The organism is Pseudomonas sp. PB101, assembly GCF_009764265.1.
In the GTDB taxonomy this organism is placed as follows: Bacteria; Pseudomonadota; Gammaproteobacteria; order Pseudomonadales; family Pseudomonadaceae; genus Aquipseudomonas.
This window is the reverse complement of record NZ_RWIR01000008.1, coordinates 1-40,428: the sequence shown is the minus strand read 5'-3', so window position 1 is coordinate 40,428 and position 40,428 is coordinate 1. Positions and strand designations below refer to the sequence as shown.

Annotated in this window: 28 protein-coding genes and 4 tRNA genes; 10 read left to right on the top strand and 22 right to left on the bottom strand. The window is 60.2% G+C overall.

Annotation, left to right across the window (positions count from 1 at the left end; genetic code table 11):
- Nucleotides 1-10,110: peroxidase family protein (locus EI969_RS02765; protein WP_160385816.1), on the bottom strand; the 10,110-nt coding region annotated here is incomplete at its 3' end.
- Nucleotides 10,111-10,780: 670 nt separating this feature from the next.
- Between EI969_RS02765 and EI969_RS02760 the strand changes: the two genes are divergently transcribed.
- The 5 genes from EI969_RS02760 to EI969_RS02740 all read left to right on the top strand — a co-directional run bounded on the left by EI969_RS02760 (nt 10,781) and on the right by EI969_RS02740 (nt 17,797).
- Nucleotides 10,781-12,517 carry a type I secretion system permease/ATPase gene (locus EI969_RS02760; protein WP_160385815.1) on the top strand — a complete coding sequence of 579 codons (1,737 nt, stop codon included), beginning with the start codon at nt 10,781-10,783 and terminating at the stop codon, nt 12,515-12,517.
- 6 nt (nt 12,518-12,523) lie between these two features.
- Complete coding sequence (locus EI969_RS02755) at nt 12,524-13,864, top strand: HlyD family type I secretion periplasmic adaptor subunit (protein ID WP_160385814.1); 1,341 nt, start codon at nt 12,524-12,526, stop codon at nt 13,862-13,864.
- 1 nt (nt 13,865) lies between these two features.
- Nucleotides 13,866-15,194, top strand: coding sequence for a TolC family outer membrane protein (locus tag EI969_RS02750; protein ID WP_160385813.1), 1,329 nt, complete (start codon nt 13,866-13,868; stop codon nt 15,192-15,194).
- A 428-nt stretch (nt 15,195-15,622) separates the two neighbouring features.
- On the top strand, nt 15,623-16,753 hold the full coding sequence (locus EI969_RS02745; RefSeq protein WP_160385812.1) for a carbon-nitrogen hydrolase family protein: 1,131 nt from the start codon (nt 15,623-15,625) through the stop codon (nt 16,751-16,753).
- Nucleotides 16,754-16,756: 3 nt separating this feature from the next.
- A complete protein-coding gene (locus EI969_RS02740; RefSeq protein WP_160385811.1) occupies nt 16,757-17,797 on the top strand; it encodes an AraC family transcriptional regulator in 1,041 nt (346 codons plus the stop codon).
- A gap of 3 nt (nt 17,798-17,800) precedes the next feature.
- Here the strand turns inward: EI969_RS02740 and EI969_RS30200 are convergent, their stop codons facing one another.
- The 12 genes from EI969_RS30200 to EI969_RS02685 form a co-directional block, all read right to left on the bottom strand.
- Nucleotides 17,801-17,983 carry a hypothetical protein gene (locus EI969_RS30200; protein ID WP_178120525.1) on the bottom strand — a complete coding sequence of 61 codons (183 nt, stop codon included), beginning with the start codon at nt 17,981-17,983 and terminating at the stop codon, nt 17,801-17,803.
- Between the two features lie 154 nt (nt 17,984-18,137).
- On the bottom strand, nt 18,138-18,989 hold the full coding sequence (locus EI969_RS02735; protein WP_160385810.1) for a DUF2242 domain-containing protein: 852 nt from the start codon (nt 18,987-18,989) through the stop codon (nt 18,138-18,140).
- Between the two features lie 203 nt (nt 18,990-19,192).
- Nucleotides 19,193-21,064 (bottom strand): SurA N-terminal domain-containing protein, encoded by a 1,872-nt coding sequence (locus EI969_RS02730; protein ID WP_160385809.1) that lies wholly within the window; start codon nt 21,062-21,064, stop codon nt 19,193-19,195.
- Between the two features lie 233 nt (nt 21,065-21,297).
- Nucleotides 21,298-21,570: an HU family DNA-binding protein gene (locus EI969_RS02725; protein ID WP_002552737.1), complete on the bottom strand. Its 273-nt coding sequence runs from the start codon at nt 21,568-21,570 to the stop codon at nt 21,298-21,300.
- A 149-nt stretch (nt 21,571-21,719) separates the two neighbouring features.
- Nucleotides 21,720-24,116, bottom strand: a complete 2,397-nt coding sequence (gene lon, locus EI969_RS02720) for an endopeptidase La (RefSeq protein WP_150715926.1) — start codon at nt 24,114-24,116, stop codon at nt 21,720-21,722.
- A 161-nt stretch (nt 24,117-24,277) separates the two neighbouring features.
- Nucleotides 24,278-25,561 carry an ATP-dependent Clp protease ATP-binding subunit ClpX gene (gene clpX / locus EI969_RS02715; RefSeq protein WP_007982210.1) on the bottom strand — a complete coding sequence of 428 codons (1,284 nt, stop codon included), beginning with the start codon at nt 25,559-25,561 and terminating at the stop codon, nt 24,278-24,280.
- A gap of 111 nt (nt 25,562-25,672) precedes the next feature.
- Nucleotides 25,673-26,308, bottom strand: coding sequence for an ATP-dependent Clp endopeptidase proteolytic subunit ClpP (gene clpP, locus EI969_RS02710; protein ID WP_007970761.1), 636 nt, complete (start codon nt 26,306-26,308; stop codon nt 25,673-25,675).
- Nucleotides 26,309-26,401: 93 nt separating this feature from the next.
- Complete coding sequence (tig, locus tag EI969_RS02705; protein ID WP_160385808.1) at nt 26,402-27,712, bottom strand: trigger factor; 1,311 nt, start codon at nt 27,710-27,712, stop codon at nt 26,402-26,404.
- Between the two features lie 386 nt (nt 27,713-28,098).
- Nucleotides 28,099-28,174, bottom strand: a tRNA-His gene (locus EI969_RS02700).
- A gap of 77 nt (nt 28,175-28,251) precedes the next feature.
- A tRNA-Leu gene (locus tag EI969_RS02695) sits at nt 28,252-28,336 on the bottom strand.
- A 56-nt stretch (nt 28,337-28,392) separates the two neighbouring features.
- Nucleotides 28,393-28,468, bottom strand: a tRNA-His gene (locus EI969_RS02690).
- 32 nt (nt 28,469-28,500) lie between these two features.
- Nucleotides 28,501-28,577, bottom strand: a tRNA-Arg gene (locus tag EI969_RS02685).
- Nucleotides 28,578-28,851: 274 nt separating this feature from the next.
- Here EI969_RS02685 and folD point away from each other — a divergent pair.
- Together folD and pbpG are read left to right on the top strand one after the other, a co-directional pair.
- Nucleotides 28,852-29,706 carry a bifunctional methylenetetrahydrofolate dehydrogenase/methenyltetrahydrofolate cyclohydrolase FolD gene (gene folD, locus EI969_RS02680; protein WP_150715924.1) on the top strand — a complete coding sequence of 285 codons (855 nt, stop codon included), beginning with the start codon at nt 28,852-28,854 and terminating at the stop codon, nt 29,704-29,706.
- A gap of 238 nt (nt 29,707-29,944) precedes the next feature.
- A complete protein-coding gene (gene pbpG, locus EI969_RS02675; protein WP_160385807.1) occupies nt 29,945-30,883 on the top strand; it encodes a D-alanyl-D-alanine endopeptidase in 939 nt (312 codons plus the stop codon).
- A gap of 57 nt (nt 30,884-30,940) precedes the next feature.
- On the opposite strand, the gene EI969_RS02670 is transcribed toward pbpG, so the two are convergent.
- The 3 genes from EI969_RS02670 to EI969_RS02660 all read right to left on the bottom strand — a co-directional run bounded on the left by EI969_RS02670 (nt 30,941) and on the right by EI969_RS02660 (nt 32,209).
- A complete protein-coding gene (locus tag EI969_RS02670) occupies nt 30,941-31,156 on the bottom strand; it encodes a hypothetical protein (RefSeq protein WP_150715922.1) in 216 nt (71 codons plus the stop codon).
- A gap of 17 nt (nt 31,157-31,173) precedes the next feature.
- Nucleotides 31,174-31,380, bottom strand: coding sequence for a DUF6021 family protein (locus EI969_RS02665; protein ID WP_015094297.1), 207 nt, complete (start codon nt 31,378-31,380; stop codon nt 31,174-31,176).
- 94 nt (nt 31,381-31,474) lie between these two features.
- Entirely contained in the window at nt 31,475-32,209 is a 735-nt protein-coding gene (locus tag EI969_RS02660; protein ID WP_160385806.1) for a peptidase C39 family protein, read from the bottom strand.
- Between the two features lie 180 nt (nt 32,210-32,389).
- On the opposite strand from EI969_RS02660, the gene EI969_RS30195 reads away from it, so the two are divergent.
- Nucleotides 32,390-32,551 carry a hypothetical protein gene (locus EI969_RS30195; protein ID WP_178120526.1) on the top strand — a complete coding sequence of 54 codons (162 nt, stop codon included), beginning with the start codon at nt 32,390-32,392 and terminating at the stop codon, nt 32,549-32,551.
- Nucleotides 32,552-32,621: 70 nt separating this feature from the next.
- Here EI969_RS30195 and EI969_RS02655 read toward each other — a convergent pair whose 3' ends face one another.
- Together EI969_RS02655 and EI969_RS02650 are read right to left on the bottom strand one after the other, a co-directional pair.
- Nucleotides 32,622-33,371 carry a TerC family protein gene (locus tag EI969_RS02655; RefSeq protein ID WP_160385805.1) on the bottom strand — a complete coding sequence of 250 codons (750 nt, stop codon included), beginning with the start codon at nt 33,369-33,371 and terminating at the stop codon, nt 32,622-32,624.
- A gap of 29 nt (nt 33,372-33,400) precedes the next feature.
- Complete coding sequence (locus tag EI969_RS02650) at nt 33,401-33,643, bottom strand: hypothetical protein (RefSeq protein WP_160385804.1); 243 nt, start codon at nt 33,641-33,643, stop codon at nt 33,401-33,403.
- A gap of 135 nt (nt 33,644-33,778) precedes the next feature.
- Here EI969_RS02650 and nhaR point away from each other — a divergent pair, with 135 nt between their 5' ends.
- Nucleotides 33,779-34,678, top strand: a complete 900-nt coding sequence (gene nhaR / locus EI969_RS02645) for a transcriptional activator NhaR (protein WP_160385803.1) — start codon at nt 33,779-33,781, stop codon at nt 34,676-34,678.
- On the opposite strand, the gene EI969_RS02640 is transcribed toward nhaR, so the two are convergent.
- On the bottom strand, nt 34,665-35,825 hold the full coding sequence (locus EI969_RS02640; RefSeq protein ID WP_160385802.1) for an MFS transporter: 1,161 nt from the start codon (nt 35,823-35,825) through the stop codon (nt 34,665-34,667). The genes nhaR and EI969_RS02640 overlap by 14 nt on opposite strands.
- 278 nt (nt 35,826-36,103) lie before the next feature.
- Here EI969_RS02640 and sstT point away from each other — a divergent pair, with 278 nt between their 5' ends.
- On the top strand, nt 36,104-37,336 hold the full coding sequence (gene sstT / locus EI969_RS02635; protein WP_160385801.1) for a serine/threonine transporter SstT: 1,233 nt from the start codon (nt 36,104-36,106) through the stop codon (nt 37,334-37,336).
- Nucleotides 37,337-37,526: 190 nt separating this feature from the next.
- Here the strand turns inward: sstT and EI969_RS02630 are convergent, their stop codons facing one another.
- From EI969_RS02630 to EI969_RS02620, 3 genes are all read right to left on the bottom strand, one after another.
- Nucleotides 37,527-38,036, bottom strand: a complete 510-nt coding sequence (locus tag EI969_RS02630; protein WP_056722346.1) for a DUF1993 family protein — start codon at nt 38,034-38,036, stop codon at nt 37,527-37,529.
- A 191-nt stretch (nt 38,037-38,227) separates the two neighbouring features.
- Nucleotides 38,228-39,103 (bottom strand): SDR family oxidoreductase, encoded by an 876-nt coding sequence (locus EI969_RS02625; RefSeq protein WP_160385800.1) that lies wholly within the window; start codon nt 39,101-39,103, stop codon nt 38,228-38,230.
- Nucleotides 39,104-39,164: 61 nt separating this feature from the next.
- Entirely contained in the window at nt 39,165-40,313 is a 1,149-nt protein-coding gene (locus tag EI969_RS02620) for an acetyl-CoA C-acetyltransferase (protein ID WP_160385799.1), read from the bottom strand.
- Nucleotides 40,314-40,428 lie beyond the last annotated feature (115 nt).

The window sequence follows — 40,428 nt, the reverse complement described above, 5'->3', positions numbered from 1 at the left end:
GACTGAATCGACGATGTAGCCATCGTTGCCGACGCCACCCACCATCCGGTCATTACCCGCTCCGCCAGTGAGGATGTCGTTGCCAAGGCCACCCAGTAATGTGTCGTTGCCGTCACCGCCGTTGAGGCGGTCATTACCCACCCCACCGGTCATGACGTTGTTCGACGCGTTGCCGGTGCCGACGAAGTTGCCGGCTCCGAGGTAGAGCAGATGTTCGACATTGGCGCCCAGCGTGAAGCTGGCAAGCGTGGTTTGTACGGAATCCTCACCCTCACCCGTCAACTCGACCAGCAGGTCGCCGGCTGAATCGACGATGTAGCCATCGTTGCCGATGCCACCCACCATCTGGTCATTACCCGCACCGCCATTGAGCACGTCATTGCCGTCCTCGCCATTGAGGAAGTCGTTGCCGTCCCCGCCGTTGAGAGCGTCGTTGCCGATGCCGCCAAACAACTGGTCGACACCCCCCAGGCCATTGAGCGTATCGTTTCCGGCCAGGCCAAACAGCACATCGCTAGCGGCGGTACCGTTGAGGGTATTCGCCAGGGCGTCACCCGTTTGCACCGCACCCAGCAGCACGACCAGCGCCGTCGCCGCAGAGGTCACCGACTCCAGCGTGCCGAAGCCATCGGTGTAGCGCGCGATCACCCGGATTTGCTGGTTGATCTGCCCCGCACCCGGAGTGAAGTTCACGCCCGTTGCGCCAGCGATGTTGGTGAAGGTAGTCCCGGTACCTTGCTGCCATTGGTAGCTGAATGCGCCCACGCCGTCCGGATCGACAATCGCGGCCGTCTGTGCGGTCAGCACCTGCCCTTGAGTCGGTGTGGTATCGCTGATCAGCAACGCACCTGTCGGTGCATCGTTGACGTTGACCACCGGCGCCGTGGCATCGGACGGCACGCTTTCAGCGACACCGAAGTCATCCACGTAACTGACCACCACGCGCACCTGGTTGCCGACCTGAGCCTGGCCAAGCGTAAGCGTGCTGCCGGTGGCACCGGCGATGTTGACGAAGGTAACCCCGTTGGTCACCTGCCACTGGAAGGTGAACTGCGGATTGCTGAGGCCATCGACGTCGATGATGCTCGACGGGTCGGCGGTCAACACCTGGTTCTGTGTTGCAAGCCCGGTGACGGTTGGCCCTGCCGTCGGTGTGTTGTTCGCCGACGAGGAGACAAACTCCAGCGTGCCATTGCCATCCTGATACACCGCCCGAACACGGATGTTCAGGCCGGCGACATCATCCGCCACCCGGTAGGTGGCGCCGATCGCCCGCGATACCTCGCCTGCGGCGACGAAGGTGATGTCTTCATAGACACCCGAGCCAGCAACGTTTTCGACTTGCCAGTAGTAAGACACGGGACCGGTAACCGCACCGGTCGCATTGGTTGCACTCACGCTGTCCAGGTCGCGGATCGACTGACTGCTGACCCGCAGCAACTGACCGGCGACAGGCGTATCGTCACGCGCACCGGTAGTAGCGTCGAGAATTGCCAGACGCCCCACAGGTCCACTGTTCACAGCGGTGCCCACTCCGGTCGCCTGCGCCTGGTCAGAGAACTGCAGACGCTCGATGCCCGTCAGACGATCGACACCATCACGGCCCGCCACCAGGTCGGTCACGACGACGGCATTACCATCGAGCGTGACGGTGTACTCCGACGCATTACCGGAATACACCGCGGTGTCGAAGTTGTCAGTGCCGGCCAGAATCTCCCGCACGACGACCAGTTGGCCCGGATTGTAGGTACCGTTGAGCATAAACGGCACCAGCGGCTCCATGCTGTTGAAACTGGCGATTTCCGCGCCGGTACCATCAGCGTTCGCCCGTACGCTGATGCGTACGTTCAGCCACTTGTCACCATCGATGATGTCGTCACCGCCGCGACCTTCGATGAGGTCGCTGCCGCTACCACCGAGGATGATGTTGCCGCCGTCGTAGAACGTCGCTCCGGCTGCCAGCAGATCGGACAGGCCGTTGATCAGACTGATGTTGGTCAGCACACTGCCGGTTGCACCCGCGGTAGGTAGCGATGTCGCGTCTTCGTTATCACCGCGCAGGAAGTCACCGTGTGTCGAACCCGACAGGCCTTCCATGATGTCGAAGCGCACCAGCGCCGAGGCTCCCGAACCCGGCATCGGTGGCACATCGAAGAAGCGGTCGCTGTAATCGATGGTCACGCCCTGGGCGAGATCCTTGAAGGTCGCCCAGTCATAGCCCGAGCCGCCGATATAGCGGTCACCGAAGCCGAGGCTGCCAACCATGATGTCGTCGCCGCCTTCGCCGTTGAACTTATCGTTCTCGTTGCCGCCGACGAATACATCGTTGCCGATCACCGGATCGTTGCCGAGCGGATCGAAGTTGTCACCAGGTGCACCGTCCGAGGTGCCCTTCTCGATCCAGTCGTCGCCTTCGTTACCCATGTCCTGTTCGTTGGCCTTGCTGCCCAGGATGAAGTCGTTGCCCTGGCCACCAATCGCTTCGGAGGCGTCTTCACCGGTGACGATGAAGTCGCTGCCGAACCCGCCAATGATCAGGTTGACGCCATTGCCGCCGTGCAGCACGTCGTTGCCGTCGCCACCCTGGATGTTATCGTCACCACCGGTGTCGGTGATGATGTCGTCGCCAGCGCCGCCACGCAGCTGGTCGTTGCCGTCACCACCGTCGATGCGATCGTTGCCGCCGTCGCCCCAGACCGTGTCGTCGCCTTCACTGGAGATGAGGATGTCGTTGCCGTCGGTACCACCCAGCACGATGTGCTCGTCACCGCTGTAGCGGATGTAGTTGGTGTCCGCGCCCACGGTCAGCGGGTTGTCGCGGAACACCACCTGTTCGCCGTTCGGGCCAAGTGGATCGACCGCGAGCAGGCCTTCGTTGAATTGCTTGCCTGGGTCCACTTCCAGGTAGAGCCCCGGGGTCGAGAACACCAGGCCCGGCAAGTGCGTGGCCGAGGTGTTGGCCATGATCAGCTTGGCGAACGAGTTGCTTTCAAGCTCGGCATTCATCGACAGGCCAGAGGTACGCTCCAGGTAGTAGAAGCGATCGCCGTCCTGCAGTTTTTCCATCTGGTTCTCGAACACGAAGTTGAAGGTCGAGCCGAGCATGCCGCCGAACGGCGTTTTCTGTTCGGCAAGGCCGCCAATCCACATATCGATAGCATCGACGCCCGTGACCGTCACTCCCTTCAGGTCGTCGGCAGTACCCAGCACTCCATCCCTGCCGGGCAGCGTCACGTTGGCATAGGCACCGGTACCGTTGAGGAAGTCCAGGCGGTCAGCCGGGGCACCCACACCACCGAACACCAGTGCCAGGGCTGCATCGCGTTTGGCATCCATCGTGATCGCCGACGTGATCGAGGCATGCGTACCGTAGGCCGCGATGAAGTTGATCAACGACTCTGGATGCTTGAGGTGCTGCACCAGGTCGACCCAGCTGTTGTACGGCTTGAGTTGGGTGTCACCGGTTTGGCTGTAGATGTCGCGACGGAACGCGTTGAGTGAAGGAATCCCTACGTCGCGGCCACGGGCGATGTTGATCGCCGGCAGGTCGAGCGGCAGGCCGAGCAGGTTGTTACGCAGCGCCTCGGTGACGAACTCGTCGATTTCGTTACCGGCTTGCCGGGTCACCCCGCGCACGATCGCACTGGTCGCATCCTCTGGCGACACGCCACTGGCGGCATACGCCAACGGGTTGAGGAACGCCGCGATCAAGCCCAGTTGCTGATCGGGATTGGCGCTGGCCGGATCGCCCACCACGTTGAAGTCGATGTCGTAGCGATCGACCGTCTCGGTCAGCATCGAGTGGCCGAACCGGTACACGGTGTGGGCGAACTCGGCGACGATCGAGGGATCGAGGTCGACGTCATAGACCTGGGTCGGAGCGAAGAACAGGTCAACGTTAGGCTGGATGGTCCGCGCAAACTCCTCGAACACCAGGTGTTGATACTGCATCTCGGTGCCGAACTTGGCAGCCTGGAACAAGCGCTCGCCATTCCACTGCAGCGCATCGAACTCGGCCTGGGTGGTTGGCAATGCTGCCACCGGATTGAGCAGCCACTCGTTGAGGAAGGTCACGTCACCCGAATCGAGCACGGTGTCCTTGGTCTGCTGGACCAGACGGTTGTGCTCGGAGTGGAAGATCGCATGCACCGCGGTCAGGCCGATGTTCTCGTTGACCCGGCCGTCGCCAGCGATGTAGTGAGCGTCGAGCAGTTCGTTGTCATAGGTCAGGTTGTTGCCGGCCGGGCCAGTGGGCTGCGCATTACCGACAAGGGCGTCGGTATCCGCCTGCAGAACCCCACCGACGATTACTGGTGCGGCATTGTTGTTGATGTCGACGAGGAACTGGTGACCGGTACGCACAGCAGTGGTCAGGCTGATGGGGGAAGTCGGATCGCCTTCGACAAGCACGTCATCCGCCGTACCACCAATGCCGTCAGCCCCCCTCATCACAACCATCGGGAAGCCGTTCGGCCCCTTGATGAAATTGCCATAGGCGTCTGTCGCCAACAGTGGGGAGTTACCGACGTCGGCATCCGTCAGGTTGATGCCCAGAACGTCGCGGGCCTGAGCCTTGACTACCTTCCAGGTCGCCATGCCCCCGATTTCGACGTCGTCCGCGGTACCATATGTGCCATCCGCGCCCAGGTCACGGTTAGTGATCAACCTGCCGTTGGCGACGGGGCCGTCAGCGGTAAGATCATAGGAGCGCAGGAACACCTGGTGCGACGGGTGCGAGCTATAGGTCTGGTTCTGGTCCACGAACGGCGTCGTGGTGTTGGTTTGCTCATGGATGTCATCGGCCGTGCCGAGAATGCCATCCGCCCCAGGCAGGTTGGTCGCGCGGGTCACCACCATGAAGTTGGTGTTGCCGCCCGGCACAAACAGTGGATCATCCGGTTGCAGCGGGATGAAGATGGTGCCCGAACCGCCTTTGGTCACCAGGTCCAGGCCATGGTCGAAGAACTGCCCGAAGAACGTCATCCAGGAGTTGAACGGCGCGGACAAGCCTGCGTCCGCCGCGGTGTTCTCGAACATGTACACATCTTGGTCGTCGGCAGTACCGAACTGACCGTCCAGGCCAGGGCTGGCGACTACCCGTACGCCATCCTTGAGCACGTCGTCGTTACCCACCGCGCCGAAGTTGAGCACGCCGTCCGCGCCCACGTCGTGGGCCGCGGCATAGGCCGCCGGGTTGTTCGACGTCTGGTCGGAGATCAGGTTACTGATGGTGCGCGGCTGCGAGTCAAACACATTGCCGGCGTTCTGCGCATACGACGATCCAGGGACGGCCGGCGAGCCGGGGCCGAAGAAGCCGGCAGGCACACCTTCCGCCGGATTGAAGACCGGATCGCTCAAGCGCGGAAAGACGTTGTCGGCGGCACCAAACTCGGTGTTGTTGTGGCCATTGAGGTTCATCAGGTTGTTGTTCGACCCGTCGACCGCACGCAGGCCCAACGGCGCGCGAATGTTCGGGATCAGCGAGAGGATGTCCTGACCAGACGCTTCAGCCTCGGCAATCTTGATCTGGTCAAGAATGAAGTTGAGGTCGGAGCGGACCATGTGCAGGCCCGCGCCACCCGCGCTGGCATCCACCACAGGTACTGGCGCCGTCGGTACCACCGGCGTGCCGGGAGCTACTACACCAGTCGGCTCAGAGAACAACACTTCAGTGGTGCCATGAGCATCCTGGTAGATCGCCTTGACCCGCAACGACAACCCGGCAAGGTCGGGAGAGACCTTGAACGTGGTGCCGTCGGCACTCTGGAATGCCAGGTCGCCGGCCGGCAAGAGGATGATGTCCTCGAAAACGCCGCTGCCTGGCGTTGACTCGAACTGCCAGTAGTAGGACACCGAGCTATTGATCAAGCCCAGCGGATTACCCGCCGTGATGTTGTCGGCATCGCGCAACGCGTTCACGTTGACCGTCAGCGTGTCGCCCACGACTATCGCACCGCCGTTGCCGTCGATGACAGCCGGACTGCCAGTCGGCTGGGCATTGAGCCCCGGTACCAGCACTTGCTGCTCATCGGAGAACTGCAGGCGTTCGATATGCAGCAGGGTATCGGTGCCGTCGCGGCCCGCTACGCTATCTGTCACCGTATAGACATCGTCCGCCAGATCGACCGTGCCGCGGTCATCAACGGTAACCGTGTACTCGGAGGCAACCCCGGAGTAAATGGCGGTGTCGAAGGCCGCCCCGCCCGTCGAGGTACCCGGCATGATTTCCCGCACGGCCTTGAGCTGACCGGGGTTAATGGTACCGTCGATCATGAACGGGATCATATCGACCATGCTGTCGAAGGAGGCGACCTCAGGGCCCGTATGGTTGACGTCGCCAGGGGCATAAACGGCAATCCTGACGTTGATCCATTTGTCACCGTCGATCAGGTCGTCACCACCGCGACCTTCGATCAGGTCACTGCCATCGCCGCCAAGGATGATGTTGCCAGTGGCAAAGCCGGTAACCGGCAAGCCGGCATCGGCCAGGAACTGATCCAGTCCGCGGATCAGCGCGACATTGGTCAGTGCACTGCCCGTGGCACCACCGTGGTTGATGATGGTGTCGGCATCGACATCATCGCCTTTGAGCACGTCGCCGAAGCTCGAACCGGACAAACCCTCGACCTCGGCAAAACGGTCGAGAATCGAGGCCGGCGAGGCGCCGACCGGATTGAATACCCCGGCGTTCTGGTTTGGCGCGTTGCCGTGTGGCTGCGCCAGCGCGGCCAGGCTCAGGTCAGCGGTCACGCCAACCTTGTCATTCTTGTAGGTGATCCAGTCGAAGCCGGACATGCCGTCCATCTTGTCCTGGGCATCGCTGCCGACAAAGATGTCATCGCCACCCTCGCCGATCATTTCGTCGAAGCCACCGCCACCGACAAAGATATCGTTGCCGATGATGTCGTCATTGAGCAGCGGCGAGAAGTTATCGCCTGGCGCACCGTCCTGGGTGCCTTTCTCGATCCAGTCATCACCTTCGTTACCGGTCGGTGGCAGGTTGGTCTTGGCACCGAGGATGAAGTCGTCACCCTGGCCACCGAAAGTGGTGGTGATGTCTTCAGTGGTGATGATGAAGTCCTGGCCATCGCCACCCAGGATCAGGTTGCCTAAAGCAAACATGCTGCCCGCCACGATCACATCGTTACCGGCATTACCTTCCAGACGGTTGTCGCCGAACGAGTCGCTGATGATGTCATCGCCATCGCCGCCCAGCACCGCATCGTTCCCCGCACCGCCTTCGAGGCGGTCGTTGCCGGCGTCGCCGTAAACGGTGTCATCGCCATCACCGGAAATGATGATGTCATTGCCGGCGGTGCCGCCCATGACCACATGATCTTCACCGGTGTACTGCAGGTAATTGGTGTCCGCACCGGGGGTGTCGGGGTTGTCGCGAATCACCAGCGGCACGACTTCCACGCCGTTGATCATGATGCCGCCGGTCGGATCGTCGTGGCCACCCACGCCAAGGCCGGTGAACTGGTTGGCCTGATTCACTTCGAGAGTGAAGGTCGGTGTCAGGAACACGGTGTTCGACAGGTGGGTGACATCGCTGTTGAGCATGATCAACTTGGCAAACGAGTTGTTCTCAAGCTCAGTGCCGAAGTTCAGGCCCGCGGTACGTGACAGGTAGTAGAAGCGGTCGCCGTTCTGCAACGCTTCCAGCTGGGTTTCAAACACGAAGTTGAACGTCGAGCCGAGCATGCCGCCGAACGGCATTTTCTGTTCGGCGAGGCCACCGACCCAGAAATCGACGTCGTCGAGCCCGGTGATCGTCACGCCCGTCACGTCGTCTGCGGTACCCACTACCCCATCCGCGCCGGCCTGCGTTACGTTGGCCCAGGCACCGGTGCTATTGAGGAAGTCCAGGCGGTCGGCAGGCGAACCCGCGCCACCGAAGACCAGCGCCAGGGCAGCAGCGCGTTTGTCTGCCAGCGTGGTCGCCGACGTAATCGAGCTATGTGTGCCATAGGCCGCGATGAAGTTGACCAGCGACTCGGGGTGCTTGAGGTGGTCCACCAGGTCAGCCCAACTGATGTACGGCTTCAGCTGGCTGTCGCCGGTCGCTCCGTACATGTCACGACGCGCTTCATTCAACGTGGGGATGCCAGTGTCGCGACCACGCGCCAGGTTCAGGGCCGGCAAATCGAGCGGCAGACCGAGCAGGTTGTTGCGCAAGGCTTCAGTGACGAACTCGTCGATCTCGTTGCCGAGCTGGCGGGTCACGCCACGAATGATCGCACCTGCCGCCTCGTCTGCGGTCGCACCGCTGCCGGCGAACGCCAGCGGGTTGAGGAAGGCCGCGATCAGGCCCAGTTGCGAGTCCGGATTGTTCGGATCAGTGAGCAGCGGATTGAACGCAGGGTCGAAGCGATCGACGGTCTCGGTCAACATCGAGTGACCGAAGCGGTACACCACGTGGGCGAACTCGGCGAGGATCGCCGGGTTGATCGAGGTGTCGTAGCCGTTGGGCGCGAGGAACTCGTCGACCTGCGGCTGCACGGTCCGCGCGAACTCTTCGAACACCAGGTGCTGGTACTGCATCTCGGTACCGAACTTGGCGGCCTGGAACAGGCGTTCGCCGTCCCACACCAACGCCGCGATCCCGGCAGGTGTAGTCGGTATTGCGGTCACGTCGTCAGCCAGCCACTGATTGAGGAAGGCCAGGTCGCCGGAGGCCAGGATGGTGTCCTTGGACTGCTGGACCAGACGGTTGTGTTCGGAGTGGAACACATGGTGCACGGTGGTCAGGCCGATGTTCTCGTTGGCCCGGCCGTCGCCGGCAATGTAGTGGGCGTCGAGCAGTTCGTTGTCATAGGTCAGGTTGTTGCCGGTCGGGCCAGTGGGCTGCGCGTTACCGACCAGGGCGTCGCCATCCGCCTGCAGAACCCCGCCAACGACGACCGGCGCGGCATTGTGCGCGATGTCGTCGAGGAAGGCGTGGCCGGTGCTCACGGCATTGGTCAGACTGATGGGCGCTGCGCGGTTGCCTTCGACCAGTTGAGTGACGTCATCCGCCGTGCCGGCGATGCCGTCGGCACCGTTGCTGACGCGAATCACCACCTGCGGCATGCCGTTAGGCCCGCGGATGAAGTTGCCGTAGGCATCGGTTGCCAGTAACGGCACGTTGTGCACATCGGCGTCGGTCAGGTTGATACCGAGCATGTCACGGGCCTGGGCCTTGACCACTGCCCAGGTGGCCATGCCATCACCGGCGCCATCGTCCGCAGTGCCGAAGATGCCATCGGCACCGAGGTCGCGGTTGGAAATCAGGTTCCCCGTTGCCACAGGGTCACCTGCCGCGTTGAGGACGTACTCGCGCAGGAACACCTGATGCGAGGGGTGCGAACTGTAGGTCTGGCTTTGGTCGACGAACGGCGAGGTGGTATTGCTCTGGCCATCATCGGCAGTGCCGACTACGCCGTCCGCGCCGGCGGTACGCACCGCACGTGAGAGCACCATGAAGTTGGTCGGGCTGCCCGGTACGAACAACGGATCGTCCGGTTGCAGCGGAATGAATACGAGGTCGGTAGCGCTCTTGGTGACCAGGTCGAGGCCGTGGTCGAAGAACTGACCGAAGAACGTCATCCACGAGTTGAAGCCGGCGGTCAGGCCGGCGTCTGCCGACTGGTTGGGAAAGAAGAACACATCCTTGTCATCGGCCGTGCCGAACACCCCGTCCAGACCGGGGCTGGAGACGATCTCCACGCCATCCTTGAGGACGTCGTCATTACCCGCGCCCACCACACCGAAGTTGAGCACTCCGTCCAGGCCGGGGTCGAAAGCTGAGGCATAGGCCGCCGGGTTGTTGGCGGTCTGATCGACTATCAGATTACTGATGATCCGTGGTTGCGGGTCGAACACCGTCCCTGTCCCGACATAGTCCGGCAGGAACGAGGGTTCAAGCAGGCGCGGGAAGGCGTTGTCCGCGGCGCCGAACTCACTCTGGCCGGTGACCAGGTTGTTCAGGCTGCCATCGACGGTACGCAGGCCGAATGGCACCTGACTGTTGGGTAGCAAATCACTGAGGCTGGTGCCGTCGGCATTCGCCTCCGCGATGAAGATTTGCTTGAGGATGAACTCCAGGTCCGACTTGTTGAAATTGGCCATTTTGGATTGCCCTCGATCTATTTGGGTAAAGGCACGGGACGAGAAGGTCCACCCGCGCCAAGTCAAATGCTGGCTTGTGCAGTTTTTTGGTCTTGTTTTTAGCGAGAGAGCTGGCGTTACCCGGGACCCGGGATACGCGCCTGGAATTCGCGTAGTGAATTGCCCGCCGAACGGTCAGGCAAAGCGGATACGAGCCCTGGGCGGGCCATGGAAACAGGAGGTAAAGGCGAACTTGCTGGGAAGCCCCTTCACTCTGCGAAAGAACGCAATGATCAACATGCTCTGCTCCTTCCGGGAAATCACCGCGCCTTGCGTCGCCAAACCGCTGGCAAGCTTCAGGCGGGCGGGGCCCCCGATAACTAAGACTAAAGTTCCATAGCAAACCTTTGTCAATATTACGTCGTTAAAACAGACGACTGGTGACAAGCCTCTCAACTAGCTGTTTTTAAAAGACATATAGGAATCCGAGTGCAGGTATAGAGCGAAATGTTATTTCGGAGTGTTTCGCCGCCACCTACGCTCCTGCATAAGGGAGCAACGCAGAGATTTCGGAAGACTCGCCATCCACAGAGCGACCAGCCTGCGTGTGCATAAGCGCTTAAAGGAACTACATTTACTGTTAGCTGTTGCGCCATATGGGCAACCGGCTTTTCGAAGTGGGAGGATCACCATGCCCCAGCAGTCGAGCATCCGTTCCGAACTGGCCGACGCGCTCTTTCGCATGCGCCGCAGCTTTTACACACTGGGCGCGTTCAGTGGCGTGATAAACGTCATGATGTTGACGCCAGCTATTTATATGCTGCAGGTCTACGATCGAGCCCTGGTCAGTCGCAACGTCACGACGCTGACGATGCTGACTGTGTTGGTGGTCGGTCTGTTCCTGCTGATGTCCACGCTGGAGATGGTCCGCACCAAGGTCCTGATCCGCGTTGGCAACTGCCTCGACATGGACCTCAACCGGCGCATCTTCAACGCCGCATTCGAGCGCAACCTGAGTCGCGCCGGCGGCAATCCGGCCCAGGCCCTGCAGGATCTCTCACAGGTTCGCCAGTTCGTCACCGGCAACTCCCTGTTCGCGTTCTTCGATGCACCCTGGACGCCGATCTACCTGCTGGTCGCCTACCTGATCCACCCGTTGCTCGGGCTGCTCACGCTGGTCGGCTCGCTGATTCTGATGGGCCTGGCCTATCTCACGGAAAAGGCGACGCAGAAGCCGCTCGCCGAAGCCAACCAGGCCGCCATGTCCTCCGCCCAATACGCCAACAACAACCTGCGCAATGCCGAGGTCATCGAGGCCATGGGCATGCTGCCGTCGATCAGCAAGCGCTGGTACATGAGCCATTTGCGCATTCTGGAAATGCAGACCCTGGCCTCCGACCGCGCAGCCTTGATCAGCAGCACCGGGCGCTTCGTGCGGATCACCCTGCAATCGCTGATCCTTGGTGCCGGCGCACTGCTGGCGATCGAAGGCAAGATCACCCCGGGAATGATGATTGCCTGCTCGATCCTCACCGGCCGCGCACTGGGTCCGGTGGAACAGGTCATCGCATCGTGGAAGCAACTGCTGGGCTGCCGTTCCGCCTGGGGCCGGCTCAATGAAATGTTGACCGATTACCCGCGCCGGCCACCGAGCATGTCGCTGCAGCGGCCAATGGGCATGCTGGCGGTAGAGAATGTGTATGCAGGCGCCCCCGGCACTACCAACACGATTCTGCGCGGCGTGAGTTTCAGCCTTGTGCCCGGCGAAAGCCTTGGCATCATCGGCCCGTCCGCCTCGGGCAAATCCACCCTCGCCCGCCTGCTGGTTGGCGTCTGGCCGACGCAGGCCGGCAAGGTGCGCCTGGACGGCGCGGACATTTTCACCTGGAACAAGGGCGAACTCGGCCCCTGGCTGGGTTATCTGCCACAGGACGTGGAGCTGTTCGAAGGCAACATCGCCGACAACATTGCGCGCTTTGGCGACGTGGACAGCGAAGCGGTCATCCGCGCCGCCAAGATCACTGGCGTGCACGAGATGATCCTGCGATTCCCGCAGGGTTATGACACCCGCCTGGGCACCGATGGCAGCCCGCTTTCCGGTGGCCAGAAGCAACGCATCGCCTTGGCCCGCGCACTGTATGGCGAGCCTAATCTGATCGTGCTGGACGAACCCAACGCCAACCTCGATGACGTCGGCGAAAAGGCCCTGGTCGATGCGCTGGCCGAACTCAAGAGCCGTGGCGCCACCGTCATCCTGATTTCCCATCGTCCCAACGTACTCTGCGCCGTCGACAAGGTGCTGATGCTGCGTGACGGCGGCGTGCAGATGCTTGGCACCCGCGATGAAGTATTCGCAGCGCTGCGCAAGGCCAGTGTGATGCCTGCAGGCGCGTCGACTCCGCTGGCCTCCGTCAAAGCACGGGAGTGACCGATCATGCAATTGAGCCAACATACCGAAATGATTCCTGCCGATCCGCGCAGCGTCGTCGATCTGGACGTCGCCAGGCCCGCGCGTTGGGGCGTGTGGCTGGTGCTCGCCGGCTTCGGCGGCTTCCTCCTGTGGTCCTGGCTGGCACCGCTGGATGCCGGCGTGGTCGCGACCGGCACAGTCAAAGTCACCAGCAATCGCAAAGCCGTACAGCACCTGAGCGGCGGCACCGTGGAGGCCATCCTGGTTCGCGAAGGCGACCTGGTGACAAAAGGACAGGAGGTGGTTCGCCTCGACTCGTTGCGTGCCGCTGCCGAAGAGGGTGCGATCAGCGCCCAGTACATCGTCAGCAAGACCGTGGAAAACCGCCTGGAAGCGGAGCGTGACGGTCGCGATGTGGTGGCCTTCGACCCCGAGCTGCTCAAGCGCTTCAAGGGCGATTACCGACTGGAGGCCGCCATGGATCTGCAGCAGCGCCTGCTCGACACCCGTCGTGCCGGACTCGCTGGCGAAATCAGCATCCTGCAGGAGAACCTCGCGGCATCGGCAGTGCAGCAAAAGGGCCTGCAGCAGGTCTATGCCGCCCGCGCCTCGCAGATCAACTTCCTCAATCAGGAACTGCAAGGCACCCGCGTGCTGTCGGCCGAAGGCTATGTGCCACGCAACCGCCTGCTCGAGCTGGAACGCAGCAACGCCGACCTCTCCGCCGGTCAGGCCGAGAACCTCAACAACATCGCGCGCATACGCAGCCAGACCACCGAGATCAAGCTGCGCATCCTGCAGCGTCAGCACGATTACCTGAAGGAAGTCGAATCGCAGCTGACGGAAACCGCCAAGGAAAACACCACATTGGCCGACCGCTTGCGCGCACTCGACTATGAAGTGACCCACACGGTGATTCGCTCGCCGATCGACGGCGTGGTCCAGGGCCTGAGCATCGCCACGGTCGGCGGGGTCATTCAACCCGGCTTCAAGATCATGGAAATCGTTCCGCTCGACCAGCCGCTGCAGGTCGACGCGATGATTCCCGTGCAGGCCATCGACAAGATGGTGCCCGGGTTGCCCGTGGACATTTCGTTCCCGGCCTTCAACCATGCCAAGACACCCAACATCCCCGGCCGCGTGAAGACCATCTCCGCCGACCGCCTGATGGACGAGGAAAGCAAGCAACCGTTCTATCTGGCCCAGGTAGAAGTCACGCCCGACGGCATGAGCCTGCTGGGTACCAATCACATTCGCCCTGGCATGCCTGCCAGCGTCACCATCAAAACCGGCGAACGCAACATGATGAGCTATCTTCTTAAACCAATGCTCGAACGTGTGGACAGCTCATTCAAGGAACAATGAAATGGACCGTCATTGCCTGCTCTACTGCCTGCTCGGGCTGGCCCTGCCTGCCGATGCCATGGATCTCAAGCAAGCCTGGGATCTGTTGCAATACCAGGGCCCTATCTACCAGGCCGCCGTGCATGAAAAACAAGCCGGCGGCGAAAACCGCGCCATCGGCAAGGCCGGCCTGCTGCCACAGATCAATGCCTCGGGCTACAACAACAAGGTCAATGGCTCGCAAAGCCAAAACAACATCGACAACGATCTGCACTACGACTCCAAGGGCGCCAACGTGCGCCTGCGCCAGCCTTTGTTCAACAAACAGAAAATGGCCGAGTACCGCCAGGGTCATCAGCGTGCCGACTACAGCAACGCCGTATTCGATGCCAAGAGCCAGGATGCTGCGGTGCGCCTGGCCGAAAGCTATTTCGATGTGCTGCTGGCCAGCGAAACCATTTCCCTGGCCAAATCCAAGCTGAGCGCCTTCGATGAACAACTCGCCTCGGCGAAACGGCGCATGGAGTTGGGGGCAGGCACCATTACCGACATCGACGAGTCGCTCGCTCGCCGCGACCTCGCCGAAGCCGAACTGATCGAAGCCCAGGACAACCTGGTCAACGCGCGCCGCAAGCTTGAGGAATACATCGGCGAAACCCCGGAATCACTGACCACCTTGCGCCCGAGCTTCGATACACCACCGCTGCTGCCGAGCAACCTGCAGGACTGGCTGGTCAAGGCCCAGGCCGATAGCCCGCTGATCCATGCACGCCGTTACAGCCGCGACCTCGCCGAAGAAGAGGTCAAGCGCAACAGGGCCGGCCACTGGCCAACCCTGGATTTCATCGCTGGTTACACGGCGGGCGAAAGCCAGTCGCTCTCCGAGTTGAATCAACGCAACCACTACGGCTCGGTCGGGCTGGAAGTCAATATTCCGTTGTACAGCGGTGGCGGCGTCAGCGCACTGACGCGCCAGGCCGCCGCCAATAGTGATAAAGCCCTGGATGAACTTGACGCCGCGCGCCAGGAAGTCATCACCGGAACCACCCGTGAGTATCAAGGCATCCTGAGCGGCGCCAAACGCATTCGCGCACTGGAGAAGGCGGTAGCGTCCAACGAACGCTCTCTGGCATCGTCACGCAAGGGCTTCAAGGAAGGTGGCACCAGCACCAACTCGGATGTCCTCAATGCCGAAGAGCTGCTCTTCGTTGCGCGTCACGACCTGTTCGACGCCAAGTTGCGCTATCTGATGTCGCGCCTGCGCCTGGCCTCTTCGGTGGGCAGCCTGGGCGACGACGATATCGAGCAGATCAACGAATACCTCGGCCCGGAACTGCTGGTCACCAACTAGTAACGCACACAGACCTGTAGGAGCCGGCTTGCCGGCGATGGACTCAAGAGCGCCGCGTCCATCCAGTTCACCCGCGTTATCGTTGACGTCCATCGCGAGCAGGCTCGCTCCTACAAGGGACTGTGTGACCTCCAAACCCTGTAGGAGCCGGCTTGCCGGCGATGGACTCAAGAGCGCCGCGTTTATCCGGTTCACACGCGTTATCGTTAACGACCATCGCGAGCAAGCTCGCTCCCACAAGGGACCGCGCAATACCTGTAGGAGCCGGCTTGCCGGCTCCTACAAGAGATCGTGTGACCTCCACGCCAGTGAAAGCCAAAAAATACATCAGCGTTGAAAAGTGCCCACCCAGCCTTTGATTCCATTTATCCTCGATCCGCTTTCAAATCAAAAGCCACGCCCGTCTCCAGACTGTAAACTGTGTCCCCATGCGCAAACTCTTGTACCTGACATTCTCCATGGCATTGCTCGCCGCCCTCACGACCTACGCGATGTGGGCCGCCGACCGGCCGGTGGGTCATTACCTTTCAGACCTGCGGATCAACCTGGCTGTCGACCAGGGCACGCCTGCGGACCGTGGCAATCTGCTGGGCATTCAGCCCGAACTGTTTCCTACCGATTATCAAAGCCCCGAGCGTTTGCACCGCAAGCTCGCGGCCTATTTGCAAGCGGCCCGGGACCAGGGCTTGTTGAACGGCAAGACCGTCGTGGTATTGCCGGAACACGTCGGTACCTGGTTGATGGTCAGCGGCGAGAAGGATGAGCTGTATCAGGCCAGCTCTCTCAAGGAAGCCATGAACTGGCTGGCGGTGAGCAATCCCCTGAAGTTCGCCAGGGCGCTGATCAGCGCCGACGGCGGCAACCGCCTGGACGATGCGCACCTGCGCATGAAAGCCAAGGCGATGGCCAGGGACTACCAGGCATTGTTCGGCGGATTGGCCAGGGAATTCCACGTGACGCTGGTCGCGGGCTCCATCGTGCTGCCCGAGCCGAGCATCGTCGATGGCACCTTGAAAACAGGTCGCGGCGCGCTCTACAACAGCAGCGTGGTCTTCAACAACGACGGCCTGCCGATCGGCCAGCCCCAGCGCCAGATGCACCCCTTCTTCGCCGAACAGAGCGGGATCAAGGCGAACGCCGAGCGGTCGCTCAACGTCGTTGATACCCCCGCAGGAAGACTGGGCGTATTGATCGGCCACGACAGCTGGTACCCGGAAAACTACCTCAAGCTCAACGACCAGAATGTCCAGCTGGTTGCGGTACCGGCCTTTGTCGCCGGCCGAGGCACCTGGGAGCAGCCGTGGCGCGGCTACAGGAGCTCATCGGAGCCGGCGCAGGTCACCCTCAAGCCTGGAGAGGTCAGCGAAGGCCAGGCCTGGCAGCGCCTGAACCTCGCGACCCGGGTACCGGACAGTCAGGCAGTTGCAGGCATGAGTGTGTTCCTGCGGGGCCAGTTCTGGGATCAGGGCAGCGCCGGGCACAGTTTTCTCAGTCGCAACGGCCAGCACTTCGCCGATGGCAACGCCCAGGGTGCGCGCTTGCTGAACCTCTGGTTGTAAGCCATGAAACCGCAGCCCATGCGCCTGGGCGATCTGTCGGTGGGTTTTGTCCATAGCCTGGCCGATGCCGTGCGCAGTCATGGCATCGATCCGCAACCACTGCTCGATCAATACGGTCTCGATGCCGCGCGACTGAGCGAGGCCGGTGCCAGACTGTCGATACCGCGCTACATGCGCCTGGGTCACAGCGCCATTCAACTGACCGACAACCCGGCCCTGGGCTTGCGCATGGGTCAGCTCAGTCGCCTGAGCCAGATCGGCCTCGCAGGCGTCACCGCCGCCCAGGCACCGACAGTCCGAGAGGCCGCGCGCTGTCTGATTAGATTCGAAGCCTTGTATGGCTCGAACTATCGCGGTCAATCCAGCTTTCACGAAGACGCCCGGGGCGCGTGGCTGCGTTTCTATTCGATCAGCCCCTACAACGCCTACAACCGCTTCGTGGTGGACTCGATCGTCGCCGGCTGGCTGCAGCAGTTATCCAGTGTCAGCCCTGTCCCGCTGCGCGCCGAACGTATCGAGATCGAATTCGAAGAACCCGGTTACCGCTCGGCCTATGATGTTTTGGGGGACTGTCCGATTCAGTTTGGTAGCGAACGCAATCAACTGCGCTTGAGCCTGGCCAGTCTTGCCCAGCGCAACGCCGAGCATTGCCCGAGCACCTGGCGGCATTTGCTGCAACTGTGTGAGCAGGAGCTGGAACGACTGACACGCACCCGCAGCCTGCGTGAGCGGATCATTGCGCTGCTGGGACCCTTGCTCAACGGTGGCCGGGAGCCCGACCTGCAAGAGGTGGCGGCGCGCCTGAAGCTGCCGACCTGGACCTTGCGCCGCCGGCTCGTCGAAGAAGGCACGCAATTTCGTGCGATTCTCAACGACACCCGACGCGACCTGGCCATGACGTACATACGCGACACGGAACTGGCGTTCGGAGAGATCGCCTACCTGCTGGGCTTTGCCTCAGCCGAGGCGTTTCAACGCGCATTCAAACGCTGGAACGGGCAGACACCCGGCGAATTTCGCCGCAGCCATCGCCAATCCGCCTGACGCTCAAAGCTCGGTGGCGTCTTCCGCAGGCTCCAGTGGGTCCAGTTCGAACGCCTGATACTCGAGCAGCTCTTCTTGATAATCGTCCATTTTTGAATCCCCCAACCCGTCTTGAAAAAACGCCTGAATAAATGACCTGTCCCCTGAGAATAAAGTGCCCGTGTGAAAGAAAAATGACGCGGGCACGACACTCCGTCGCTACTGAATAAAACGTAGCAGCTGGTCAGGAATTTATCATCGGTTTTTTTTGCGGGAAACCGCAGAACAGCGGACTTGCCTGATGCAGGTCAATCAGTGGGGCGCTCGCAGGATCGGCTCATCCGATCCTGTGCTGTCGCCTTCACTGGCCGGAGACAGGCATCGCCGGAATGGGTTCGCTCGGCGGCGGCAAGTCACTCGGGTTCGACGGTGGCGTGATGATCTCCGAGGACTGTGCAGGCTCTGCACTCTCGGCCGGAGTGATCGGCGCCGCTTCGGGCGGTGGGGCAAGCGGTTCGGAGGCCGCAGGTGCTACTTCAACAGGTGCAGGCGCAACCACAGCGGCAGCAGGCTCCGAGGTGGGTGCCGCTACGGGGGCAGGCGCGAGCGGTGCCGGTGCCGCCTTGACTTCAGGCATGCCCAGGTCGGTTTTCGGTTTTTCGGTGATGTGCGCGGCCTTTTTCGCTTCCGGCGGCAGGAACAGCTCGACCAGTGCGAAGAAACGCTCGTAGAACTTGGCCGACGATACAGTCTCGCTGGCGACCTTGACCATCGAATCGTCCGATGAACCGATCGGCATCGACACCGAGCCCAGCACACCCACACCGAGACTGGCGGAGTTGTTGGTTTTCTTCAGCGCATAACGATCCTGCAGGGCGTTGGCAAACACGGTTGCGTGATGCCCTTCGCTGCCGTCATCGGCACAGACCACACTGAAGCTGATCTCCATGTGGTTTTCCCCGGTTTGCTGGAAGCTCTTGTGACCGCTGACCAGCTTCGAATCGTTGCTGGTGATGATGTAGCCCTGGCTGAGCAGGGCGCGACGGACGGCTTCACAACTCTGGGCATCGGTGACCGGATAGTTGCGCGAGAAGGTGCCGGAATCGTCGAAGTTCTCATGCTCGTAGATGGCGCTTTTGTTCGATGAACAACCAGCCGCGATGGCGAGCACGGCTGCCATCCCGACAACCCGCATGGGAAGTGATTTAAACATTGAACATCCTGAGGAAAACGGTTCGGGGCATATTGTGCAACAGATCGATGCTTAGCGGAGCATCGATTGTGTCTTAAAACGGTTACAGGCTGATTGACCCCGGTTTTGCGCAAAAGTCACCGCGGCAAATGACGTACGGCCAAACAAAAAGACCCCGGCGTTTCGGCCGGGGTCTCCTGTGCAGCGTCAAACCTGGTCAGGCATCAGAACTTCTTGATGTCCGCCTGGCTTTCCAGCTGTTTGCGATACGCCGCAAAGTCTTGCTGGCCGATGCGCGAAGCGAGGTAGCGACGATACTGCGCTTTCTCTTCGTCAGTCGGTGCCGCAGCTTCGTTCACGCCATTGAGACGCACGATCATCAGGCTGCCATCCGCCAGCGTGACGCTGGTGAAGGTCGGCTTGTCCTTGGCCGCAGGCTTGGCCATGCGGAACAGCGCTTGCAGCACGGCTGGGTCAACCCCTTCCTGAGCGCGGGTCGCCGCTTCGGTGACTTTCCAGGCCTGACCGTCGACCGCCTGATCCAGCGGGGTCTTGCCATCGCGCAGGCCAGCGATCAGGGCTTCAGCCTTGGTCTTGGCTTCGGCGCTGGCGTGTTCCTTGGCCAGTTGCGCACGGATCGGGCCATCAACGCTTTCCAGCGGCAGTTGCGAAGGCTTCAGGTGCTCCTTGGCACGCAACACGACCACGGTTTCCGGATCGAGCTCGATGGCGGTGCTGTTGGCACCCTCATCCAGCACTTCAGGGCTGAACGCGGCAGTGATCACGGCACGATTGGCTGCAATACCCTCGCCACCTTCACGGCCGAACGGCTTGGACGTCTGCACGGTCAGTTTCAGGTCCTGCGCCGGCTGAGCCAGATCGGACGCTTCGAACGACGCGTCTTCCAGTTGCTTGCTCGCCTCGACGAAACGCTGCTCGACCTGCTGGGTTTTCAGAGCACGGGTCAGCTTGTCTTTCAGGCTGGCGAAGGTTGGCACTTCAGGTGCTTCCACACCCAACAGCTTGATCAGGTGGAAACCGAAATCAGTGCGAACCGGTGCGGATACCTGATCCTTGGTCAACGCATACAGGGCTTTTTCGAACGCCGGGTCGTAGACGCCAGGACCGGCATAACCGAGGTCGCCGCCGTTGTTCGCCGAACCCGGATCCTGGGAGAATTCCTTGGCCAGCGCCTCGAACTGCTCACCCTTGGCCAGACGGGCCTGGATCTCGTCGATCTTCGCCTTGGCTTGCGCCTCGGTGGTCTTGTCGTTCACTTCAATCAGAATGTGCGCAGCCCGGCGTTGCTCGGACAGGTTCGCGATTTCTTTCTGATAGGCCGCTTGCAGGTCTTCGTCGTTGACGCTGACCTGATCGAAGAAGGAAGCCTTCTTCAGCTCGAGGTAATCGATGACCACCTGGTCCGGGGTCATGAACTCCTTGGCGTGTTCGTCGTAATAGGCTTTGACCTCTTCGTCGGTCAGCTTCACAGCCGCCGGGTCAGCCTTGATGTTCAGCGAGGCGAAATCGCGGGTCTGTTTTTCCAGACGGGCAAATGCCAGCACTTGCGCATCGGTCACGAAACCGCTGCCCGCCAGGCCGGCGCGCAGCTGACCGATCAGCATTTCCTGGGCCAGCATCTGGCGGAATTGCATGCGGCTATAGCCGAGTTGGCGAATCACCTGGTCGAAACGCTCGGGGCTGAACTTGCCGTCAACCTGAAACTCTGGTGTTTGCAGGATGACCTGATCAAGTGCCGCTTCGGAAAAAGCGAATTTCGATTGCTCTGCGCCTTGCAGCAGCAGCTTGCGATCGATCAGGCCCTTGAGAGCCGATTCGCGCAACATTTTCTCGTCCAGCAAGGAAGCATCGAAATCCTTGCCCAGCTGTTGCATGAGCTGGCGGCGTTGCATATCGACCGCCTGGCTCAGCTCGTTCTGGCTGATTTCTTCACCATTGACCTTCGCCGCGTCATTCTTGTGCGTCGTGGCCTGAAAAATGGCGTCGAAACCGGTCAAGGCCATCAGTGCAACGATGACCCCGATAATAGTCTTGGCAATCCAGCCTTGTGAATTGTCCCTGATATTCTGCAGCATGCGTCCCCCAGAAACGGTTGAACTTCAAAATTAGGCAACCGTGGAGCGTGGGTAGAATCCGGATAGAAGAAAGGCGCATCCGAGGATGCGCCTTCTCGTAACTGGCGGAGCGGATCGAGGGCTCGAACTGGCGACCCTCGGTGTCTTGAACCGGCGACCTGCAGTCAGGACTGCCGCTCCGCTGCCAAGTCAGGCATGACCCCGACCCGGATGGGTAAAAACCTGAATCGAACTTAGTTGACAGCTTCTTTCAGTGCTTTACCGGCTTTGAAACCTGGTTTTTTGGCTGCTGCGATTTCCAGCGTCTTACCGGTCTGTGGGTTACGACCAATGCGAGCTGGACGATCGGTGACGGAGAAAGTACCGAAACCAACCAGAACAACAGAGTCGCCAGCCTTGAGAGCGCCAGTGACGGATTCGATTACAGCGTCCAGCGCACGGCCAGCAGCAGCTTTCGGGATATCAGCGGATGCAGCGATAGCATCAATCAGTTCCGACTTGTTCACTCTAAGTCCCCTTATATCTATTTGAGTATGATTCTAAGTTTTTTTGGTTAAAGCAAAAACGAGTGCTGAATGGCCTACAGACACTTAAGAGCCGCTTTATAACAAGGGCTCTAAAAAACTGTCAAGGAAGCCCCCCAGGCAAATACGTACTAATGCGTGCTAATTCTTTCCTTAGAATCCGCGTCGCGTTTCTCATCCTTCGCGACTATCTCCGGAGCCACGTCCGGCAAGGGCTCCGGCGCGTATTGCAACGCAATTTGCAGGACCTCGTCAATCCATTTAACCGGTTTAATCTGTAGATCCTGCTTGATATTGTCCGGAATCTCTTTGAGATCGCGCACATTCTCTTCAGGAATGATCACCGTCTTGATTCCGCCACGGTGGGCAGCCAGCAGTTTTTCTTTCAAACCGCCAATCGCCAGCACCTGGCCACGCAAAGTGATTTCGCCGGTCATGGCAACATCCGCGCGCACCGGAATGCCGGTCAAGGCCGAAACAAGGGCCGTGCACATGCCTACACCCGCGCTGGGGCCGTCTTTCGGGGTCGCCCCTTCTGGCATATGGATATGCGTGTCGCGCTTCTCATGGAAGTCCAGGGGAATCCCCAGGCTCTTCGCCCGGCTACGAACGACGGTCAAGGCTGCGGTGATCGACTCGACCATCACATCACCCAGGGAACCGGTCTTGATCAACTGGCCCTTGCCCGGCACCACAGCGGCTTCGATGGTCAGCAGTTCGCCGCCCACCTGAGTCCACGCCAGCCCGGTCACCTGACCGATCTGATCCTGCTGCTCGGCCAGGCCGTAACGGAATTTACGCACGCCGAGGTAATGTTCCAGATCGTCGACAGTGACCTTCACCGAGAAGCGTTTTTCCAGCGCATGCTCTTTAACCGCCTTGCGGCAAACCTTGGCAATCTGGCGTTCCAGCCCACGCACACCGGCTTCGCGGGTGTAGTAACGGATGATATCGCGGATCGCTTCGGCGTCGAATTCCAGCTCGCCTTTCTTCAAACCGTTGGCAGTGATCTGCTTCGGCGAAAGGTACTTGACGGCGATGTTGATCTTTTCGTCTTCGGTGTAGCCCGGCAGGCGAATCACTTCCATCCGGTCCAGCAATGCCGGCGGGATGTTCATCGAGTTCGAGGTGCACAGGAACATCACATCGGACAGGTCGTAATCGACTTCCAGATAGTGATCGTTGAAGTTGTGGTTCTGCTCCGGATCGAGCACTTCCAGCAACGCCGATGCCGGATCGCCACGCATGTCGCTGCCCATTTTGTCGATTTCATCGAGCAGGAACAGCGGGTTGCGGACACCCACTTTTGTCATCTTTTGAATCAATCTTCCTGGCATCGAACCGATGTAAGTACGGCGATGACCACGAATTTCCGCTTCATCACGCACGCCGCCGAGGGCCATGCGCACGAATTTGCGGTTGGTGGCGTGCGCGATCGACTCCGCCAGGGAGGTCTTGCCCACCCCTGGAGGACCGACCAGGCACAACACCGGACCACGAATCTTCTTCACGCGTTTTTGCACGGCGAGGTATTCAAGGATGCGTTCCTTGACCTCTTCGAGGCCGTAGTGATCGGCATCAAGAATGTCTTCGGCACGCGCCAGATCCAGGCGCACCTTGCTCTGGGCCTTCCACGGCACCTGAACCAGCCAGTCGATGTACGAACGCACCACGGTCGCTTCGGCAGACATCGGCGACATTTGCTTGAGCTTGTTCAGCTCGGCCGTGGCCTTGGCCAGCGCGTCTTTCGGCAGGCCGGCGGCATCGATACGCTTTTTCAGCTCTTCGACTTCGTTGTGACCCTCGTCGCTGTCGCCGAGCTCTTTCTGAATGGCCTTCATCTGCTCGTTCAGGTAGTACTCGCGCTGACTGCGCTCCATTTGCTTTTTGACGCGACCGCGAATGCGTTTTTCGACTTGCAGCAGATCGATCTCGGCATCCAGCAACGCCAGAACGTGCTCGACCCGGGCCGACAAATCGATGATTTCGAGGATTTCCTGCTTCTGCTCGATCTTCAGCGCCATGTGCGCGGCCATGGTATCCACCAAGCGGCCTGGCTCGTCGATGCTGTTGAGCGACGACAGGACTTCAGCCGGGACTTTCTTGCCCAACTGCACATATTGCTCGAACTGGGACAGTAGGCTGCGCACGAACACTTCCGACTCGCGCTCTGGTGCGTCCACTTCGTCGATCAGGGAGACTTCGGCACGGCAGTGGCCGTCCACTTCAATGAAGCGCTCGACGGCGCCGCGCTGCTCGCCCTCGACCAGAACCTTGACGGTGCCGTCAGGCAGCTTCAGCAGCTGCAGAACGGTGGCAATCGTACCAACGCGATACAGGGCATCTTCGCCGGGATCGTCGTCAGCCGGGTTTCTCTGGGCCAGCAGAAGAATCTGCTTGTCACCCGTCATCGCAGCCTCGAGGGCTTCGATGGATTTCTCGCGCCCCACGAACAGCGGGATAACCATGTGCGGATAAACCACGACATCACGCAATGGCAGGAGAGGCAATTCGATGGTTGTCTTCATGATTTCGCCTCTACGGCGGCCATAAGGCCGTAAACAGATGGAAGTAAGCTTGAAACCAAGATGGGGGCTGCCTTGAAAAAAAACAAGCGCAAAGACAGGGTTAAAACACATGAAAAGAAAAGGGGCCCGAAGGCCCCTTCTTTGTTCAAGCTGCGTGACGCTTAGGCGTCTGGCGCGGCCTTGGCGGTCGGCTCACTGTTTTCGTAGATATACAGTGGCTTGGACTTGCCTTCTATCACGCTTTCATCGATCACTACTTTGCTCACCTCCGATTGCGAGGGGATTTCATACATAGTGTCGAGCAATACACCTTCGAGAATCGAACGCAGGCCACGGGCACCGGTTTTACGCTCCAGGGCACGCTTGGCGACCGATTTCAGAGCGTCGGAACGGAATTCCAGATCAACGCCTTCCATCTCGAACAGCTTGGCATACTGCTTGGTCAGGGCATTTTTCGGCTCGGTGAGGATCTGCATCAACGCAGCCTCGTCAAGCTCGTCCAGCGTCGCAAGTACCGGCAGACGACCGACGAATTCCGGGATCAGACCGAACTTGACCAGATCGTCAGGCTCGACTTCACGCAGGGATTCACCGACTTTCTTGCCTTCTTCCTTGCTGCGCACTTCCGCGTTGAAACCGATGCCGCCCTTGGTGGAACGGTTTTGAATAACCTTTTCCAGACCGGAGAACGCACCACCGCAGATGAACAGGATGTTACGGGTGTCGACCTGCAGGAATTCCTGCTGCGGATGCTTGCGACCACCTTGAGGCGGAACGGAAGCGACCGTGCCTTCGATCAACTTGAGCAGGGCTTGCTGCACGCCCTCACCGGAAACATCCCGGGTGATCGACGGGTTGTCGGACTTGCGCGAAATCTTGTCGATTTCATCGATGTAGACAATGCCCATCTGGGCCTTTTCCACGTCGTAATCGCATTTCTGCAGCAGCTTCTGAATGATGTTCTCGACATCCTCACCCACGTAACCCGCCTCGGTGAGGGTGGTTGCGTCAGCGATGGTGAACGGAACGTTCAGCAAGCGGGCCAGTGTTTCGGCAAGCAGGGTTTTACCCGAGCCTGTCGGGCCGATCAGCAGGATGTTGCTCTTGCCGAGTTCGACGTCGTCATTCTTTTTGTCGCGCTGGTTCAGACGTTTGTAGTGGTTGTACACCGCTACGGCCAGAACCTTTTTCGCACGCTCCTGACCAATCACATACTGATCAAGGATGCCGCTGATTTCTTTAGGCGAAGGCAATTTATGCGCGCTGCTCTCGGCCTGTGCTTCCTGCACCTCCTCGCGGATGATGTCATTGCACAGGTCGACGCACTCGTCGCAGATAAAGACCGAGGGGCCGGCAATCAATTTGCGCACTTCATGCTGGCTTTTGCCACAGAAGGAGCAATAGAGCAGCTTGCCGTTGTCCTCGCCGTTGCGGGTGTCAGTCATTCGTTCGATCCAAATCCGATAGGCTTGCAACACAAGATGAAGGCTATTGCGGGCTTTTTCAAGCCCGCAGGTGTCGGACGCGCCGACCAACCCTATTTTGAGCTGCTTATTTTACGCAGGGCGCTGACTGATCACTTCGTCGATCAAGCCGTACTCGCGCGCAGCCTCTGCACTCATGAAGTTGTCGCGGTTGGTATCGCGCTCGATTTCTTCAAGGGTGCGCCCGCTGTGCTTGGCCATCAACGTGTTGAGGCGCTCACGAATGAAGAGGATTTCCTTGGCGTGGATTTCGATATCCGACGCCTGGCCCTGGAAACCGCCCAGTGGCTGGTGAATCATCACTCGCGAGTTTGGCAGGCAGTAACGCTTGCCCTGGGCACCGGCCGTCAGCAGGAATGCGCCCATGCTGCACGCCTGACCGATACAGGTGGTCGATACGTTGGGCTTGATGAACTGCATGGTGTCGTAGATCGACATGCCCGCCGTCACCGAACCGCCTGGGGAGTTGATATAGAGATGGATGTCCTTGTCCGGGTTTTCCGCTTCAAGGAACAGCAGTTGCGCACAGATCAGGTTGGCCATGTAGTCCTCTACCGGGCCAACCAGAAAGATCACTCGCTCCTTGAGCAGGCGCGAGTAGATGTCGTAGGCGCGCTCGCCACGAGCGGACTGCTCGACAACCATCGGGACCAGGCCGCCTGCGGCCTGGATATCAGAGTTCTGCTGAATATAGGAATTACGGAACATGCTCTGCAGTCACTCCCAAATAGTTATGTCTTGAATACGCATAAGCCAGCACGAAGGCTGGCTTATGGTGTTTGCTTCTTACCGCAAAAGTGATCAGTCGGCTTGTGGTGCTTCTACCGGCTTGACCGCTTCTTCGTAAGAGACCGATTTGTCGGTCACGCTAGCTTTCTGCAGAACAGTATCCACAACTTGCTCTTCCAGCACAACCGAACGAACTTCGTTCAGTTGCTGGTCGTTTTTGTAGTACCAGGACACAACCTGCTCAGGCTCCTGGTAGGCCGAAGCCATTTCCTGAATCATCTCGCGAACGCGGGTTTCGTCAGGCTTGAGGTCGAACTGCTTGACCACTTCAGCCACGATCAGGCCCAGCACTACGCGACGCTTGGCTTGTTCTTCGAACAGCTCGGCCGGCAGTTGGTCAGGCTTGATGTTGCCGCCGAACTGCTGAACAGCCTGCACGCGCAGACGGTCAACTTCGTTGGACAGCAGAGCCTTTGGCACTTCGATCGGGTTGGTGGCCAGCAGACCGTCCATTACCTGATTCTTGACCTTGGATTTGATCGCCTGACGCAGCTCGCGCTCCATGTTCTTGCGAACTTCGGTGCGGAAGCCTTCCAGACCGGTTTCCTTGATGCCGAATTGAGCGAAGAATTCTTCTGTCAGTTCTGGCAGCTTTGGCTCGGAAACAGTGTTGACGGTCACGGTGAACTCGGCGGCTTTGCCAGCCAGATCCAGATCCTGGTAGGCCTCCGGGAAGGCCAGGTTCAGAACGCGCTCTTCACCGGCCTTGGCGCCAACCAGGCCTTCTTCGAAACCAGGGATCATGCGGCCGGAACCCAGAACCAGCTGGACACCTTTGCCAGTACCGTTGGCGAACACTTCACCGTCGACCTTGCCGACGAAGTCGATGTTCAGCTGGTCTTCGTTCTGGGCAGCGCGATCGGCCACTTCGAAACGGGTGTTCTGTTTGCGCAGGATGTCCAGCATCTTGTCCAGATCGGCGTCAGTCACGTCAGCGCTCAGACGCTCGACGGTGATGCCTTCGAAACCGGCAACGGTGAACTCAGGGAACACTTCGAATACGGCTACGTATTCCAGGTCCTTGCCAGCTTCCAGGGATTTTGGCTCGATCGAAGGCTGACCAGCCGGGTTCAGCTTCTGCTCAACCACAGCTTCGTAGAAGGAAGACTGGATCACGTCGCCTACAGCTTCCTGGCGAGCGTCGGCACCGAAACGGCGCTTGATTTCGCTCATTGGCACTTTGCCTGGACGGAAGCCAGCAATCTTGGCCTTTTGGGCGGTCTGCTGCAGACGCTTGTTGACCTGGCTCTCGATGCGCTCAGCCGGCACGGTGACGCTCATGCGGCGCTCAAGAGCAGTAGTATTTTCAACAGAAACTTGCATGGATATTCCTCGTTGCACAGACGTTAGCCGGCCGTTTCCGACCCCAGAATCAAGGGCATGCATTCTAGTGGGTCAAACTCAAGAAGTCACCCTACTGAAAACGGGTAAAAAAACAGCAGGCAATTTATAGGTGCGAATGCACGAATGCACCTCGCCCCGATGGCAAATACAACCAATCACGCCAGGGCTCTGCGCCGACCTTTCTCTATATGGAAGAGGTCGCCAATCATCTCCCCGACAGCCGTTCTCGCACGCAAGACCGGCGGACAGGGCAGCATCATCGAGAAACATAAATACGACGAAACGCCCTGCCCCTGCGACCCGCAACCGGCGGCCGCCGAAACAAAAAAGGCGCCAGACTTTTCAATCTGGCGCCTTTCGAAATATGGGGTGGACGATGGGGATCGAACCCACGACAACGGGAGTCACAATCCCGTGCTCTACCAACTGAGCTACGCCCACCATATTGCCTGTTAAAGAAGCCAAACAACTTCTTTATCAAGCTCCAGCCAGGCCAAAGACCTGAGTGAAGCTTTAATTGGTGCGGATGAAGAGACTCGAACTCTTACGCCTCGCGGCGCTGGAACCTAAATCCAGTGTGTCTACCAATTCCACCACATCCGCGGGTGAAGCCTTTAAAGCAAAGGCGCCAGACTGTTAATCTGGCGCCTTTCGAAATATGGGGTGGACGATGGGGATCGAACCCACGACAACGGGAGTCACAATCCCGTGCTCTACCAACTGAGCTACGCCCACCATATCGCGCTACTTGTGCCAAAGTTGCCTAATGGCGCACCCGGCAGGACTCGAACCTGCGACCATCCGCTTAGAAGGCGGATGCTCTATCCAGCTGAGCTACGGGCGCCTTGTTAGCTGTACCCTTGGAGGACTACAAACTAAGTGCTTTCCAGTCTTGCAGAACCGTAATCCCGCTCAACCTTCTTAACCAGTGCTAGGCTGTGCCCGACAAGTGCGACGAATAGTATAGAGCCCCCCGAAGGTCGTCAAATCCTTTTTAAAAAAAATTCATTTAATTAAAGGAGTTAGGGGAATTTGCAGACCAAGCGCCTTTGCCCTCACCGCATGACATGCGAGAATGCGTTCTCTTTTTTTCCCCTCTCGATGGTTAATCACGCGCAATGACTGCACAACTAATCGACGGCAAATCGATCGCCGCCAGCCTGCGCCAGCAGATCGCCCAACGTGTCACCGAGCGTCGCCAGCAAGGCCTGCGCACGCCCGGCCTCGCGGTGATCCTGGTCGGCAGCGATCCTGCCTCTCAGGTTTATGTCTCGCACAAGCGTAAAGACTGTGAAGAGGTCGGCTTTCTATCCCAAGCTTATGACCTGCCTTCCGAAACCACTCAAGAAGCGCTGACCGAGCTGATCGATCGCCTGAACGACGATCCGGCGATCGACGGCGTTCTGCTTCAGCTTCCGCTTCCCGAACACCTGGATGCCTCCAAACTGCTGGAGCGCATTCGTCCGGACAAAGACGTCGACGGGTTCCATCCTTATAACGTCGGTCGCCTGGCCCAGCGCATTCCACTGCTGCGCCCATGCACCCCCAAAGGCATCATGACCCTGCTGGAAAGCACCGGTGCCGATCTTTACGGGATGAATGCCGTGGTCGTCGGAGCATCCAATATCGTTGGCCGCCCGATGGCTATGGAATTGTTGCTGGCCGGTTGCACCGTGACGGTCACCCACCGCTTTACCAAGGACCTGGCGGGCCATGTCGGCCGTGCGGACCTGGTCGTCGTCGCCGCCGGCAAGCCGGGCCTGGTCAAGGGCGAATGGATCAAGGAAGGCGCGATCGTGATCGATGTCGGCATCAACCGCCAGGACGACGGCAAGCTGGTCGGCGACGTGATCTACGAAACCGCCCTGCCCCGCGCCGGCTGGATCACTCCGGTGCCGGGTGGCGTTGGCCCGATGACCCGTGCCTGCCTGCTGGAAAACACCCTGTACGCCGCCGAAACCCTGCACGGCTGAGTTTCACCGCAGCCGCCGGCAGCGAATCAAAGAACCCCGCCCCTTGGCGGGGTTCTTTTTGCCTGCGAAACAAGCTCGACCACCCGACGGAAAATGACTTATTTTTCATGTTTCTCAGGACTTTCACCTGTTACTTGAACAACCATCGACAGTTATTCAGCCATACTCCAGAATGTCGCGCTTTTCAGGTAACAGCCCGTTACAAAACGGCTTATCAACACTTTACGAGTCTGCCAGCGTGAAAATCCGTCTTTCCATCCTGAGCCTATTTATTGCAGTTGCAGGGACTTTCATCACGCCAATCGCCAGCGCTGGCGAAACCACCGCTGCGCCGCGAGATACCAAGTCACTCAAGCTCGCTTCCGGTAGCTCCCTGCTGCTGGACATGCAGACCAACAAAGTCATCTATGCCAGCAATCCCGACGTGGTGGTGCCGATCGCTTCCGTCAGCAAGTTGATGACGGGCCTGGTCGTGGTTGAGTCCCGGCAGAACATGGACGAATACATCGACGTCAACATCAGCGACACACCGGAAATGAAAGGTGTGTTCTCCCGGGTCAAGCTGCGCAGCGAACTGCCGCGCCGGGAAATGCTGCTGATTGCCCTGATGTCCTCGGAAAACCGCGCCGCCGCCACTCTGGCGCACCACTATCCGGGTGGCTATGCCGCGTTCATTGCTGCAATGAACGCCAAGGCCCGGGCACTGGGCATGACCAACACGCACTTCGTCGAACCGACCGGGCTTTCACCGCGCAACGTGTCGACCGCTCGCGACTTGAGCAAACTGTTGATCGCCGCGCACAAATACCCGCTGCTGACCGAACTGAGCACGACCAAGGAAAAAACCGTCTCGTTCCGAAAACCGAACTACAGCCTGGGTTTCCGCAACACCGACCATCTGGTCCGCAAGCCGGACTGGGACATCCAGCTGACGAAAACCGGTTTCACCAACGAAGCCGGTCACTGCCTGGTGCTGGTGACCCGAATGGGTAACCGCCCGGTGGCCCTGGTGATCCTTGACGCCTATGGCAAGTACACCCATTTTGCCGATGCCACGCGCATGCGAAATTGGGTAGAGAGCGGAAAGAGCGCGGACGTGCCTTCCGTGGCCTTGCAGTACAAGGCAGACAAGAACCTCAAGCAGCGTCAGAGCGGCGTGGTTGAAGCGTCGAAGTAACCTTGCTGAAAGGCATGAAAAAGCCCCGGACATTCGGGGCTTTTTTTCGTCGCAACGTCAGTCGTTGGGCAGCGGCATCTGGTCGTCATCCGGGATGCCATCCCCTTTGCTCGGGTCTCGCCAGCCCTGGGGATGCTCGGTTGGCACCACTGTCGGCCGTGCCAGGGGATCACGCAGCGGGCTGTCCGGGTCCAGCACCGGGTCGATGTCCTCTTGTGGGGTAGTGGGGACGGTTTCCGGACGTTTATCGTCGAAACTGGAATCAGTAGACATACGCACCTCCATTGGACCTAAGGTTTCAGATCACCCAGTGGATCGTAGGGCTTGGCCGGAGCCTTGGGGTTGTCACCCGGCTTCACGTCCCTCGGTGCCTTGGCGGGCCCGATCGGGTCGACCTGAGGATCGGCAAGGTCCGGGGAATCGGGATCGAAACCCAGCTCATCGCCAGACGAATGCTCAGACGAGTGGGGACCGACGGGCGTAGTGGAATGAGCCATGGGTGCCTCCTGATCGCGGCCCGGATGATGTTACGGGCCTTGAAAGATCAGAGGCTGTCGACGGGCGATGGTGCCCGTCGGGTGACCAACGGACTCAGTGCGCGGCCAAGGCTTTTTTCGCCTTGGCGGCTGCTTGCTCCTGACCGGCCTGGGCGACATCGTTGGCGGCCTTGAGCCAGCGCTGCTGATCGACCTGAGCGGGGATCTGCGTCGGGTTCTGGATCAGCACCGCCCAACCACCGGCCTCCTTGAACGCCGACTCGAAGGCGCTGAAGCTCATCAGTTCGCGGCGATTCATCCCGGCGCGCAGCAATACCGTCTGCTTCTGGCGGTTGTAGCCGGCCAGAATGGCGTAACGCGGTTCGGCCCACATCGCCGAGCCCTCGGTGAAGCGCACCATCACCGGGTAACCGGCGGCGACCTGGGTCAACAAGGCCGCAAGATTGCTGTCGAGGGGATACACGACCATCCCGTACTCGCGGGCCAGGTTCTGCATGTTCTGTTGCAACTGCGCTTCACCCCCCGGCAAATGCAAGGGTTTGTCGAGCAGGCCAGGGGTAATCACGATGCCCTGCTGGGACAGCATGCTGGCCAATACCTGCGGCCCGCTTTGATAGGCCTCGCCCCGGTAGAATCGACCGCTGAGTTCGACGCGCTCCGGCAAACGCTTGATCTCGGGCGCAACGCTCCCGGCGCAGCCCGCCAGACCTGCAACACAACCGGCTATCAGCATGGCCGACAAAATTCGAGAAAATACCCGCACCATCCGCTCTCTCTTGTTCAGGTTCAGACGCCAGGCAATCCCATTCCCGGCTGGGTCGTCGATCATAGGTCGCCGCGCCCCTACGGTATAGCTCTAAACAGCAGTGGAGTGCATTCGATAGAGCGAACTGATTGGTGGCTGCCGACTTTCGGTCAATAGCCTGAAATGCTGCAAAGGCTAGACTGTTCTCTAACGAGGCAACTGCGAAGCTGTGTGTGCCCGCGGCAGGGCAAAGAGGAGGCACAAATGAGCCTGACCATGATCATTGTGATGTTGATAAGCGGCTGGCTGGCGGTAGCCGCCGCCATGCTGTGGGGCGTACTGCGCATTACTCGCCGCCACCATCACCCTGCCCCGCCAGCAACGGCGCCGGAAGAGACGCCCAGCCCGCACGCCAACGCGCACTGACAAGTTTTTTGCCTCGCACAAACGAAAACGGCCGCCTGGGTACAGGCGGCCGTTTCGCATTCATCTACCGTCAAGCGTCAGCGTTGACCTGCTTCTGCCGGGCCCGGCGGGACATCATGTTCAACACCTCGATCGCAGCCGAGAACGCCATGGCCGCATACACGTAGCCTTTCGGTACATGGGCGCCGAAGCCTTCGGCGATCAGCGTCATGCCGATCATGATCAGGAAGCCCAGGGCCAGCATCACCACCGTCGGGTTGTCGTTGATGAACTTGGCCAGCGGATCAGCCGCCAGCAACATCACCAGCACCGACACCACCACTGCGATGACCATGATCGGCAAATGCTCGGTCATGCCGACAGCGGTAATGATGCTGTCGATGGAGAACACCATGTCCAGCATCAGGATCTGACCGATCGCGGCAGCGAAGCCCAGGGTCACGGTCGAGGTCGCCGTCTTCGGATCTTCCGGTGCCGGGTCCATGCTGTGATGGATCTCGGTGGTCGCCTTCCACAACAGGAACAGGCCACCGGCGATCAGGATCATGTCTTTCCAGGAGAACGCGTGGCCGAGAATCTCGATCACCGGCGCGGTCAACTGCACGATGAACGCGATGGTGCTCAGCAAGCCCAGGCGCAGGATCAACGCCATGCCGATACCAATGCGCCGTGCCCGCTGCCGATTGTGCAAAGGCAGCTTGTTGGTCAGGATCGAGATGAAGATCAGGTTATCGATGCCGAGCACGATCTCCATCACGATCAGGGTGGCCAGGGCGACCCAGGCGGTGGGGCTGGCGGCAAGTTGTAAAAGGTAATCCATGGGTCAGTCCTGACTCGTTGTAATGCGGTTTAGATTTCCTGGGAGGAAGATTCGGTTTTTTCCGTTTCTTGTTCCGATGATTCTTTTTTGCTGATCAACCCACCGGTGGCGTCGCTGAGCGCTTGCTCGGCGGCCTTGTGGGTATCGTCGATCGCCTGTTTGGCGCTTTCGGCAGCCTTGCCCATCAATTGCTGCGCGCTTTTCTCGGCCTGGTCGCAACCGGCCAGTACCAGTAAAGACGTAATCAGCAGTGCCGTGGTTTTCAGCGTCATGATGCTTTCCTCGATAGAACAAACGGGACCGAAACGATGGCCCGTTGATAGCGATGCATTCTAGGGAAATGAATACTTCAGTAAAATTCGTATTTTCAGCGGTTATACTTCGGTTTTTACGAACTGTAGACCGCCATGCTCAACTATCGGCAATTGCATTACTTCTGGGTGGTGGCCAAAACCGGCAGCATCGTGCGCGCCTGTGAGCAACTGAACCTCACGCCACAAACCATCAGCGGGCAGATATCACTGCTCGAACAGACTTACGGCGTTGAATTGTTTCGACGTGTCGGGCGGCAACTCGAGCTGACCGAGGCCGGACGCCAGGCCCTGCCCTACGCCGAGCAAATGTTTCAGCTGGGGGGCGAACTGGAACTGATGCTGCGGGCACAACCCAATGAGCAGCAGATTCTGTTTCGCGTCGGTGTGGCCGACGTGGTGCCCAAGTCCATCGTCTATCGCCTGATCGCGCCGACCATGGAGCTCAGCGAACCGCTGCGCATCACCTGTCGCGAAGACAAGCTGGAACGCCTGCTCGCCGACCTGGCGATCCAGCGCCTGGACCTGGTGATTTCCGACAGCCCGATGCCGTCGCACCTGGACATCAAGGGCTACAGCCAGAAACTCGGTGAGTGCGGGATCAGTTTCTTCGCCACCCCTGAGCTGGCGGCACGTTACGGACGCAACTTCCCGCGCAATCTGCACGGTGCGCCGCTGCTGATTCCCGGCCCGGAAACCGTGGTGCGCAGCCGTTTGCAACGCTGGTTCGCCGAGCAACAGGTGCAGCCGCAGATTGTCGGCGAATTCGACGACAGCGCCCTGATGCAGGCCTTCGGCCAATCCGGCAGCGGAATCTTCATCGGCCCGAGCGTGATTGCCGATGAGGTGCAGCGCCAATGCGCCGTGGAGGTGATTGGCCAGACTGACGCGGTGAGCGAGTCGTTCTATGCCATCTCGGTGGATCGCAAGGTCAAGCACCCCGGCATTGTCGCCATTACCGAAGGTGCCCGCCGCGAGCTGTTTACAGCGCTGTGATTTCTTCGCGCGGCTTGAAAGTCATCAGGGCGATGGCCAACAGGATCGACGCCAGAATGAAAGCGGCGGCTGCAAAGCCAAGGCCTTGCAGGCCGACGCTGTCGATCACCCGGCCGCCGATCATCGCGCCCAGGCCGATACCGAGGTTGGCCCCGGCGATGTTGAGCGACGCGGCAAACGCCGGCGCTTCGGGCGCGGCTTTCATCAGGCGCACATGGCTGACCAGGAACAATGCCGCCTGGGTCACGCCCCAGATGCCCATCGCCGCCGCCAGACCGAGCGGCGAATGGATGTTCGGCACCAGCGCCACCAGGCCGGCAATCATGAACGCGCAGAACATCATCGACGCCATCAGCGGATGACGATCCACCGCCCGACCGCCCAGGGAGTTGCCGATCAACCCGACCGCGCCGAAGCCCATCAGGCACCAGCCGACCACCGTGCCGTTGAAACCGGCCAGGCGCTCGAGAATGTCCGCCAGGTAGGTGTAGGCGGTGAACATGCCGCTGAACACAATCACTGACAGCAGCACATGCCCCAGCATCAGCGGGCTGCGCAGGATCTTGAACTGCGAGCGGAAGCTGACCTGGTGCTGGTGCAGATTCGTTCTCGGCAGGTAGATGAACAGCAGCAACGCCTTGGCGAAGGCGATGACCGCCAGAATCGCGAAGGCACTGCGCCAGCCGAACGCATCGGAGATCAGCGTGCCCACCGGAATGCCGAACACCGTGGCGCAGACAATGCCGAAGCCGATCTTGGCGATGGCACGACCGGCATAATCCGGCCCGACGATGTCCACCGCCGTCTCGCTGGCCAGCGCCCAGAACACCGGCAGCCCCAGCGCCGGGATCAAGCGGGCAAACGCCATCACCCAGATATTCGGCGCCAGCGCCGCCAGGGTGTTGGCCAGACCAAACATGATCAGCACCGAGATAAACAGCTTGCGCCGTTCGAAGCGGGCGAAGTACGCCGTCAGGAACGGCCCGAACGCGGCCACGGTGAAGGCGAACAGGGTCACCAGCAAACCGGCCTGCGGGATGCTGACGTCCAGGTCCCGGGCGATGGCCGGCAACAGGCCGACGATGACGAACTCCGTGGTCAGCACCGTGAAACCGGCGGCGGACAACAGAAGAATGGGCAACAGCATGCAAAACTCCAGAAAACGACAGCACCAGCGATAGCCCGGAGGCTCACTGGCAGACATGAAAATGAGGATGGCGAATCTTAGCAGAGTGTGTCCGGATGCGGTTGCACGAACCTGCAATTCGCGTTGAATGCCGGGGTGGCAGTTCGTCACAGGTCTGAAAGATCATTCCCACGTTGTGATAAAGTCCGCGCCCCTCGGTTTCCCGCCTGCGGCCTGCCCTGCTTGTTGCCGCAAGCCTGCGAAATCATGCATTTATAAAAAATCAGAGATGCCGTTTTATGACTGCTTCATCCCCTTCTCTATTGCAACGCCTTAAACGCCTGAGCCTGGTCACACAGATCGTGATCGGCCTGATCGCCGGTATTGCCCTGGCCCTGGTTGCGCCTGAAGCGGCGAAATCCACCGCGTTCATCGGCAAAGTGTTTGTCTCGGCACTCAAAGCGGTCGCGCCGATTCTGGTGTTCGTGCTGGTCATGGCCTCCATTGCCAACCACAAGCACGGCCAGGAAACCCACATCCGGCCGATTCTGTTCCTGTATCTGCTGGGCACTTTCGCCGCCGCCGTGGTCGCGGTGGTTGCCAGCATGATGTTCCCGTCGAACCTGGTGCTGTCGACCCAGGACGTCGCTGTCACGGCGCCAGGCGGCATCGGCGAAGTGCTGCAAAGCCTGTTGCTGAGCGTGGTCGACAATCCGGTCAGCGCCCTGATGAACGCCAACTTCATCGGCATCCTGGCGTGGGCCATCGGCATGGGCATCGCCATTCGCCATGCCGGCGACACCACCCGTGAAGTGCTGGGCGACCTGTCCAACGGCGTGACGGTGATCGTGCGCCTGGTGATCAGCTTCGCCCCGCTGGGCATCTTCGGCCTGGTGGCCTCGACGCTCGCCACCTCCGGCTTCGGCGCCCTGCTCGGCTACGCGCACCTGCTGGCCGTGCTGCTCGGCTGCATGTTGTTCGTGGCGCTGGTGATGAACCCGCTCATCGTTTTCTGGAAACTGCGTCGCAACCCGTACCCGCTGGTCCTGACCTGCCTGCGCGAGAGCGGCATCACCGCGTTCTTCACCCGCAGCTCGGCGGCGAACATTCCGGTCAACCTGGAATTGAGCAAGCGTCTGGGCCTGCACGAAGACACCTATTCGGTATCGATCCCGCTGGGCGCAACCATCAACATGGCCGGCGCGGCGATCACCATTACCGTGCTGAGTCTGGCAGCCGTGCACACCCTGGGCATCGCGGTGGACATCCCGACCGCGATCCTGCTCAGTGTCGTCGCGGCAATCTGCGCCTGCGGCGCGTCGGGTGTGGCCGGTGGTTCGCTGCTGCTGATTCCGCTGGCGTGCAGCCTGTTCGGCATCCCGAGCGAAATCGCCATGCAGGTGGTGGCGGTCGGCTTCATCATCGGCGTGTTGCAGGACTCGGCGGAAACCGCGCTGAACTCCTCCACCGACGTGCTGTTCACCGCGGCGGCTTGCCTGGGTGAAGAGGCAAAGGCAGAACGATTGGCCTGACACTCCCCCTGTGGGAGCGAGCTTGCTCGCGATAGCGGTGGGTCAGTCAACATCAATGTTGAAGGTTACACCGCCATCGCGGGCAAGCCCGCTCCCACAGGGTCGGCGGTGTATTTGCAACAAATGCATGCATGAAAAAAAAAGCCCGCCAAGGCGCAAACCTTGGCGGGCTTTTTTGTACCCGGACGGTTTAGAACGCGCCCATGTAGTCGCGCTTGCCCACTTCCACGCCGTTGTGGCGCAGCAGTGCGTAAGTGGTGGTGACGTGGAAGAAGAACTGCGGCAGGCCGTAGGTCAGCAGGTAGGACTGGCCGCTGAAACGCTTCTCTTTAGGCGTGCCCGGACGGGTGACGATCTCGATGCCTTCCTTGCCGTTGATCTGCTCGGGCGTGAACTCGCCGATGTAGGCCAGAACCTTGGCGATCAGTGCCTGCAGCTCGGCGAAGGTGGTTTCGGTGTCGTCGTACTTCGGCAGTTCGACTTCGGCCAGACGCGAAGAAATGCCTTTGGCGAAATCAACGGCGATCTGCACCTGACGCACCAGCGGGAACATGTCCGGGAACAGGCGCGCTTGCAGGAACGCGTTCGGGTCGATGTTTTTCTCGGTGGCGTGGGCTTCGGCCTTTTTCAGCACGCCGCTGAGGGCGTTGAGCATTTGCTGGAGAACAGGGATGGAAGCGTCGTACAGGGAAATGGTCATGGCAGGTCTCGTGTTGAGGAACGTGGGTCATGTGTAGGAGCGAGCTTGCTCGCGATGGACGTGAACGATAACGCGTTCTGTCTGATTAAACGCGTTGCGCCGGAGTTCATCGCGAGCAAGCTCGCTCCTACAGGTGATCGGCATCAGGGGCCGATTATAGCCATGCACAGCCCTCCCGAGACCGGACTTTTTCAGCTGCCGTACACTTTGGCCGCCGGAACGGCGTGAGCCACCAACTGTGCAACGGCTTCACCCATCTCGCCCACCGCCCAGCGGCCCTGGCGATCCAGTTGCGGCCCACGGCGCCAGCCGTCGGCGATGGACAACTTGCCGCCCTCGACTTCGAACATCTGCCCGGTGACATCGGCGGAAGCCTCGGAACCGAGCCACACCACCAGCGGCGCGACGTTTTCCGGGGCGAAATAATCGAAGCCCTCTTCAGGCTTTTTCATGGTGTCGGCGAACACCTGCTCGGTCATCCCGGTCCGGGCGGCCGGAGCCAGGGCGTTGGCGGTGATGCCATAGCGGCGCAGTTCAGCGGCCTGAACCAGCGTCAGCGAAGCAATGCCGCCCTTGGCCGCCGCGTAGTTGGATTGACCGATGGAGCCCTGCAGACCGGCGCCGGAGCTGGTGTTGATGATCCGCGCATCGACCTTCGCACCGCCCTTGACCTGCTCGCGCCAGTACTTCACGGCGTGGCTGGAAATGCAGAAGTGACCTTTCAGGTGCACCGCAACCACGGCGTCCCAGTCGGCTTCGCTGAGGCTGGCGAACATGCGGTCGCGGCAGATGCCGGCGTTGTTGACCACCACGTTCAAGTCGCCGAAGGTTTCGATGGCCTGGCGTACGATCAGCCCCGCCGAGTCGTAGCGGGTGATGTCGTCGCTGTTGGCCACGGCACTGCCGCCCTGGCCGAGGATTTCGCCGACCACGGCCAGCGCCGCTTCGCGATTGATGTCGTTGACCACCACTTTCGCGCCTTCGGCGGCGAAGGCCAGCGCGTAGGCACGGCCCAGACCACCGCCGGCACCGGTGATAATCACGACGCGGTTTTCACAGATTTTCATAGGGTTATTCCTTAAAATTCATCACAGCACAAATCTCTGTAGGATCGGTGTGCATCCTGGTTTACAAGCGTTCGATGATCGTCACGTTGGCCTGACCGCCGCCTTCGCACATGGTCTGCAGGCCATAACGGCCACCGCTGCGTTCCAGCTCATGCAGCAAGGTGCACATCAAGCGGGTGCCGGTGGCGCCCAGCGGATGGCCGAGGGCAATCGCGCCGCCGTTGACGTTGGTCTGTTCATGGGGATAACCGGTCTCTTTCAACCAGGCCATGGCCACCGAGGCGAAGGCTTCGTTGATCTCCACCCGGTCGATGTCTTCAAGCTTCATGCCGGCGCGCTTGAGTGCGTAGGCAGTGGCCGGGATCGGCGCGGTGAGCATCCAGATCGGATCTTCGGCGCGTACGCTCAGGTGATGGATGCGTGCCCGTGGCGTCAGGCCGTAACGCTTGAGCGCCGCTTGCGAGACGATCAGCATCGCGCTGGCCGCGTCGCAGGTCTGGCTCGACACCGCGGCGGTGACCCGGTCGCAGCCGAACAGGTATTCCAGCTCGGCCATTTTTTCCAGGCTGGTCTGGCGCGGGGTTTCGTCATGCAGCACACCGGCCAGCGGCACGATCTCGCGGTTGAAGCGGCCTTGCTCGATGGCCTGCAAGGCACGTCGATGGGACTCAAGCGAATAGGCTTCAAGTTGCGCCCGGGACAGGTCCCACTTTTCCGCAATCATCTGCGCCGAACGGAACTGCGTCGGCGGTTGCGCGCCGTAGCGCCGCACCCAGCCTTCGGAACCGCTGAACGGATCGGTGAAGCCCAAGGGTTCGGCGGCGATCATCGCCGAGGAAATCGGGATCTGGGTCATGGTCTGCACGCCACCGGCGATGACCACGTCCTGGGTGCCGCTCATCACCGCCTGGGCGGCGAAGTGCACCGCTTGCTGGGACGAACCGCACTGGCGATCGATGGTGGTGCCCGGCACCGATTGCGACAGGCCGGCCGCCAGCCAGCTGGTGCGGGCGATGTCCCCGGCCAGCGGGCCGATGGTGTCGACGCAACCGAAGATCACGTCATCGTAATCCTCGTCGGGAATGTCGTTGCGCTCGACCAGCGCACGCAACACATGGGCGCCCAGGTCGGCGGCGTGAATCTGGCTCAGACCACCCTTGCGCCGCCCGGTGGGCGTGCGCAGGGCGTCGACGATATAGGCTTCAGGCATGGTCTACCTCGGTGAAGAAATTGAAATCGGCACGGTCGCATCTTTGTAGGAGCCGGCTTGCTGGCGATGGCGTATTTGGGATCGCCATCGCCAGCAAGCCGGCTCCTACAGGTTC

What these genes read in the sequence shown, in the direction of transcription:
- EI969_RS02625 (WP_160385800.1), bottom strand. Translation starts at nt 39,103, where the DNA reads ATGAAAATCTGTGAAAACCGCGTCGTGATTATCACCGGTGCCGGCGGT.
- EI969_RS02665 (WP_015094297.1), bottom strand. Translation starts at nt 31,380, where the DNA reads ATGGCTCATTCCACTACGCCCGTCGGTCCCCACTCGTCTGAGCATTCG.
- EI969_RS02760 (WP_160385815.1), top strand. Translation starts at nt 10,781, where the DNA reads ATGCCCCAGCAGTCGAGCATCCGTTCCGAACTGGCCGACGCGCTCTTT.
- EI969_RS30195 (WP_178120526.1), top strand. Translation starts at nt 32,390, where the DNA reads ATGAGCCTGACCATGATCATTGTGATGTTGATAAGCGGCTGGCTGGCG.
- EI969_RS02640 (WP_160385802.1), bottom strand. Translation starts at nt 35,825, where the DNA reads ATGCTGTTGCCCATTCTTCTGTTGTCCGCCGCCGGTTTCACGGTGCTG.
- folD (WP_150715924.1), top strand. Translation starts at nt 28,852, where the DNA reads ATGACTGCACAACTAATCGACGGCAAATCGATCGCCGCCAGCCTGCGC.
- EI969_RS02655 (WP_160385805.1), bottom strand. Translation starts at nt 33,371, where the DNA reads ATGGATTACCTTTTACAACTTGCCGCCAGCCCCACCGCCTGGGTCGCC.
- clpP (WP_007970761.1), bottom strand. Translation starts at nt 26,308, where the DNA reads ATGTTCCGTAATTCCTATATTCAGCAGAACTCTGATATCCAGGCCGCA.
- EI969_RS02745 (WP_160385812.1), top strand. Translation starts at nt 15,623, where the DNA reads ATGCGCAAACTCTTGTACCTGACATTCTCCATGGCATTGCTCGCCGCC.
- EI969_RS02750 (WP_160385813.1), top strand. Translation starts at nt 13,866, where the DNA reads ATGGACCGTCATTGCCTGCTCTACTGCCTGCTCGGGCTGGCCCTGCCT.
- lon (WP_150715926.1), bottom strand. Translation starts at nt 24,116, where the DNA reads ATGAAGACAACCATCGAATTGCCTCTCCTGCCATTGCGTGATGTCGTG.
- EI969_RS02735 (WP_160385810.1), bottom strand. Translation starts at nt 18,989, where the DNA reads ATGTTTAAATCACTTCCCATGCGGGTTGTCGGGATGGCAGCCGTGCTC.
- EI969_RS02630 (WP_056722346.1), bottom strand. Translation starts at nt 38,036, where the DNA reads ATGACCATTTCCCTGTACGACGCTTCCATCCCTGTTCTCCAGCAAATG.
- sstT (WP_160385801.1), top strand. Translation starts at nt 36,104, where the DNA reads ATGACTGCTTCATCCCCTTCTCTATTGCAACGCCTTAAACGCCTGAGC.
- EI969_RS02740 (WP_160385811.1), top strand. Translation starts at nt 16,757, where the DNA reads ATGAAACCGCAGCCCATGCGCCTGGGCGATCTGTCGGTGGGTTTTGTC.
- clpX (WP_007982210.1), bottom strand. Translation starts at nt 25,561, where the DNA reads ATGACTGACACCCGCAACGGCGAGGACAACGGCAAGCTGCTCTATTGC.
- EI969_RS02730 (WP_160385809.1), bottom strand. Translation starts at nt 21,064, where the DNA reads ATGCTGCAGAATATCAGGGACAATTCACAAGGCTGGATTGCCAAGACT.
- EI969_RS02650 (WP_160385804.1), bottom strand. Translation starts at nt 33,643, where the DNA reads ATGACGCTGAAAACCACGGCACTGCTGATTACGTCTTTACTGGTACTG.
- EI969_RS02670 (WP_150715922.1), bottom strand. Translation starts at nt 31,156, where the DNA reads ATGTCTACTGATTCCAGTTTCGACGATAAACGTCCGGAAACCGTCCCC.
- EI969_RS02755 (WP_160385814.1), top strand. Translation starts at nt 12,524, where the DNA reads ATGCAATTGAGCCAACATACCGAAATGATTCCTGCCGATCCGCGCAGC.
- nhaR (WP_160385803.1), top strand. Translation starts at nt 33,779, where the DNA reads ATGCTCAACTATCGGCAATTGCATTACTTCTGGGTGGTGGCCAAAACC.
- tig (WP_160385808.1), bottom strand. Translation starts at nt 27,712, where the DNA reads ATGCAAGTTTCTGTTGAAAATACTACTGCTCTTGAGCGCCGCATGAGC.
- EI969_RS02660 (WP_160385806.1), bottom strand. Translation starts at nt 32,209, where the DNA reads ATGATCGACGACCCAGCCGGGAATGGGATTGCCTGGCGTCTGAACCTG.
- EI969_RS02620 (WP_160385799.1), bottom strand. Translation starts at nt 40,313, where the DNA reads ATGCCTGAAGCCTATATCGTCGACGCCCTGCGCACGCCCACCGGGCGG.